This is a genomic window from Paucisalibacillus algeriensis (genome assembly GCF_000577245.1).
Taxonomy (GTDB): domain Bacteria; phylum Bacillota; class Bacilli; order Bacillales; family Amphibacillaceae; genus Ornithinibacillus.
Window position 1 is genome coordinate 1 of the sequence record NZ_CBYO010000020.1, and the last position, 57,671, is coordinate 57,671.

The following is a 57,671-nucleotide window of genomic DNA, read 5'->3' on the forward strand; positions in this document are numbered from 1 at the left end:
TTCCGTAATATATCCTTAGAAAGGAGGTGATCCAGCCGCACCTTCCGATACGGCTACCTTGTTACGACTTCACCCCAATCATTGATCCCACCTTAGGCGGCTGGCTCCAAAAGGTTACCTCACCGACTTCGGGTGTTACCAACTCTCGTGGTGTGACGGGCGGTGTGTACAAGGCCCGGGAACGTATTCACCGCGGCATGCTGATCCGCGATTACTAGCGATTCCGGCTTCATGCAGGCGAGTTGCAGCCTGCAATCCGAACTGAGAATGGTTTTATGGGATTTGCTTCACCTCGCGGCTTCGCTGCCCTTTGTACCATCCATTGTAGCACGTGTGTAGCCCAGGTCATAAGGGGCATGATGATTTGACGTCATCCCCACCTTCCTCCGGTTTGTCACCGGCAGTCACCTTAGAGTGCCCAACTAAATGCTGGCAACTAAGATCAAGGGTTGCGCTCGTTGCGGGACTTAACCCAACATCTCACGACACGAGCTGACGACAACCATGCACCACCTGTCACTCTGTCCCCGAAGGGAAAGCCCTATCTCTAGGGGTGTCAGAGGATGTCAAGACCTGGTAAGGTTCTTCGCGTTGCTTCGAATTAAACCACATGCTCCACCGCTTGTGCGGGCCCCCGTCAATTCTTTTGAGTTTCAGCCTTGCGGCCGTACTCCCCAGGCGGAGTGCTTAATGCGTTAACTTCAGCACTAAGGGGCGGAAACCCCCTAACACCTAGCACTCATCGTTTACGGCGTGGACTACCAGGGTATCTAATCCTGTTCGCTACCCACGCTTTCGCGCCTCAGCGTCAGTTACAGACCAGAGAGTCGCCTTCGCCACTGGTGTTCCTCCACATCTCTACGCATTTCACCGCTACACGTGGAATTCCACTCTCCTCTTCTGTACTCAAGTCCCCCAGTTTCCAATGACCCTCCACGGTTAAGCCGTGGGCTTTCACATCAGACTTAAAGGACCGCCTGCGCGCGCTTTACGCCCAATAATTCCGGACAACGCTTGCCACCTACGTATTACCGCGGCTGCTGGCACGTAGTTAGCCGTGGCTTTCTGGTTAGGTACCGTCAAGGTACAAGCAGTTACTCTTGTACTTGTTCTTCCCTAACAACAGAGCTTTACAATCCGAAGACCTTCATCGCTCACGCGGCGTTGCTCCGTCAGACTTTCGTCCATTGCGGAAGATTCCCTACTGCTGCCTCCCGTAGGAGTCTGGGCCGTGTCTCAGTCCCAGTGTGGCCGATCACCCTCTCAGGTCGGCTACGCATCGTGGCCTTGGTGAGCCGTTACCTCACCAACTAGCTAATGCGCCGCGGGCCCATCTATGAGTGACAGCTTACGCCGCCTTTCATTTTCTCACCATGTGATGAAAAGTATTATCCGGTATTAGCTCGCGTTTCCGCGAGTTATCCCAGTCTCATAGGCAGGTTGCCCACGTGTTACTCACCCGTCCGCCGCTAGATCCACTAACATCACCCCGAAGGGATCAGTTAGTTTCACTCGCTCGACTTGCATGTATTAGGCACGCCGCCAGCGTTCGTCCTGAGCCAAGATCAAACTCTCCAAAAAAGTTTGTTTATTATAATTGAACGAGTCAATTAAGTTCTTAGCTACTAAAAGCACGCTAGCTTTTAGAATTTCTTTTAAAATAGAAAAAACAGGGTTGTTTTTTCTTACATACTGGTTGTTTTGTTCAGTTTTCAAGGAGCAAAAATAAAATGTTGTTTTTTCGTCAACTCTTATATTATACTATTTTCAATTCTCGATGTCAATAGTTTTTTTATAAAAGTTTTTAAAACATTTAATCGCCTCTCAAATCAGCGACCTTATTAATATATCATGCTGGCATTTTATTGTCAACATCTTTTTTAACCGTTACTTTGTTCCTTATGAACAAGCAACGTTATATAATTTATCATGATTTTAACCATAAATCAAGCTTTTATTCAAGGAAATAAATGGAATTATATTTTTAATATACGAACCCCTGAAAAGAGGGTGAATGAGAAGTAATAATCGTTTCACATTACATCTATTTATATAAAACAATACCGTATGAAATCAAACCATTAGAGATTTCATACGGTATGTTCAATTTAATGAGATTTATTCCAAAGGACTTTTCTCATTAACTACTTTATCAATTATTTATTTCGCATTTGTGGGAATAGAAGTACATCACGAATCGATGGTGAGTTTGTTAATAACATAACTAATCTATCGATACCGATTCCTAATCCACCGGTTGGAGGCATTCCATATTCAAGAGCTTCTAGGAAATCTTCATCCATTAGATGTGCTTCATCATTTCCTTCATCTCTTTCTTTTACTTGGGCTTCAAATCGCTCACGTTGATCGATTGGATCATTAAGTTCACTAAAAGCATTTGCATGTTCTCTTGCTACAATAAATAATTCAAAGCGATCTGTGAAACGTTCATCTTCCGTATTTTTCTTCGCAAGTGGAGAGATTTCCACTGGATGCCCATATACAAAAGTTGGCTGAATTAGTTTTTCTTCTACTTTTTGTTCAAAGAATTCATTAACAATGTGACCAAATGTCATGTTGCTCTTTATTTCTACACCGTGTTCTTTTGCAAGTTCTCTAGCCGTTTCGTCACTCATGTGTTCCCAGAAATCTACACCAGTATATTCTTTTACAGCATCAACCATATGAAGTCTCTTCCATTTTGGTTTTAAATCAATTTCATATTCACCATAAGTAACCGTCGTTGTTCCAAGTACTTCCTCAGCAATATGGGCAACCATATTTTCTGTAAGCTCCATGATATCATGATAATCAGCATATGCTTCATAAAGCTCTATCATCGTAAACTCTGGATTATGTCTCGTAGACACCCCTTCATTACGGAATACTCTTCCAATTTCATATACTTTTTCAAGTCCACCAACAATTAAACGCTTTAGATGTAGTTCAATTGCGATTCGCATATATAAAGGAATATCCAACGCATTATGGTGAGTGATGAATGGTCTTGCTGAAGCACCACCAGGAATACTGTGCATCATTGGTGTTTCTACTTCAAGAAAACCTTGCCCATCAAGATAATTACGCATAGCACGGATGATTTTACTGCGGGTTACAAATGTTTCTCTGCTTTCCATGTTAGTAATTAGGTCAAGGTAACGTTGGCGATATCGTTGCTCTACATCTTTTAACCCGTGATATTTCTCAGGTAGTGGACGTAATGATTTAGTAAGTAATTGGAACTCTGTAGCTTTAACTGATAGTTCACCAACATTTGTTTTAAACATTACACCAGTTACTCCAACAATATCTCCAAGGTCGACCGTGTTGAAGACTTCATAAGCTTCTTCACCAATAGCATCCTTACGAACATATAATTGAATTTGACCACTTAAATCTTGAATATGTGCAAAACCAGCTTTACCTTTGCCACGCTTTGTCATCACTCTACCAGCAATAGTTACTTGATGTTCTGTTTCTTCTAATTCCTCTTTTGAATATTGTTCATATTGTTCATGAAGATTTTTTGCAAGACTCGTACGCTCAAACTTTCCCCCAAAAGGATCCACGCCATTCTCACGATATGTACCTAGTTTTTCTCGGCGAACACGCATATGTTCATTTAATTCTTCCGACATTCTTATCACTCCAATTTAGTATTAATTAGATATTATTAGTTCATTTTATCTATCATTATCTTTAGAAAAACTCGCATTCGCTTGTTCTCTAGCAAATGTGTTAGTTTTTGCATATGCTATATGGAAAGGTATCTATACTTTCCTATTTGCCAATATAACCTTCATTTTACACCTCAAAAGGCCCTATCATCAACTAATCATGTTTTTAAAAAAATCTGCTAGTAAGAACCAGCAGATTTTACATATAAACCTAGGAAGCTTGAATAACTGCCTCAGCTTCTCTTACAAACTCAGACAAGATGTTTACTAAGGCATCACGTGTTTCTGCACTATTAATAAGCTTTCTAGCTTTCCCATTTCCATTCAGCCCTTTTAAATACCAAGCTGCATGTTTACGCATTTCCATAATGGCTACTTTTTCACCTTTTAATTTAATTAAACGATCCATATGAAGTAGACATACATCAACTTTCTCTCTTGGTGAAGGATCATCCATTAGTACACCCGTTTCAAGGTACTTGGCTACTTGATAGATAATCCACGGATTTCCTAATGCCGCTCGACCAATCATGACCGCATCTACACCAGTTTCTTCTAACCGCTTCTTTGCAATTTCTGGACTATCGATATCACCATTACCGATTACCGGAATATTAACGGCTGATTTTACTTCCTTAATGATATCCCAGTTCGCATAACCTTCATACATTTGCTTCCTAGTACGACCATGTAGACCTATGGCGCTTCCGCCTGCCGCTTCAATTGCCTTTGCATTTTCCACAGCATAGATATGATCTTCATCCCAACCCGCGCGCATCTTTACAGTTACAGGTTTTTCTGTGTTCTCCACAACTGCTTTAACCATATGATAAATTTTATCTGGATCTAATAACCAACGAGAACCTGCATCGACCTTTGTAATCTTAGGCGCAGGGCATCCCATATTTATGTCAATAATGGAAGCATTTGTATTTTGATCCACGTATTGTGCCGCCTGAACAAGAGAATCTTTGTCACCACCGAAAATCTGTAAACTCATTGGCATTTCTTGTTCATCTATATATAACATTTCCAATGTCTTTTTATTTCGATTCAAGATTCCTTTATCACTTACCATTTCGGCAGTAATAAGTCCTGCACCAAATTCCTTTACCGTTAACCTGAATGCCCAGTTACTGACTCCAGCCATAGGCGCAAGCGTTACTCGGTTAGGAATGGTGATGTCCCCAATTTTCCACACTGTTACTCCTCCTCAAGTCTTAAAAAAACATTGTACATATCTTAGCCCCTAGATCATTCGTAACACGAACTTATCCTATACCTAGTATTTCTTTCTTATCTATGTTTAGCGTTTCCGCAATTTGATCGATTAATTCTTCCGATACCTGTTTAGTTCCACGTTCTACTGCCCCTAGCACATTTAACGAAACTCCAAGTTTATTCGCTAACTCCACTTGAGTATATCCTTTTAACTTACGAAATGCCCTTATTCTTCTTCCGATTCGGCCGTTTTCCATTTCGAAATATCCTTCTTGTCCTGTTCTGGAAGATCATTTAATAATTGATTTACCGTTTTACCTAATCCAGGTAGTAGCAATTCAGGGGCAAGTTCGTTTAGAGGAACTAACACAAACCCTCGCTGTCTCATTCTTGGATGAGGGATGGTTAATCGCTCCGTTTTTTTATTTTCTTCATTATAGACTAATATGTCAAGGTCAATTGTTCTAGGACCGAAACGAATAATCCGCTTTCTCCCCAACTCATTCTCTACTTCTTGGCATTTATCCAATAATTTTTCTGAAGGTAACCATGTACTTATTTCCAATACCATATTCAAAAAGTCGGCTTGGTCGGTGTAACCAACCGGAGGTGTCTGGTAAATGGAAGACTTCTGTATAATTTGGATGTCTTTAACCTTACTAAGTAATTGAATGGCTTGATCTAAATAGTCTTTTCTTGGTTCAATATTCGTTCCTAGTGCAATAAATGCTTTATTCATGTGCTTTCTCCCGATATATTTCTACTGCAACCGACTTATAGTGTCCAGGTATTGGTGGATCTGGCTTGATTACTTTTACCCTACATGCCTTTAATAGTTCAAAAGAAGCTAATAAATCAGAAGCAATCGTCTCCGTCACTGCCTCAATCAGATTTTTGGCATCCCCTTCTACTATTTTCTTTACATGTTGATATGCTTGGCTATAGTCAATTGAGTCGTGCATATTGTCGCTTAAACCTGCATTGGATGTATCTAAAAACAGCTCCAAATCAACATTAAATCGCTGACCTAGCTTATTTTCCTCCGGTAAAAGTCCGTGAAATCCATAAAATTGCATATTCGTAAGTATAATCTTATCCATTATTTATCCTCCACATGTAACATAGCGTCCATCATTCTTGCTAACTCCACATTAACTTTAACATTATGTACTCGCACCATATGTGCTCCCTTCATAATCCCTAAGCACGTTGTTGCCCCTGTTCCATTATCACGCTCAGCAGGTGGGACATCTAGGACGCTCCCTATAAATCGTTTCCTTGAAGTTGCAAGTAAGAATGGATAGCCCATATTGACTAGCTTTTCTAAATTATTCATGACAATAAGGTTATCATTAGCACTTTTAGCAAAACCAACTCCTGGGTCAAGAATAATGTTCTCTCTTGAAACACCAGCTTTAACCGCAATATTAATACTTTCTTCTAAATCCCGCTTCATATCCTCAATTATCGAGGTATAGTTTTCATCAGTACGATTGTGCATCAATATAATTGGCACATTGTACACTGCAGCAACTGAAGCAATTTCGGGCTCTTTTTTGGCTCCCCATACATCATTGATAATATCGGCCCCTGCAATTACTGCCTGTCTTGCTGTTTCTGCTTTATAGGTATCAATCGATATGGGTATAGAAATTGCCTCTCTTACAGCTTTAATTACCGGTACTACACGTGCAAGCTCTTCATCTACAGATATTGGATCATGATCAGGTCTTGTTGATTCTCCTCCTATATCAATAATATCTGCACCTTGTTTCTCCATTTTCATTGCTTGCTCAACAGCTCGTTCAATCGTTGTGTAATGACCACCATCTGAAAAGGAATCTGGCGTAACATTTAATATACCCATGATATGTGTTCTGGATGACAAATCATATGTCTTTGTTTTCGTTCTTAAAAACATAACCTTCTTAGTCCCTTCCAACTAAAATAATTAGTCTAATCGTACCATATATTAGAAAAACTCGCATTCGCTTGGAGCCTATATAAATTGGTAACTCTTCTTGCTACTTGGCACCTATTGTGACTATCCCTGAATTTCTTCTTAGTTAATATGTACTTTGCTTACATAAAAAAGGCTAGCATCGTTTTCAGATACTAGCCTTTTGATCGTAATCATTATTCTTCATCAAATTGATATAGCGGTGTTGAAAGATATCTTTCACCATTGTCAGGTAATACGGCAAGAACCTTTTTACCTTTCCCTAATTCTTTGGCCACCTTCTTCGCAGCAGCAACTGCAGCACCTGAAGAAATACCACCTAGGATACCATTCGTTTTTGCTACTTCACGAGAAGTCTCGAATGCCTCTTCGTTAGAAACTTGAACAACTTCATCATATGATTTTGTGTCAAGTACATCAGGAACAAATCCAGCACCAAGCCCTTGAATTTTATGAGGCCCAGGGTTTCCACCCGACAATACAGGTGAGTCTGTCGGTTCAACCGCATATATTTTAATATCTTTAAAGTTTTCTCTAAGTACCTTACCAGCACCAGTTACTGTTCCGCCAGTTCCAACGCCAGATACAAATGCATCTAGGCCATCTTCCATTTGTTTCACAATTTCATTACCAGTCGTACGTGCATGTACTTCTGGGTTTGCTTTATTCATAAATTGTTGTGGCATAAAGTAGCCCTTTTCTTCCACTAACTCTCCTGCCTTTTTAATGGCACCTTTCATACCATCTGCACCAGGTGTCAAAATTAATTCTGCACCATATGCACGTAAAATATTACGTCGCTCTTTACTCATTGTGTCAGGCATTACAATAACTGTTCTATACCCTTTGGCCGCAGCGACCATCGCTAAACCAATACCAGTATTCCCACTAGTTGGTTCGACAATTGTGCCACCTTTTTCTAGCTTACCTTCTTCTTCAGCCGCTTCAATCATTGCAAGTGCAATACGATCTTTAACGGAGCTACCTGGGTTAAAGTATTCTAATTTCACATATATATCTGCACTGTCTTCGTCTGCAATACCATTTAATTTAACAATTGGCGTTTCTCCGATTAAGCCGGTAATATTATCTGATACTCTCATGAAATTACCTCCTCATAATTCCTACTAAACTTATAGGATTTATATATAATGTACTCCCAAGTTCATTAAACTGTCAACAGAAATGCAAAAATTAGGCTACATTAAGCAAGATTAGTTTAAATGAGGTACTGGAAAGTCCTGTGCTCATAAAGATGGGAAATTTTCGATCTCTGACTTATGAAAAAAGCAATTTCGCTTATCCTTCTCACGAAAATGCTTTTTTACTTTTTATATATACTATTCCCCATAAAGCCAATTTATATCTAATTTCTCCCATAATGGCTCTGCAACTAATTTTTGATTGGAAGATTTTAACGCTAGTTCATTACGGATAAATGGTTTTAATTCCTCATAGTTAAACGTTATATCTGGTAAGCTTTTATGTAAGTAGAGAATTGCAATACCATTACTTGTCACAAAAGGCTCACTATAAGAATATTCTTCAAGCTCCGCCGCTATATCAAAATAATTGGAAGGTAAGAACTCCGTATTGACAGAATTAAATCCTAAGTAACCTCCACCTTCTCTTGTATCTTCATCAATAGAGTATTCCTTTGCTAATAACGAAAAAGATGCTCCATCTTCTAATTCTGCATATACCTTTTCCGCGGTATCCATAGTAGATACTAATATATGAGAGAACTGTAACGATTTATCAAACTGATATTGTTCATGATACTTTGTGTAATATGTTTGTACTTCCTGTTCTGAAATTTGATTACCTTCAGCAAGGAGTGCTTCAAGTTGATATCGGTATAAAATATCACTCCGCCAGCTTTCTTCTAATTTCTGTAAATCCTCTTTTGAGGTCAGGCCTTGCATTGTAGTTAAGAGAGCTATATCTCTTTCTATCACTTTATCACTAATTGTAATATTATGATCATCCGCCAACTTTTCCACAACTTGATGGTCGATTATATTCTTCAGTTCTTTTTTTCCATAATTGTCTTGAAGGGATTTCATCCAATCCCCATAAGAAACTTTTTCCCCGTCTATTGTGGCTACTGGTTTTTTCGTATCTATTTTTTCATCATCAACAACAGGAGTTTCTGTTTGATCATTTTTCCAAAATAGCATCGTTGCAACATTTGTAATCAGGAGTACAACAATGATGCTGAATAATAATTTTTTTGACATGATTTACTCCTTCCATTACCCGTATTAAGCTTTGATAAGTTCCTCAAGTTCTTCTTCTGTGAAATGATAGGTTTCATTACAGAAGTGACAAGTTGCCTCTGCTCCGTGATCTTCATCAATCATTTGTCTAATTTCATCATTACCTAATCCAACAATCGCATTTGCCAATCTTTCTTTTGAACATTTACATTTAAATTGTACAGGCATCTTTTCATGAATCTTCAATTCTTCCCCTTCAAATAAAAGTTCTAATATTTCTTCAGGGGTTTTGCCTTGCTGTATAAGCGACGAAATAGGTGGAAAAGAATTAATCCTTGCTTCTAGTTTATCCACTACCTCAACATCTGCTCCTGGCATTACTTGAACAACGAATCCGCCACTAGCCAAAATCGTATGGTCTGGATTAACTAATACACCCGCCCCAACCGCAGAAGGTACTTGCTCAGAGGTAGCAAAGTAGTATGTAAAATCTTCACTAATTTCCCCGGAAACAATTGGCACTTGTCCGGTAAAGAAGTCTCGCAATCCAAGGTCTTTGACAACACTAAGACTTCCAGTTGTACCAACTGCTCTTGCAACATCTAGTTTCCCTTTTTCATTTAAGTCAAAATCCACATGGGGGTGTGTTACATAGGATCTAACTTCACCTTTTGCGTTTGCATCAGCAACAATGACACCGATTGGTCCTCCACCTTCAACCTTAACCGTTATTGAGTCCTCCCCTTTTAACATGGCTCCGATCATGGCCGAAATTGTCATGGTACGCCCCATTGCAGCTGAGGCGGTAGCCCATGTATCTTGACGCCTCCTTGCTTCCTCCACCATATTTGTGGAGCGAATAGCATATGCACGAACCATTCCATTGAAAGTAGTAGCTTTAATTAAGTAATCTGACATAATGATGTCTCCTTCATAACTTTAATTATCGATTCATTTTGTATATTTCATATAATCCTTTTAGGGTTAGAAAAGGATCTACATGATCAATCGTATCGGTTGATTCCCCTATTAATTGAGCAAGTCCACCAGTAGCAATTACCTTGGCATCCTTACCGGCATCTTTCTTAATTCGATTAACAATCCCATCTACTTGACCAATATATCCATAAAAAACTCCAGATTTCATTGCTTCGACGGTTGATTTCCCAACCACACTCTCTGGAGCCTCGATTTCAATCTTAGGTAGTTTAGAAGCTCGTTGATACAAAGCTTCCATTGATATATTTATTCCTGGGGAGATGATACCGCCACAATATTCCTTTGATTCATTTATGTAACAGTAAGTTGTCGCTGTACCAAAGTCAATAATGATAAGTGGTGCTTTATGTTCCTTTAAAGCTCCGACAGCATTTACTATACGATCAGCACCAATCTCTTTTGGATTGGGATAACACATTTCTAAATTAGTTTTTACCGTGTCTTTTCCAACTATTATTGGGTCGATACCAAAATAAATTTTACACATTCTATCTAGCGAGAACATGATTGGAGGTACAACGGATGATATGACGACACCGGTAATATCTTGTAATTTAATGCCACTGAAGTCGAACAGGGATTTAATTAACATTCCAAATTCATCTTCTGTTTTATAGCGGTCCGTTTTGATTCTCCAGTGATATTTAAGTTCTTCCTCGACAAATACTCCCAGTACTGTGTTTGTATTTCCTACGTCTAGAACAAATAGCATGATGTAAGGTCCTTCCTACTTAATATGTTTTTACTTAAGGCTGTTTTCGAGATGTTGTTGCTATTACTTTTAGTATTGATAGGAATTGCACTGCACGGCTAATAATTTATAGTTGGGAGCATTATACCCGCTTCGGAAATACACTCCGCTTTCACTTCCAGTACAGGGGCGACATCTGTTCGAAAACACCTCACAGTGTCTACCTTGCCGCATGGCGGCTGGTGAGCCTCCTCAGAGCTAAAGCTCTTGCGGGGTCTCACCTATGCCTATCCTCCCGCAGGAGTCTCCGTGTATTTCCTACGCTCGTGACGATTGAGTCAAATGAAAGCAAGTAATTGCCAACACTATATTATAAGTTCTAACTTTAATAGAAAATCTAAACTAGCACAGGCAGAATACGGAGACTCCTGCGGGAATAGCACATGTCCGAAGACCCCGGAGCGTTATCCTAGCACTCAATTCATCAAGAAAGAGATATTAGTCTGTAGTTACCGCACAGTTTCTATCAATTATGTAGTATACAACAATCTTTAAGAAAACAAGCTTACTTAAAAAATCTAAATCATCATTACCTAGGTTGCCCAAGGCCTGATTAATCAACTCTAAAGATAAAATCAAAAAACAATTGAGTCTTTAATAATATACCAAAATCATTTTCGTAAGTGAAATTACAAATCTGAAAAGGAATAGAAAAGGCAGCCTTAACGCTAAGGCTGCCTTGGTTTATTATTGATTAATTGTTCTTCTCTTCTTGATCTTCTTCAATTTCTTTGTGAAGTTTATCATCGGCTTTCTCCTTGGCTTCGTCAAAAGAGTCCACAGATTCATCGTCCTTCTTAGAGGTAATATTTACTTTAACATCCTTATCCGCTTTTTCTTCCACGTAATCTTCTGGGTCAGGAAGAACACCATCTTCGAATAGAGACTTGATTTGTCTTGCATCTAATGTCTCAACATCTAGAAGAGTTTGTGCGATTAGTTCAAGTTTATCGCGATTCTCCGTAAGGATAGTTTTTGCACGATCATAACAGTGGTTAATAAAGTTTTGCATTTCTTGATCAATGTCATGAGCAATTGCATCACTATAATTCTGTTCGTTATTAATATCTCTTCCAAGGAAAACTTCTCCACCACCACTACTATATTGTAGAGGTCCAAGTTTATCACTCATACCATACTCGGTAATCATTTTACGTGCAATGCTAGTAGCACGTTGGAAATCATTCGATGCACCAGTGCTTACTTCACCAAAGACAATTTCTTCGGCTACACGGCCACCTAAAAGACCTGTGATTTTATCGAATAGCTCCGGCTTAGTCATGAAGTAACGGTCTTCTTTTGGAAGCATAACGGCATAACCACCAGCTTGCCCACGAGGAACAATCGTTACCTTATGAACGATATCAGCATCGTCGAGCACCATACCAATAATTGTATGTCCGCTTTCATGATATGCAACGATATTACGTTCTTTCTCGGATACAACTCTGTTCTTTTTAGCAGGACCAGCAATTACACGGTCAATTGCTTCATCCACATCTAACATGTCAACTTCCTTCTTATCTCGACGAGCCGCAACTAGTGCTGCTTCATTCAGAAGGTTTTCTAAGTCAGCTCCTGAAAAACCAGGTGTGCGCATAGCGATCGTTTTAAGATCAACAGAAGCATCTAAAGGTTTGTTTCTAGCATGAACTTTAAGGACTTCTTGACGACCTTTTACATCTGGACGGTCAACTGTTATTTGTCTGTCAAAGCGTCCTGGACGAAGAAGTGCTGGATCTAAAATATCTGGTCGGTTTGTTGCAGCGATAATAATGATACCTTCATTTGCTCCAAAACCATCCATTTCAACAAGTAACTGGTTTAATGTTTGCTCACGCTCGTCATGACCACCACCAAGACCCGCACCACGCTGACGACCTACTGCATCAATTTCATCGATAAATATAATACAAGGTGCATTTTTCTTAGCATTTTCGAATAAATCACGTACACGTGAAGCACCGACACCAACAAACATCTCTACAAAGTCAGAACCACTGATAGAGAAGAATGGAACACCCGCTTCACCTGCAACCGCACGTGCAAGTAGTGTTTTACCTGTTCCTGGAGGTCCAACTAGTAGTACCCCTTTTGGAATTCTTGCCCCAATTGCAGAGAATTTACGTGGGTCTTTCAGAAACTCAACTACTTCCACTAATTCCTGTTTCTCTTCATCTGCACCCGCTACATCCGTAAAGCGAACTTTTTTCTTTTCTTCGCTATACATTTTCGCCTTACTTTTACCAAAGTTCATAACACGGCCGCCGCCGCCACCTTGTGCTTGACTAAGTAAGAAGAAGAATAAAAGTCCAATGATTAAAAATGGAATCATCGTTGTTAGAAGCGTAACCCAAATACTTGGCTGATCCATTGGTTCCACTTTCATGAGACTTTGCTCACGTGCAATAGTCGTAATATCAGCGACAATTTCTTCATTATTAGGTACTTGTGCGACAAACTGTTTGTCATCACTTAGCTTACCTGTAATACGCATAATTCCATTAACAGGCTGCATCGTCATTTCTTTAACTTCACCTGTTTCAAGTGATTGCATAAACTTCTGAACATCTAGTTCTTCTGCTTGTTCATTCTGGCCACTTAATAAGCTAATCACAGCTATAATAACCAAAAATATGATTAAGTAAAAAAACGCACTACGAAATACTCGGTTCATTGCCTACCTCCTCCCAAACGGGAAAAACTATTAACAATAGTATCATATAAAATTTAAATTTTTCAACTAATTGCTCCCCACATTCGGAACAACAGCTAACGTGTCTTTTAATTATTCTTCTCCACCATAAATTTCTGGCTTTAGGACACCTATATATGGTAAGTTACGGTACTTTTCATCATAGTCTAGCCCATATCCTACAACAAATTCATCTGGCACTTCAAATCCTACTAAATCTGCCTTAATATCTGCTGTACGACCAGATGGCTTATCGAGCAACGTAACAATCTTTACAGATTTTGCTTGACGATATTTAAATAAATCAACTAAATATCGTAGTGTATTACCACTATCGATAATGTCTTCAATGATTAACAAATCACGACCCTCTACCTTCGTATTAAGGTCTTTTAATATCTTTACTTCCCCTGAAGATTTGGTGTTAGTACCACCGTAACTAGAAACATCCATAAAGTCCATTTCCAAGTGGGTGTGTACTTGTCTTAATACATCAGACATAAATGGCAATGCACCCTTTAAGACGCCGATAACTAACGGAAAGCGTCCTTCATATTCCTCTGTTAGTTTCGCCCCAATTTCTTTACACTTTGCTGCAATTTCTTCTTCTGTAACGAGTATCTTTTTTATTTCGTTATGCAAATAAAACCCTCCTACAAATTACCTTATTCATAATAAAGCTGTATATATGAGGAACTTTTTTGGTTTGGTATTGGATCTCTTTTTTTTAAACCAACAAGCCAAAGTATATCCCCATTATTATCCGTTACAATTGGCCAACTATTCCGATCTTGTATGGGTATTTTTGCATCGATAAAAATATCTTTCAACTTTTTACTTCCGTTTAACCCCTTCCAACTCATTCGATCGCCATCACGACGTGTTCGAATATGTAAAGGAAGCATAATATCACTTTGCAAACATATATATGTATTTTCATTTTGACTAGTGAATTCATGTTGATATCTAGCTATCAATTTGTTGCCATTTGGTAATAACACTTCACCGGGCACATTTAGGACCTCATGGAAATTAGGCAATTTTTTCTCTGCTTCTTGGAAATAAAAGATAAGTTTATTATATGCTTTTTCTACCTTTAAATGACGGGGAAAATCAATTTGTACATTACGTTTATCTTTGGCCAATAACGATAGTAATTGTTCCTCGTGGACATATGATAAATCCTTAGGCAAATCATTATGATATAGATATTTTAATATTAGATGATAGACACGCCTTTGTAAAGCAGATGCACGTGATACAAAGTCATCAATTTTAAACGTAGCTGTGATCGGATTTCCTTCTAATTGAACAACTTCCTTAAACATCTTTTTCGCTTCCAATTGTAGAAAATCCTCATCCGCTTCCAGTGATTCACTCAAATGTTGGATCGTTTTATGTAAGTTCCCGTTTTTACTTTTTAATAATGGCAGTACTTTTATTCGGTAAAAATTACGAGTATAATCAACACTTGCATTAGAAGGGTCAATTCTTGGGACAATACCATTAATCTGACAATAGTTTTCAAGCTCTTTTTTTGTCACACATAATAGTGGTCTAATAATAACCCCACCAGCAAATTCTCTTTTTACAGGCATACCTGAGAAGAATCTAGAATCCGCTGAACGAACCATCTTCATTAACATGGTTTCTGCTTGATCATCACCATGATGACCAAAGGCTAGATAATCTGCCTGTAAATGCTTCATTTGGTCAGCAAAAAAATCATACCTTAGCTTTCTCGCAGCAATTTGTGTTCCGATATGTTCATTCTTCTTATAGCCCATAACATCGACTGAGGTTCCAATAAATTCTATATCCCATTCTTGGCACATTTTTTCCACATATTCAAGGTCCTCTTTACTTTCCTCTCCTCTTAATTGATGATCGACAGAGAGCGCAATCAACCTTAAGTTCCATTCGACTTGAATGGACTTAAAAAAATGTAGGAGTGCCATTGAATCTGGACCACCAGATACTGCTACTAAGACAGTTGTATCCGGTAATAATAATTGATGCTTTTTGATAAAATCTGTCACAACATCCTTCACTAAACGTCCACCCTCTTAATTACTGCTTACCACTTCATTTTAACACAGAACCATTATGCTATTAAGGAATTAATAGTGAGGATAAATAGTACCCAAGTGCAATTAATAAGAAACCTATTGACTCCATTGCGAGTGGAGGATTGTCGTGTTTTCTTTTAGTGGGAGTTTGTGGTTTCCTCTGCAAATCATATATTACTGATGTTATTTCTTGCTTCATTTCATCACTTGTTTGATATTTCCCTGTTAACGCCTTTTTAAAACAATCTTCATACGGACGAAGTGCCTTTACATCATTAATCTTCTTAAATAGTGTTGTTTGTGGATTTGACCCTTTTGGAAAATGTTTAGGATAGAAAACACTCACGAATACCATTACTAACGCAAATAAGTCATAGCTCGGTTCAGCTTTTCTTGTGCCTAACCCCCAATACCCTCGGTCATAGAATTCTGTATACTCTTTTATCGCTCTACCTATCTGTGTCGTTCCTCCAACATCAATCCAGCGAAGTCGTGTAGGTGAGCCTGTTACGAGTAAATTATCAACCTTTAAGTCGCCGAATACCCATCCAGACTGATGCAAGCTGTCCAAATCCTCTAAAAGTTGCAGCATAAACACTCCAATCCATTCATTACCATTCTGTTTCATAAATTCTGGGAGTGCTCTTCCATGAATATACTCCATTACATAGAATGAGAATGTCTGTCCGAGGGGTGTCACCCAATCATCAACATCCAATAAAGAAGGTCCAAGACTCTTTCCTTGGACCTTCCCTAGTGATTTCAACACATTAACCTCCATCGTAATAGAAGTACTTATATCACTTATCTTTAATGCTGCTTTTCTACCATTTGCATCACATAGATAAACCGATCCTATTGCACCATTTCCTAACTTACGAATGATTACATAACGTTTTTGATGCCACTTTCCAGTTAGAGTCACCCCAGGTCTTAGAAAAGAATCATGCGTTTTCAATGTCTTGTTCATGATTATTTCTGAAGCTCCTTAGCAAGCTTTTTTTACCAAATTGATACATTGCCTCTCGAATAGCTGGACCTGTTGGAGTAATCCCTCCACTAGTAAGCTTTGGAAATACCGATGACATCGTATCAAGTCTTGGAGACCAGTCTAGTACTTTATCAATATCCTTACGTTTTCCTGGGAAATTATAAATAGCGAAACGGTTTCTCCCTACCCTGGAATTCAAACTAATAGACAAATCAATTAAAGCTTCCTTAACCGTTGGTAATTTATCATGCATACTTGCACTAGTATCAATTAGAACTAATACTTCTAGATCACTTGTCTCACCTAAGTCCTCGACCACTTCCATGATTTCCCCACGCTTTTCTGGATCTAAATCTTCCATTGTTTGTTCTTTGCCGAGAATTTGTTTTAGTTCCAAATTGACTAACCCCTGCAAGGTCTGGGTCATCCCTTGCTTCGTTACCATTTGTACAGTTTGGGATAATGCTTGCTTATAAACTAACTGACTTACACCACCACCAGATAGTGCAATTTCTTCGACTTCTTGTAAGCCTTCTGGTTCTTCTGTTTGGTCATCTTCTAAAATACCAATAACATTGACTGTAATTCCTTGTTGATGTGCCAAAGCTGCAGTTGCCGCTGGGTCCTCTCCTTTATTAGAACACCCATCCGTAATTAATAGAATTTGCTTTAAAGTCCCCTTCTTCAATACGAACACCTCCAGATTAATCATTACCATCATCGACAAAAATAATTGGAAATATACATAAAAGAAGGGGGCTATACATTATAGAATAAGGAATCTAGTTAAACAGTGGCTTTGGTTTGATAGATTGGGAAAGTTGCCCACTCTGGAATATTCTTTTTCACCTTAGCAACAAGCACCGTCATATCATCTTCTATTTCACCTGACCTTGTTCGAATTACTTCTTCCAATAATAAATCCGCTATTTCTTGTGGGTTGTCCGTTTCCATTTCTCGAATCTTTCGTTTTAACCAGATATCGGTATTTTCCACATGTTTTGGTCCATCAAAAATGCCATCACTCATCATAATTAAGAGATCCTCTGACTGTAATTGTTCATTAACAATATCCACTTCAAATTCACGAATAATTCCCATCGGCAAATTACTTGCTTCAATTTTTAACAATTGATCCCCACGCTTTACAAAACTAGGGGTTGAGCCTATTTTTAAAAATCTTACAAAGGCATTGTGTAAATTGATAACTGCTAAGTCAAGTGTCGCAAACATTTCATCGGTTGTTCGCAAAGCTAAAATAGAATTAATAGATTTTATAGCCACCTTTTCCGGTATACCGGTCTGTAAGATTTGTTGAAGTAACCTAAGTGTTTCCTTACTTTCTTCGTTAGCTCGTACTCCATTGCCCATCCCATCACTGATAGCCATTGCATATTTACCTTCACCAAGCTCAATCATCGTATAACTATCCCCAGACACTATGCCGCCACCCTTTGCGGCATTGGCAACACCAGTTTCAACAGTAAATTCCTTTGCTGATCCAAATGCCAGAAATGAATAACCATTTGGAAACGGCGATATCTCCTCTTGTTTAACAACAATGGTTTCATTTAATATATCGGATAGAACCGGTGCAATGAGCTTAGCACCTTCGCCATGGTAATCATAAAAAGATGCTGTCATTTCAATATCTACATTCCCCTTATCCAGTCGATAGACATCTAATTTTTCTAATTCGATTCCAATAGATTTTAAGGCATGGCTAATCTGTATCTCCTGGTTTTCATGCTGTTCTCTTTCTTTTAAAATTTCCTTAGCGAAGTCCTCCATTACATCGGAAACACCTTGTAATTGCTCCGCAACAAGTTTCTTACTTTCAAAAACTTGTCTTCTAAGTTTACGATTTGCTTCAAAATAAGATATTTCCTCATTCATCGTATCCATCACTTTACGAGATTTAATACAATGGTTCTCAAACTCCTTTACTAGCTTTCTACCTGGTTCATTCCCGATTTCTATATCTTTTTTCAGCTCCCCCATTAAGGCATAGGTTGTATCAAATTGTTGTTGCCAGCACCGTTCCTTCATAAAACAAGATTGGCATGTTTTTTCGGTCACATTACTTAAAAAGTAATCCGTTTCCCGCTGTGCTTCTTCTTCTTCCAAAGAGTAATTTTCTGCAGTACTAAAGCTTTTGGATAAAGCTTCAAAAACCTCGGAAAATTGTTCCACTCTTTTAGCCGTTACATTACGGATCTTTTGTAAATATTGTTGCTGTTCATTGGCATGTTCCTCTGTCCCTGGAATATATCGTGACAATTGCGTAAACCAACTGGCAGGCGTTATAAGGAATAGTAGAATTGCAATTGACGATTCTATTAAAGAAGGTATGAGTGAGTTGGAGTCTCCATAGATTCCTACTAAGAACGTTCCAACTAATAAACCAGCACCAACACCTATTTTTTTCCCTTCCTTTAGCAATCCTCCAAGTAAACCAGAAAAAGCAAGCAGACTCATTTGATAAAGATTTGCAACATTTGCTAATGATAATATTAATCCCACAACAACCCCAACAGTTGATCCGATTGATGCTCCACCAACAAAAGCGAATATTAATACAAAGTATCTAGATAACACTTGCTCCACCTGTGCCCCGTAAACTTCCCAGCCCACTGTTCCTGTGAGGATAGAGGCAATTAAAATGATCATGCAAACAATTTCTTCATTTTTTAATGTTGGGCGATATCTTTTTTGAGACAACAATGGGACACTCTGCATAAATATTAGTACAAGGACTGTACCAAGTATTCCTTCAACGAATATAAGCATCCATTCGTAGGATGTAAGTTGTCCATTGATAGAGTAAAGAAAAATCCTTGGTCCTACTGTTGCCAGAAACACAAAGATTGGAATCTTCGTTTGATGACCTTTTAGGTTCTTGAAAATGGCACTCATTATAATAAAGAAAAACATTGCAATCCCAACAAATAACCCATGTGACAATGAAATGGTAAACGCACCTGCCATCGTCGCAAGTAGTGTTTTAGCTGCTTTATCCTTATGCATAAACCATAATGTTGCCAAAAAGGCAACAGCAAATGGCGACACAACCGACAAGATAATAGCCCGTCCCAATAAAAATCCTACAAAAACATATAGCCATCCATGATCAAGTAAAATCCTTTTCCCCCCGGTATATATTCTCGTTCGAATGTTTTCAATAAATGTTCCTTCTACACCTATTGCTTTTGGCTGGGCTCCTTGAACTGACTCCATTCAACCACTCCTCTTTGACAGTTATTATTTATTACTCTTTGTATATTGGGTTCTAACGGACAGATTGCTGGCATATATTATTCTTATGGACAATACTCTTTCGTAACAGTAAACCACAAATAGTATTTATTTTTTGTCAAAACAAGAAGATAAAATCAATAAATCGTTCGACTGAAATCTAGTATGTGGTAGGAGTTTCTACATAATCTTTATTTATGTGTATTCTTTTTGTCAGAGAACGTCATGATGACGAAATGTAGAATTTTAAGATGGAGCAATTCTCGTATAAAATATGAATCATTTCAAAACAAAAAAGCTACCCACTGGGAGTAGCTATACAAATCTTTTTAAATATTGAATTGCTGCGGCGTGTAAACCTTCATGATATATCGTACGGGTTAACACTTGTTCAATGGTGTACATTCCCATTTCGGTAGGTTCAAACTCTTCTTCTATACGGTCTCCATATTCCTCTTTAATTTGCATGGGTTGATGTAGTAATAACTTCTTTAGTTCAGCGAAACTTGGTGTGTCTTCTGTGAAATTACTAGGGCTTGTTCCAAAACCAAACCAATTATTATATGTTTTTGTTTGTTCTGACTTTTCCTTTGTTATAGATTCTATCCAAAGCTTTTGATCGAGGTATATATGTCCCAGATTCCATCTAATATTATTATGGAACCCATCTGGTATGCTTTCTGCCTCCTCCTCTGAAATCCCTTTGACTAAGCCAAGGGTTTCTTCTCGATAGGCCTCTAGTTGGTTAAATAATATTTCATGACGTTTTTCCACTACTTCATCCTCCTTTTGTGATTATATTTATTTATTCAATCTTATCAGAAAATATCCTTTTCAATAAAAGATATTGACACAATTTGTTTCATATTGTATTATGATTTTTGTTGGCTAAAAGAAATAGCTACATTATAAATATGGCGGCGTAGCTCAGCTGGCGAGAGCGTACGGTTCATACCCGTGAGGTCGTGGGTTCGATCCCCTCCGCCGCTATCAGACAAAAAGCTTGTTATCTATTTTGGATAACAAGCTTTTTTTGTTTAATTTAGGCTGTTTTCTTAATTATTGTTATTATTTGCATAATTGATATAAACTGTGTGGTAACTCAATTACCCCCATAATTAACGAGTATACTGGTACGATACCGCTCCGGCAGAATACTCCGCTTTCCGCGGGCACGGCCTCAGCCTCCTCGAGGAAAGATCACCTCTGCGGGGTCTTCGGACACGTGCTATTCCCGCAGGAGTCTCCGTATTCTGCCTGCGCTAGTTTAGTTTTCTAATTATGTGTTGGATTTAAGTGCTACTATTCATATTCACTCTTATCTAGCGAAGGAAATACACGGAGACTCCTGCGGGAGGATAGGCTTCGGTGAGACCCCGCATTGCGTAAGCGCCAGGAGGCTCACCAGCCACCCGTGGAAAGCGGAGTGTATTTCCGTAGCGGGTATGATGCTCCCAACTATAAATTATTAGCCGCGCAGTGTCTATCAACCTTGGAAATTTTGGGAATAGGGATTTCTTCACTGTTACCACTTTGGGTTTTTGTGATAAATATTGAGGACTAAGAATAAAAAATAAAAAAAAACAGCTACTATTTATAAGTAGCTGTTTTGATTCATGCCGTATATTAAATAAACTAGAGCATTATCCGGTAGACAGCATCTACTATCCTCTTCTAGCACCTCGACCTCCACGTCTAGATTCTGTGTGCTTCTTCAAAGAGGCTAATCGATCTTCAGAATCCTTTAGAAAACGGTTCATTTTTGATTCAAATGTTTCCGTGCGTTCTCTTGGATTATGACGGACTGGCTTTTTTTCTTTTGCTTTTTTAATTGATAAACCAATTTTGCCATCCTTTTCGACATTAATTACTTTAACCTCAACTTGGTCACCTACTGATAGATGTTCATTAATGTCTTTAACGTAATTGTCGGCAACCTCACTAATATGAACAAGTCCTGTTGTGCCTTGGCCTAGCTCGACAAAAGCACCAAAATTGGTGATACCGGTTACCTTACCTTGCAGCTTGCTGCCTACTTCAATTGACATAAAAAAAATGCTCCTCCTTAATATTTTTGGAAAGTACCTTACTTATATATTATAGCTATTAACTCAAAAGTGTGTCAATATGACGTATCATCATCTGGCGTTTTAAAGATTAATTCGCCTTCTTTTGATAGGAAGTATTTAGTACGAGCAATATCTAGAATGTACTCTTTATCATTAAGTAATTCTATTTCCTCCTTGTATCTATCTTCCTCTTTCTTCAAATCAGCTAGTTCTTCCTTAAGAAGCTTATATTCTTCTGATTTATCTGAATGGACTGCCCGTTGTTGGAAGTGGTATACCGCCATGCCACCAACTGCAATAGCGACAACAATAGCAAATAGAACTAACCGACGGAAAAGTCGTTGCTTTTTCCGTTTTTGTCGTTCCATGTGAGCATCATATTGATCCATATAATTTGAGTTAAGTTTAGTAATTGTCTTCTTTTTTTGCATAGCGTCACCTCCTCTTAGATGAAATGAGCCTCCAATACTTTCTACATATATTCTGTATTTTACTATAAAATCCTGCTATTTTGTGTAAAAATAATTTGAATTTTTTTGGAAGTAAACGATATATCTGTTTAAAGAGCCATTTTATTGGTAGGTAAACACATTTCAAAACAAAACCCAAAACTAGCATAACCATATTAAAGAGGAAGATTACACATGCTATTAAAAGCTGTATTAAGTATCTTATCGGTGCAATAATGAAGTTCTTTACTAGATTATGAAGTATTTGATAGATTCTTGCGGCAATCATAATCATTCGTTCTAATAGCCGTTTATAAAGGTTTGCAGCCAATGCTTGGTAAGCTGCAAACCCTAATAAACAAGCTACAAATACGTAGAACCTAAGCTCACCTAAATTCACTTGGAATAATATAAAATATAATATGAATACTTGGGTGAGCCAAAAGCTGATTTCCATAAAATAGACTAAGAACACATTTCTTTTCCAGTGTCTTTGGAATCTGCGAAAAGTATCTAATGTAATGCCAAGGTAAAAGCCTCCAGCAATCATGGAAACCATGGTTAAGAACTGGATACTAAGTGTCATTTGAATAGCTTGCTAAAGAATCCTTTAGCTTTCTCCTGAGAATGTTCATCTACATAAGAAACTTCATACACCTTACCTTTAATGGCTACAACTCCTTCGCCTACATCTAAATTTTTCAGCTGAAGATTTTGCCCACGAATGATTAGGTAGCCCATTACTGTTTCTAACAGAAACTCCTCATTGTCAAAACTATCTACTTCTTTTACACCAGTAATTTCTAACAACCTACGATTATTTAGCTTTAACTGATGATCCTGTTGAGTCACTCTTGTACTATTTTCTTTCTCATAATAGTTCATATCCGCCTTCCTCCTTATCAGTAATACTTTATGAAAGGAGGGACAAGTATAGAACTATTCTCTATCGATTTTTTCTTCTTTAATAATTTTATATAACATGTCAGCTTCTTCTTTTCGAACCGTTTCTTTCAGTGTTGTAACCTCTACTGTTACAACCTTCTGGCCGAACCTTATTTGCATCGTATCCCCTACTGATACAGTTGAAGATGCCTTTGCTTGGGCCCCATTTATTGTAATTCGTCCTTGGTCAGCTACCTCTTTTGCTAGAGTCCGTCTTTTAATTAAACGAGAAACTTTTAAAAATTTATCTAAACGCATTGGTTTACTCTCTCCCCTTCGCTTGATCCCAATAATAATCCATTTCTTCTAGATTAGACTTCCTGATATCCTTTCCCTTTTCATGCAATTGCTCCTCTATATAAGAGAATCTCCGGAAGAACTTCTGGTTAGTTAGGCTTAGAGCATTCTCTGGATCTACATTATAATATCTTGTTAGGTTTACTAGTACAAATAATACATCACCAAATTCTTTTTCCACTTCATCTTCATTTCCCGATTCAATGGCTGCCTTAACTTCTATTATTTCTTCATCAAGCTTTTTCCAAATATCTGCAGCATGATCCCAATCAAACCCTACCTTTGCTGCTTTCTTTTGTAACTTATAGGCCTTCAAAAGAGATGGTAAACCTTTTGGTATCCCATCTAGGACTGATTTTCTATTCTCACCTTTTTCTTTACGCTTGAGTGCTTCCCAATTTGTCATCACATCATCAACGGATTGAACCGCCACATCAGAAAATACATGCGGATGCCTGAAAATCATCTTCTCTGTAATGGATTGGATAACATCGTCAATGGTAAAATAACCATCATCCTCACCGATTTGACTATGTAACATAATTTGCAGAAGTACATCGCCAAGTTCTTCAATTATACCGTTGTCATCTTGTTCATTTATCGCTTCAATTAATTCATAAATTTCCTCAATGGCAAATTCTCGTAATGACTCATGTGTTTGCTCTTTGTCCCAAGGGCAGCCATTTGGTCCTCTTAAAATCGCAATAACCTCTCTGAGTCGACCAAAGGTATGGTTTAGTAATAGTTTTGGTGCAGGTGGAATGTAAACACTTGTTAAGTTACTTACTTCCACCCGGTGGTCCAATTCTTCTAATGGCACAGTTATAATCTTCTCCTGATCACTTCCTGCAGCGTCAATAATGGTTACCTGATAATCTGCTGGTAAGTCCTCTAGTAATGCTAGTTTTACTTCTGATGCAATAAACCTGTCATATACTTGGCAAAAGACAATATGATGTTGGTAATCAAGTTGCCCCCTTGTAAAGCTTGTACCATCGACAAACTGAAATCCTTCAATAGGATCAATTTTCAAAGAGGTGAATAATGCATCTAAATAACTTTGACCTCCTACAATTTTCACTTCTACTTGATCTTGTTCTAGTAATAATTGAACAGTTCTCTCCGCAAGCATTGGATGACCTGGAACGGTATAACAAACATTGTTATTCTGTGCTTTTTCTAATAGAATCCTTACAATTTCTTGGTAAACCGATTCAAACTCCTTTTCCCGTTCATACAAATAATCAAACGAAGAAAAAGTTAAACCCTCTTCCCTTAATGATTGCATTACTGGATGATCTAATGTGCGAGTATACAGAACATGTTCCGTATTGGTTAGTTTTCGGTAAATACCTAGGGGTAATTGTTCTAAATCTCCTGCACCTAATCCCATTACTTCTATACGATGCTTCATTTTGTTGACCTCCTATTGCTTAAGAACCTTGATACAAAAGGTAAAAGACTCAATTCTTTATCCGAAAAAGCTTTAAAGCGTATTAATATTAATAAATATATCAATGCCCCAATAGTTGAGACAATAAGAATTAGAAACAATAATTCTACCCTAGAAAAAGTATCCGCCTGAACTACCTTATCCACGATTAATAAAAATGTTATCATTCCAATATTGGCAAATATAAATGCTTTCCAATTAATATATACAAGCTTTTTAATTTGCAAACCTATTTTTAATTTAAGTAAGGTGGCAATCGTTAAAAATAAAAGACTAACGATCGTTCCGATTGAACTACCAATTATACCAAGTTGCGGAACCAATACCCAATTTAACAGCCATTTAAGGGAAAAAGCTCCCAAAATGAAGAAAGCTGTCCACTTGATATGCCCTAATCCTTGTAAAATGGAACTAGATGTTATGACAAGAGAACTTAATAAAATGGCTGCCATTAATAACGTTAAAGCTTGATCACCTTGATTATCTTGATACAATAATCGATTTGCTTCCGGAAATAGTAATATTAAGCCCACCGTAGCACCCCAAGCTAAATAAAAACTTATCTTTAACGAACTAACAATGTGTTGTTGTTTCCTTTCTAAAGCGTCTCTTGCCATACTAGGTATTAGGGCAAGACCAAAGGATGATCCAAGAACGGCACCAATCTGAATAAGTGGTTGCCCCCTATCAAACACCCCTTTTGCTTCCATTGCCTCTTGATTCGATAAACCATAATCCACTAATCCAGGTACAATTGTAAACGCATCGGCAAACTGAATAATCAACAATAGCATATGATTCAGAGAAGCAATTAAGCCAAAAAGAAAAATTGTTTTTCCATAATATTTCCAAGGAACTGGGTGACTTGTAATGGTAGTTGGTTTATATTTCAAATAGAACATAGTCAGTATGAAAATTGCTGCGAAGACACCAATCATAGTGGCAATTCCAGCAAGAGTACCTATCTGATAAATGTCTATTCCATATTTTGCCACACAAACAGCCATCACAATAATTATAATGACTCGAAAAAATTGTTCACCTATTTGTGAATAGGCTGTTGGTTTCATTTCTCCTTTTCCTTGAAACACTCCTCGTAGTAAAGCGGAGAAAGGAATAACTAACAACAGTATACTTGCAAGTTTGTAGGCTGAATTTAACCTTTTATCTCCTACAAAAACTGCTATAGAATCAGCATTAACGAAAAGGAATAATGCTAATGTACCACAAATTCCAAATAGAATAGTTAATATTGGAACCATAAAGTACTTAACTGAGATATCCTTTCTCTCTGCTGCTAACTTGGAGATTGCTGTTGGAAAACCATACAGAGCTAGCACTAGTGCTATTCCAAGAATAGGGTACACTTGTTGATAAATATAGAAGCCAAGATCACCAGTAAGGTTTTGTAAAGGTATTCGGTAGCCAGCACTTAATACCTTACTAATTAAACCAGCTAATGTAAGAATTAAAGCTCCCTTAACAAATTTATTATGTTCCATATGTAACGTCCTCTTAGGGCTTTCCCACTGATTAAAATTCCACTCCATTATACCACAGTGAAGTATTGCTAGCCCCTTGGGTGTAGGACACTTCACAATCATAGTTCTTGCAACATTGATAGATGTAACCGCTAACTAGGTGGACTTGCTTTAAGTCGGAGGGCTCTTGACATCATTTTGTATTTGGATTGTGATTAAAATGATGTATGGGAATGCTTTATAAATCATTTTGCGCTGGGATTGTGATTGTGATTGAAATGATGTATGGGGGTGCCCTGACGTAGCCGTTCCTGATTAATCCTTTCTAGGCAGCTGATTTTATAGTTTCCTACACTATTAAAAAAGAGTAAAAATTAGTGTTTAACAACCAATTTTCACTCTTTATAAACCTCTATTCCATTTGTTTTGCTAAAAAGCTTGCCGCTGTCTCCAATGACTTTTGTTCCACTTCACTTAACTTGTCCCCATCTCTTGAATACATCACGATACAACCAATCGGGTCACCATTTGCAATGATCGTACTGATACAATACGAGTTTACTTTCTCTTCTTTTCCTGATAGCAGTTCTAAAGTACTACTTTCCGTTTCCAGTGTTTGCAATCTACCTTCTATTGCCTTTTCAATTTTAGAGCCAATGTTCTTATTTAAGTAATCTTTTTTGGATTCCCCAGCCACTGCGATAATTTCATCTCGGTCACAAATTAATACCGGATGATGAAGGGAATCGAACAGCGCTTGTGCGTACTCGGTCGCAAAGTTACCTAATTCATTGATAGGGGAGTATTTCTTTAGAATTACCTCACCCTCACGATCAATGAATATTTCAAGTGGATCTCCTTCACGGATTCGTAAAGTTCTTCTGATTTCTTTCGGTATGACTACTCTACCTAAATCATCAATCCGTCGTACAATTCCTGTTGCTTTCATACAAGTGAAGCCTCGCTTTCTTATGATGATTTTTGGTGCCAAAGATTCGAAGCTAAGCCTATTATGTCACGCTAATGGTGATAGAGTTTTGGTTAGGTGTTTTAGGAAACAGCCTACTCTTTAAGTACTTACACAACTTTTGGCGTTGCTTTATTTTTAATAAAACCGGAGTTGTGTTTTAGTAGTATAAATCATCTTGGAAGAACTATACATGAAATACCATTTTCTGTTCTTCATGGAAATTTTAAAAAACTTGTAAAATGATAATACGATGTTATAGCTAGCTTGTTATTGTAAACAATATCCGGCCTGTACCTGCATAATAAAAACGAACACATTCGCTAAAGGACGAGCAAATGAGAGTTTTCTAAAAGTGGGCTTATACCTAGCGATTAATTCTATCCATTTTTCCAATAAAATCTTTTATCGTATCATAACGGTTTATTTTCATATCCCTGGAAAAACGGTACATAACCTTTAGTTTATTTCCTTCTGTACCAAGCATAATCTCTCTTCCATACTCATTTGCTAATTCAAAGATCTTGCTACCATCAATTAACTGGCTCCTATCTTCTGATACAAGCATTTCAATTTTATAATTTTTTTCTATTATGGACTCAATTTTTTCCTTTTTAGCTAACCATCTTAGCTCAGAAACGATAAATAGATTTTCCACTTCAGTAGGAAAGTCTCCAAAACGGTCCAATAATTCGTCCTGTAAATCATGAATATCTTCTTTAGATGAAAAAGTTTGGAACTGTTTATACATGTCAATCTTCTGTTTTTCATCCTCAATATAAGAATCCGGTATATATGCGTCGATGGACAAGTTTAGTTCAGGATCAAATGGTTTAATATCCTCGATTTCCTTCCCAAGCTTTCGTGCTTCAATTGCCTCACTTAACATCTGGTTATACATATCAAATCCTACTGAATCGATGAAACCATGTTGTTGCGCACCAAGAAGATTACCAGCTCCTCGAATGGATAGGTCTCGCATCGCAATTTTAAAACCAGACCCTAATTCAGTGAATTCTTTAATAGCTTGTAGACGCTTTTCAGCAACTTCTGTTAAGACCTTATCTTTCTTATAGGTAAAGTACGCATAAGCAACTCGATTTGAACGCCCAACCCGACCTCTTAACTGATATAGCTGACTTAGTCCCATTCGGTCTGCATCATAGACGATTAAAGTATTAACATTCGGAATATCTACACCCGTTTCAATAATTGTCGTACTTACCAGAACATCAAATTCTCCTTCTAAGAAGCCAAACATGACATTCTCTAATTCGGATTCATTCATTTGTCCATGAGCAATTGCAACTCGTGCCTCTGGTACTAACATTCCAATATCGCGAGCCATCTTATCGATATTTTCTACTCGATTATATAAGAAAAATACTTGACCACCACGGGCCATTTCTCTTTCAATTGCTTCTCTAACCAATACAGGATTATATTCCATGACATACGTTTGAATAGGAAAGCGATTCTCTGGTGGTGTCTCAATTACAGACAAATCACGAACACCAAGCATAGACATATGTAAGGTTCTAGGAATAGGTGTTGCCGTTAGAGTTAGAACATCAATATTTGATTTCAATTGTTTAATTTTTTCTTTATGCTTTACTCCAAATCGCTGTTCTTCATCAACAATTAATAAACCTAAATCATGGTACTCTATATCCTTTGATAGGAGTCGATGGGTACCAATTACAATATCTACTAATCCTCTTTTTAGTCCATCAGTAGTTTCCTTTTGCTGTTTTGGTGTTCTAAATCTACTTAATAGGCCAATATTAATTGGATAATCTTGGAATCGCTCCCGGACTGTTTCATAATGCTGTTGGGCAAGAATGGTAGTTGGCACAAGAAATGCAACCTGTTTTCCATCCGCAACTGCTTTAAATGCAGCACGAATCGCCACCTCCGTTTTCCCATAACCAACGTCGCCACATAATAAACGGTCCATCGGTCTAATGCTTTCCATATCTTGCTTTATCTCTTCAATACAGCGTAACTGGTCATCTGTTTCTTGATATGGAAAAGAAGCATCAAACTCTCGCTGTAACTCCCCATCCGATGAATAAGCAAATCCCTTTTGCGCCTGTCTTTCTGCATAGAGTTTAATTAAATCATCTGCAATATCCTCAACAGAGCTTTGTACTTTGCGTTTTACTTTGGTCCAATCACTTCCACCTAATTTGTATAGCTTAGGTTCTTTGCCTTCTGAACCAACGTATTTTTTAACGAGATCAATTTGGTCGATTGGAACAAATAATTTATCATCACCAGAATATTTAATAAGCATATAATCTTTATGTTTGCCATTTACCTCTAGTGTTTCAATTCCTAAATAGCGCCCTATACCGTGATTAGTATGAACAACATAGTCACCGACTTTTAGTTCTTGATAATTTTGAATCCGTTCAGCATTGGAGATGTTCTGTTTCTTTCTTGGTCGTTTCGATTTTTTTTTGAACAACTCATTTTCCGTTATGATAACAAGCTTATGCATTGGTAACTCAATACCACTTGTCATATTAGCAACAACTATAGTTGGAATATCAACCGGTAGTTGTAAATGTTCTGTATGCCTTGCTTCAATATCATAATCAGCTAAAATAGAATGTACTTTTTCAGCCCTATTCATATTTGGTACAGCTATAACAACGGAAAAATCGCCCTTGGACCACCGCTTCAATTCATTTTTAAATAAATGCATTTGGCCATGAAACTCCTGCATAGCCCTTGACGAAAGGTTAACGATATTCTGTGGGTTTGTATTGGGAATATGGCGTAAAAATACGGACATATAAATTCGTGTTGCATTCATATTGCTAAAGACAGAATGCCAATCAAAGGAGAACCTACTACCAGCCACCATTTTACTTGCTTCTAAAAGGCTACTGTACCATTCTGCTTCTTCGTGATCCAAATTGGTAGCTGTTTCCTGTATTCTACTCATCTCATCAAGGATGATAAACCCATTTGTTGGTAAATAATCTAATAAACTAGCAGGTTTATCATAGAAAAACCCTATATATTTATGCATTTCCTTAAAGTGTTCTAAACCTTTTAATCGTTCAATATCTCCTTCAATAGCATCTACCAAGGCTTCTTTTGTTTCTTTTGTTTTTAATTTTTTTAATGTAGCAGAAAAAGCTTCCTCTAACCTATGTGCACCTGTAAGGATATCTTCATTCGTTAGGAGTAACTCTGTTGCAGGTCCAACCTCCACTGTTTGCAAGCGGTCTAGAGAACGTTGGGTATCGGCATCAAAATAGCGAATGGAATCTACCTCAACATCAAACATCTCAATTCTTATAGGATGTGGTTCCGTTATAGGGTAAATATCTATAATTCCTCCACGACGACTAAACTCCCCTGGTGTTGTGACCATGGAAGCATGTTCATACCCCATATCTATTAAGGAACTAAGATAGGAATCCATTTCTATTTCTTCGCCTTCCGAGAATGTTAGTTGATACTTACTCCAATAATGTATTGGGGGCAATATTCGTTTTAAGGCAGCTACTGGGGCAATTAAGATACCCGATTTCTGGCTTGACCATTTTGTTAGAGCATCTATCCGTTGACTCTTTAGTTCCGGGCTTGATATCGCAATATCGGAAGCTATTAACTCATTGACAGGATATAAATGCACACTTTCCTCGTCTAATAATACAGTTAAGTCATCATACAACTGCTGTGCTTGGACCAATTGGTATGTTACAAGAAGAATTGGGCGCGATGTCGCTGCTTCTAGCGCAGAAACTAGCATACTTCTTGCTGAACCGGATAATCCCGCTACTAATTGTTCTTTTAAGTTTCCTTCGATTCCACTAATAATAGACTGTACGTCTTTTTGTGATTCTAAATATTGATTAAAACCTTTCACATCTAAACCCCCATCATGACTTCCCCATATGCTAGATTTAGCTAATTTAATAGCCTTTTTATTAGCTCTGTGCCTTATTTCTGGCCGAGTCCCCGTTCCGAATATCATATAAAGTTCTACTTAATTTTATAAACACAGACTATAAATTATTTAAAATCTATTAAATAAAGCAGAAAAATGCCTTGGTTTGGGAACCAAAGCTTTGTATTTCTTATGTTTTATTGTATGAAATAATCTAATTCGTGGTATTCTGGATGTGTTCCAAGGGTTTCCTCACAGTTTTCGCAAATTGCTTGGATATGTACGTCTCCATTTGATTTATATTGGATCATTTCTTTTTTTTCCTTATCTGATAACTTATTCCAACCCAGTATGGTTGTATCTACAACTTTTTCATTAATCTCACCAATAACATGCCCACAGTGCCTACAATTATAGACAACAGACATAGGATAACCTCCTCGAATAAACATTAACTACTAGTTAATAGGTTTATCCGAAAACAATCATTTTATACAATTTATACGTAAACTCATTAGTTATGCATTAAATTCATTCATTACTTCTTCATACTGCTTTTCCATCCATCTTTCACAAGCATCTGCTGCCTTTTGAATACTTTCTCGTACCAATGGATGTTCTTCCTTTGGAAAGGGTCCTAGTACATAATCAACAACAGGTATTGGTGATGTTGGACGACCTACACCAAGACGTATACGTTTAAAATCTTTTGTTCCTAAGTGATCGATGATGGAGCGAATTCCATTATGGCCTCCATGTCCTCCTTTTTGTCGTAATCTTACCTTTCCAGTTGGTAGATCGAGATCGTCATAGATCACGATTACATCTTCTACATCAATATCATAATATTCCATTAGTGGCCTAAGGGATTCACCTGATAGATTCATGTAGGTTTGTGGTTCAAGGAGTAATACTTTCTCACCATTTATGATTGCTTGTGCATATTTCCCTTTGAATTTGTCCTTATTAAGGCTGAGGTTATGGCGTGATAATAATTCATCGATTACCATGAAACCGATGTTATGTCTTGTGGATTGATATTTTTTCCCCGGGTTTCCTAAACCAACGATACATTTCATTTTGTTTCTTCCTTTATTATTTAAAATTATAATTACGTACTAAATTTTATTAGATTTATCCTGTTAACCGCGTGCTTTTATATGGTATTTTCCTATAAAAAATAATGTCTCTAAAACAAATACAATAATCCCTCCAATATAAATAATTTATATGGAGGGGTTTTGTTTTTATGCTTATTGTATTGCTTGAATTTTAGTCTTCGTTTGCATCAGTTTGGGCTTCTCCAGTAAATTCTGGTTCTTGGCCTGTTTCTTGTTGGCCTTCCATATCAGCGTTGGTATTTGGTGCTAGAACACTTGCAACTACAGTTTCATCATCATCTACCACTTTGTAGGAAGTTGATTCTCCTATTTCTGCTACGGTAATAATGTCACCAATACTCTTGTTTGATATATCGACAGTAATCTCATTAGGAAAATTATTTGGTGTCGCTTTTACGGTAACTTCATATAGGGGTTGTTGAACAACACCATTTTCTGGTTCACCTTCTAAACGAACCGGTACTTGTGTTTCCATTTCTTGAGACATATTTACAATATAGAAATCAGCGTGTAAGACATTATCTTTAATATGATCTGATTGATAATCATGTAGCATTACATTAACAGCAGAATCGCCCTGAATTTGCAGAGATATTACTGCATTTCTTCCTTCGTCGCGAACTGTTTTAAGTAACTCCATACTATCGACAGAAATTGATTTAGACTCTTTTTCTTTTCCGTAAACTACTGCTGGAACTTGTCCATGTTCACGGAGTTTTTTTGTTGCCGATCTTGTATGATCCTCACGTTTCATTGCATTTAAGGTAACTGACATATTTATATCATCCTTTCCATTCAATAAAAAACTAGTATATCATCCAACATTTGTGACAACTTTCTCGTATATGAAATTTTAAATCTAAATCTTCTTTCATAATATAGTATGTTCCCTTAAAACATGTAGACTAAACATTAATCAAATAAAATACTAACGGATTGTTCTTCATGAACACGAATAATTGCCTCACCAATAAGTGGCGCTACAGATAATTGAGTTATTTTATCAATCATCTTATCTTCTTTTAGTGGAATAGAATTTGTGACAATTAGCTCTTTTATTTGTGAGTTTTCAATACGTTCAATTGCTGGACCTGATAATACAGGGTGTGTACAGCATGCATATACCTCTTTAGCACCATTTTCAATTAGTGCATTAGCAGCAAGTGTAATAGTACCTGCAGTATCAATAATATCATCGATTAAAATTGCTGTTTTACCTTCAATATTTCCGATAATATTCATTACCTCAGCAACGTTCGGGCGTGGTCTTCTTTTATCAATAATTCCAATTGGTGCTTTTAGACGATCTGCCATCTTTCTCGCTCTTGTTACGCCACCATGGTCTGGTGAAACAACGATTACATCATCGAAGTTCTTAGCTTCAAAGTAGTCTGATAGAAGCGGAACACCTTGGAGGTGATCAATCGGTCTATCAAAGAACCCTTGAATTTGTGGAGCATGTAAATCAAGTGTAATGACACGGTCTGCACCAGCTGTTTCAATTAAATCTGCCACAAGCCTGGATGTAATAGGTTCTCTTGCTCGGGCTTTACGGTCCTGTCTAGCATAACCATAATAAGGCATAACAACATTGATTGTTTTAGCAGATGCACGTTTTAATGCATCTAACATAATTAATAACTCCATTAAGTGTTGATTGACAGGTGAACTTGTTGATTGTACAACGTACACATCACAACCACGAACACTTTCCTCAATATTAATTTGAACTTCACCATCACTAAATGTTGTTACCATACACTTTCCTAGTGAAATTCCAATGTGGTTTGCAATTTCTTCTGCAAGCTTTCGATTCGAATTAAGCGAGAACACCTTCATGTTTGAATTTTGATATTGAGACATCAAGTAAACCCTCCGTTATTATTTATCTTCTAGTCTTTTCTTAAGACGAGATGCGTAGCCTTCTTTATTCGTTTGTCTTGCTCGAGCAACGGATAAAGAATCTTCTGGTACATTTTTCGTGATTGTCGAACCAGCAGCAACGTAGGATCCTTTTCCAATTGTCACTGGGGCAATCAAATTAGAATTACAACCAATAAATGAGTCATCCTCGATTGTAGTTAAATATTTATTTTTCCCATCATAGTTCACTGTTATTGTACCACAACCAATATTAACATTACTTCCTACTTTTGCGTCACCAATATAACTTAAATGGGAAACTTTACTTCCTTTTCCTAACTCTGCCTTCTTAATCTCAACGAAGTTACCAATCTTCGCTTCATCACCAATATTGGCATCTGGCCTGATATGCGCATAAGGACCTACATTTACACGCTCACCAATCCTACTATCAGTTGCTACACTTTGTTTAATAACAGTATGTGCACCTACTTCACAGTTTGATACTTCAGTATTGGGACCAATTATTGCATGTTCATGTATAATTGATTTTCCTGAGATGATTGTACCAGGGTAAATTACTACGTCTGATTCAATAACAACGTCTGAATGGATATACGTATTTTCAGGATCTATAATGGACACTCCATTGCGCATATGTTGCTCATTAATACGAAGCTTCATTGTTTTCTCTGCCTGCGCTAGAGCGACACGATCGTTTACGCCAAGTGTTTCATCAAAGTTAGACGATAAAAAGGCACTAACCTTTTCGGATTTATTCTTTAGTATTTCAATTACATCTGGTAAGTAATATTCACCTTGTGAATTATCATTTGAGACCTCTTTTAGTGCTTCAAATAACGCCTCATTATCAAAACAGTACGTACCGGTATTTATCTCATCTACCAATAACTCCTCATGTGTGGCATCCTTATGCTCAACAATCCGTTCTACTTCATTATGTGCATTACGAATAACCCTACCATATCCAAAGGGATTAGGAGCTTTTGCGGTTAGAATCGTAGCTTTCGAGCCCTCTTTTTCGTGGTGGTCAAATAGCTGTTGGAAGGTTTCTTTTGTAATTAATGGTGTATCACCACAAACAACTATTGTTGTACCTTTTTTATCTTTCATTAATTCTTCGGCTTGTATAACTGCGTGGCCTGTTCCTAGCTGTTCTTCTTGTAGAACAAACTTTGTATTATCTCCAAGATATTCTTTTACTTTGTCTGAACCAAATCCAACAACCGTAACAACTTCCTCAAGACCAACTGCACTTACTTGCTCAAGCACATGTTGAACCATCGGCTTACCTAAAACAGGATGGAGTACTTTATATAATTTAGATTTCATTCTAGTACCTTGCCCCGCCGCTAGTATAATAGCATATCTTTTCGTCATGAGGTACCCTCCAATATTTAAGATAGTACATTCTTTCCTATCTATTATCCATTTTGACTATATCCTAAAAAACAGCTGATTTCAACAATTTGGATAGTTACGGCGGAAGCGGCATGTTGCTAATCACTTGTTACCATTAGTGGATTTGATAGTGAGATAAGTGAGGTTTAAATATGGACACAAAAAAAGAAGGCTAATCTGTAGGAGATTAGACCTCTAGTTGTAAAGGGTTTCATTTTTTAGGATGCTCCAGCTTCCTCAAATTCAACTTCTTCACCTGCACGGCGATATTCTTCTAATACTGCATCCTGAATTTTAGAACGTGTATTAGAGTTTATCGGATGTGCAATATCTCTGAATTCACCATCAGGAGTTCGCTTAGATGGCATTGCCACAAATAATCCATTATTTCCATCGATAACGCGGATATCATGAACTACAAATTCCTGATCTAACGTAATAGAAGCGATAGCACGCATTCTACCTTCCGTGTTAACACGGCGCAATCTTACGTCAGTTACTTCCATGCTGATTCACCACCTTTGTACTTATGAGTTAATTAATAATTCTACAAATAAATTTAAATTCCTGCTTAAAATTGAAAAAAGTTTAATAATTTACACAAAAAGTAAAAAATAGATGTTTTTTACTAGTTTTTAGAATATTATATTAGATAAAAAAAGACCCTATTATTTAATAGGATCTAGCTTTAATTATATAAAGTTACCGCGTTGCACAGAGATAAAATTCTCTTTTATATCTACATCTGATATTTTTACTAGTGAAGTATAGTCGTCTACGATTCGTTCTTCTTCTTCATCATCCGCTTCAGCTAGTACTCCTATTGCTTTAACATTAGCATTAAATTCTTTTAAGAGACTAACCATGCCATTAATGGTACCGCCCGCTTTCATGAAGTCATCAATGATACATACATTAGATCCTTCTTCGAAACTACGTTTTGGGAGAACCATCGTTTGGATTTTCCTCGAAGATCCAGATACATAATTAATACTAACGGATGAACCTTCTGTAACTTTTGGATCTCGTCGAACAATAACAACTGGCACATTTAAGAAAGAAGCAACAGCATAAGCAAGTGGAATTCCTTTTGTAGCAACTGTCACCACAACATCAATTTCCAAATTGGAGAAATTGGAAGCAAATATTCTTCCAATTTCTCGAACTGTAGATGGTTCACCTAAAATATCGCTCATATAAAGATAACCGCCTGGTAGAATTCGATCTGGATCCTTTAACCGGTCACATAATTGATCGACAAATTCTATACCCTTCTCTCTCGATGATTCTGGAATATACATCACTCCACCAGCAGAACCAGCAATTCGCTTTAAGTAACCAATTCCTTCTTCTCGCAACAACTCATCAATGATATCTAAATCTTCACTAATAGAAGCTTTTGCAGCGTTGTATTTATCCGAAAAAGACGGTAAGTTTTTATGAATTCTAGGGTTTTCTAGAAAAAAGTTTGTTAATGCTACTAAACGCCCACTTCTTTTCATGCCTTCACCTCAAAAACCGAATTATTTTATATAAACATACCACCATTATATGTTTTTAGCAAGTTTATCCGATTAACCGTACTAAATAAACATCCGTACAGAAGCCTTTCATTCCATTGTAAATCCTTTGCGCCTTGCTTTCATGCTCTACAAGTCCGTAAACAGTAGGGCCACTCCCACTCATCAATACACCTGAAGCCCCAGCTTGTCTCATTTTTGCTTTAATTCGAATTATTTCTGGATGAAGCGAAGTTGTTATGGCCTCTAATGAATTACCTATATGATGACAAAGCTTTGTGAAGTTCTTTTCATGCAACGCTTGGATAACTCCTTCTGTATTAGGATGGTAAATTTCATCGATTTTCACACGTTGAAAGATAGTTTTGGTTGATACTCCAATATCTGGTTTTGCTAATACAACCCAAAAAGGAGGTGGGGAAGGTAGTTTTTCAACAATTTCACCGAAGCCTTTCGCAATTCCAGTTGACCCATACACACAAAAAGGAATGTCCGCCCCTAATGTGGATCCAAGTTTTGCGAGTTCATCAATAGGGATGTTCATATTCCACAATTGATTTAAGCCCCGTAGAACTGCAGCAGCATCTGTACTACCACCACCTAATCCAGCAGAAACTGGGATGACCTTTTCAATTTTAATATGAACGCCTTTTGTAATGTTATATTTCTGTTTAAAAGCTTTTGCAGCTTTATAGGCCAAATTCCGTTCATCATTTGGAACATATCTACTCCATAGTGAAACCTCGATACGATCCTCCACCAAAGTATTTAACTCAATTCGGTCTGCCAAATCAACTGTCGTCATAATCATTTCCACATCATGATAACCATCGTCGCGTTTTCCAAGAACGTCAAGAGACAGATTGATTTTAGCAGGTGCCTTTTCAAAATGAGTCATATCCGTCACCTACTTTTTTCATGTATGGAAATTGTAACATATATCATTTGATGGTGGAAGCGAGTCCTTGATAGTGGCGAAATTAATATAATATCGTGAGTATTTTAGGATTAAGGTAGTTTGGGGAATGTTTATGAGTTAGGAGGCTTATGCACTTTTTGTGAGTTTGTTGGATTTGAAATGATCATGAGGGGGGCTCATAACCTTTTTGGCAATGAATTAGCTTTAAAAGGTCTTAAAGGGTGCTCTCATAACCTTTTTGGCAATGATTTGGATTCGAAATGGTCTTGAGGACCACTCTCATAACCTTTTTAGCACTGATTTGACCTCGAAATGGTCTTGAGAACGCCTCTCACAACCTTTTTGCAATGAATTAGGTTCAAAATGGTCTTGAGGACCATCCTTGTAACCTTTTTAGCAATGAATTAGATTCAAAATAATCATGAGGAGAGCACACGCCCAAAAGAATAAAAAAGAGCAGACCTATTATGATCTGCTCTGCATGTTTTGCTCGGCTATTTCAATTGCACGTTTTACCATGTTCCCGGCATCCCTTGCCTTAATTCCGCCCCAGCCTTCTTTTTGCACCGTGTCGTAAAAGCCTAACTCTTTTGCAATTTCTTCTTTCAGTCGGTCAGACATTATCCCGCGTCTACCCATGAAAGAACAACCCCTTCCCTGTTATAACTTGTTACGACATTCCTAGTTTGTTCAAGCTTTGCGATTATAGCCAAGTTATATATAGGTAATTTAGGAAATCCTTTCTTAGAACTGGTATTGTTTTATTAAACTTTCCAATTTTAAGGCAAGTGTGATGTTACCATCAACCTTAAGTTTTCCTGTCATAAATGCTGTCATACTATTTAGATTCCCAGCTAAAAACTTTCTAAATACACCATTTTTCATTTTTAACGTACAATCCGGATTCCTGCTACCATCCTTCTTAATTGAAAAATTACCATCTTGAAATGTAAGTTGGTATGTTACGTTCTCATCCGTAATTTGTATTTCATAAGTACCCTTCATGTCTGAATACGGTTCTTGATTATTAGTCAATTTATTTTCTATTTCCTGCCAAACTTCTTTCATGGTTGTATTCTCCAATGCCCCCATTTTATTAATCCCCCCAGAGAATATTATTTAAATTATCAAATAATTATATTCGATAAAATGGTCTTTGCCAAGTTTTAGTTGGGGGCCAAACAATATTCATGTAGATAGAATAATTATTTACGATATATAAAAAAATAAGGATCAGTAATCCTTTAGGTTACTGATCCATTAGCGTTGCGCTCGCATGAAGGGTTTCATTGAAGTTTAATTCTACTGTTTCTGTTAGTACGTCTGCATAGCTGTATGAAACACGTTCGAAAGCATTTTCGTCTTGATCTAATTCAACAATAAATACAGAAGGATACGTTTCTGCTAGTACTCCCGTTCTTTCTATCGTCTTCCTTCTGCCGCCATTAGCTTTTAATGTCAATCGTTTTCCAATCTGACCTTCAAGACCTTGCTTGATTTCGGTTAATGTTTTAGCCAATACACTCCACCTCACTGTATTTATACTATAACATATGCTTGTATAAAAGTCAAAATAAAATCTTTTATTATAACAAGATATGTTTTTTCGTGTCAACAAGTAAATTTCATCTATTGGGTTTATTATTACAAAATATTGACAGATTATGTATCATTTTTTACAAATAGTTATTTATTTTAGTCTCTTATCTAGCTAAATCCAATAAGCATTTTAGAAAAATTGCATAACTGGAATAAAACCCGACTTACTTTTAGGAGTTAGCCGAGTTTTATTTTTACTGTTCTAGCGTTGATTCACTTGATTCTTGGTCACTATCTGTTAGATATGGTAATCCGGTACGAAGAAGCCCCCTTGTTTCTACTCCCCCCATACCTTTTTCTCCTGTCATCGTATTTCGTAGTGCATCCCACACATTTACCTTTTCCATAAATGGCGTATATGCTATTTTTGCGGCAATATATACAGGATCTAACGCATGAATGTTAATCCTTAATGGGGAGCTTGCAAAATTGGCTCCTGCACGTATTAGCGATTCAAAATGGGACTGACATGCTCCTGCAAAGATTACCAATTGATCAAGATTAGGAGTTACCTTTCTAGCCTCTCTAACAGTTTCTGCAAAATATTTTGAATGGCGATAGGCACGAATATCATCTTTTGCCCCTTTTGTTTTTGAAAAGGAATCATGTCCGGTAACGACGATAATATCTGGTTGAATTTTTTCAATTAAAGAACGAATATGAAAGGACATTTCTTTCTCATTTAGATGAACTCCATGAACTTGAATCCCCAGACGTTGATAAAGGGCGATACATTTTCTTAAGTACATCTGATCACCATCTAAGTGAAGTACTTTAGCTGGCAACTGAAAATAATCGGTATATTGGTAACCATCAGTTGATTGGTAATCTCGCTTTTCCTTCATTAGCTGATAATCTTGCCGAAATAAGCGATACGAAAATTCTTCCTGCTCTTGTCCTTTTTTCCTTCTCTTAACAAGGTCCCTTTCTTCAACCTTCACTAAGTCATCAAGAGGGGCATCTGCTTCCAATCGAATATCCTCACCATGCAGGATTGCCTTTTCCTGTTTCACCTCAGAAATTCGAAATAATAAATCATGATGATATGATTTCCTTGTCACTAATTCACCTTTAGTTCTACGCTCCATTTACACACCTCACAGCCTTCACTGAAGAAAAAGCATTCTCCTCTATAGACTATGAGCAAAGAGCCTTATACGTGCTTTATGTCCTAAATAAAAGGATGCCCGATTTGGACATCCCTTTTAATTCTGTAATTCATAAAATGCGTTAGCTAAAACACTAAACTCTTGCATATCTAATGATTCCCCACGTCTTGTTCCATCCATATCAATAGATTCTAATGTGTGATTAATCGTATCCTTATCCAATACCCCTTTAAAATGACTGGATAAATTATTTCGTAAGGTTTTCCTTCTTTGTGCAAAGCAAGCTTGAACAATGGTAAAAAAGTAATCTTCATCTTTTAAATGAACTGGTGCTTCACTTCGCAACACAAGTTTTAAAATAGATGAATCTACATTTGGTTGCGGCATAAATACTGTTTTTGGAACATTCATCACAACTTTTGCTTCTGTATAATATTGGATAGCTATCGTTAAGGAACCATAGCTTTTCGTATTTGGTTTGGCAGCCATACGATCTGCTACTTCTTTTTGAATCATGACGGTTATACTTTCAACTGGTAATCCCTCTCGTAATAATTTCATTAATATCGGAGTGGTTATATAGTAAGGGAGGTTTGCCACAATATGTATGGACTGATTTTCCTTAAAATTTTCATGGATAACCTGGTGTACATCTGCCTTCAAGATATCCTCATGCACAATTCGAATATTGTCATAATCCGATAATGTATCGTCTAAGATTGGTAGTAATCTTCCGTCGATTTCAAATGCGACAACCTTTTTGGAATGAATGGCAAGTTGTTCTGTCAAGGCTCCAATACCGGGTCCAATTTCAATTGTGCCTGCGTATTCATCAATTCCCGCATGACCAATAATATTTTTTAGTACATTCACATCTATTAAGAAATTTTGACCAAGACTTTTTTTGAAAGTAAAGCCATATTTTTTTAGAATCTCTTTTGTGCGTACAGGTGTAGCGATATATTTCTTATCCATGCATGTCCTCCTGCTCTATCTTTTGCATTGCCTCTTCAAATTGTGCCTTTGTTATTTGAAACATCGTTAAACGCTTTAGTAACTGCTTGCCATTAGTATGCCCGATTTGTAATAGCTCTCCAAGTTTTTCGCGTTTCCTACTAGCATTAGGGCCGCCAATTAACTGATAGTATATTAAATCTTCTTTTGTAATATCCGTTAGGTCTAACTCGGCTAATTCATATACATCCTTCAGAGCTTGTTGGATGGCTTCAACAGATGCATGTTCAATTCCAAGGCTTTTATTATTTGGATGCTTGGCACGTGCTTTATCTCTTGTTAAAAAGGCATGTTTACAGCCTGGTACTGCTTGGTCAATAATCTGCCTGATACGTTCACCTGGATAGTCAGGATCAGTAAATATGATAACGCCGCGTTTCTCTTTGGCATGTTTAATTTGTTGTAGTGTTTTTTGATTAATGGCTGATCCGTTAGTTTCAATTGTGTCTGCATCGACAGCTAATTTTATTTTAGTTGTATCGTCTTTACCTTCTACAACTATTACCTCTTTTATTTTCAATGGTTGTTCCTCGCTTTATGCAAAATAAAATATGCTCTTACCACTATACCATGGCAAGAGCATTGATTTCATTAGTCTAAAATTATTACTTTAACTTTTCTTACGCCCCATTTGTATGCATCGGACTTTGATGGTACATGGACGTCGATACGCATACCACTAATATTACCACCGGTATCTCCAGCAATTGCTTCTCCATACCCTTCCACCCAAACTTTTGTACCGAGTGGAATAACACTTGGATCTACAGCAATAACTTTCATATCCGGATTTGCTTTTAGGTTAATACCAGTAGCAGTATAACCAGAACACCCATCACAAGTTGCAGTAAATGCACTTGCAGTCATGGTATATTCTTTTCCATCACTAGCCGAAAGTGTAACTAAATTTTGAGGTTCCTTTGTTCCAATAGCTACAATTCGATTTTTACTTTCTTTTGTTACTTCTTCCGCTACTAATTCACGATTTACTTCTTCTCCGTTTTCATATGTAACTTCATATGTTTTTACAACGGAACCGTCTTCTCCTGCTGCAATTACTTGCTCTTTACCTTTAGCGAGAGAACTATCCTCACGTGTCTCTGTTTTAAAAGCAATGGAATCAGTAACTTCTTCTTTCTTCTTTTCAACTCGAACAATAGAGATAGTGGTATCCTTTGAGATAGCCTGATCTAGAGCTGGTTTTACATTATCAAGCTCTGAAAGCTGAATACCATTGGACTTTAATAATTCTTTAACAGAACCGCCAGTTGTCCATGCCTTCTTTTCCTTTCCACCATCTTGAATCACAACTTGATATGCTGTTGAGATAGAAAGGCTGATACCATTTGTAATTTCATCGCTTAATTGGAGAGAAAGGTCATCATGTTCAGAGACAGATAGATTTTGGTCCTTTAAGAAATCCGCTACTGTATCTTCAACTGTAAAATATTCTTTTTCTTTTCCATCGATGGTTACAATAACTTTATTTGCTTTTTTATATTCAATCTTCATTCCATCTGCAATCTCTGCATGTAATTCATGCGATAGTGCATCATGAACTCCAACTTTAATTCCTACTTCTTCTAGTAGTTCTTCAACTGTATCAGCATGTGTTCGGGTGGTTCTATCTTCTCCATTTTCAGCAAATACTACTTCTTTCTGTGTTGCATAAAATAGCATTACACTAGCAAATGTTAAAAGCACTACAATACCAATACATGAATTAACCAGCATCCGTTTCGAGGCCGGCAATAGCTTTGAAAGAATTCGCATGCATCTTGCCTCCTTATTCGAATTGATTATATAGACAGTATTATGAAATTGTAAATGTTTATAGGATTACGGTTATTTTACAATTTGATTACACAGGGGATAAAAGCATGTTTCATAAACATGACAGAATAGGGTTAAACTCTTGTTATCACTAGCTTTAAGGCAATAATAAAAGACTAGAAATTTTTCTAGTCTTTTTGGTCTAAAAAAGTGAACAAATTATGTTTCATTTAGTTAAATTTGACTATTTCATTGGTTAATCTGAAATAATGCACATGCATTTTCAGTTGTTTTTTGGCTCAATTCTTCAAAAGAAATCCCTCGTAATTCTGCTATTTTTTCTGCTACTAACTTTACATATGCAGGTTCATTACGTTTTCCTCTATTTGGATGTGGAGCTAAAAAAGGTGCATCCGTCTCAACAAGAAGTCGATTTAACGGGACTTCTACCGCTACTTCTTTAGGTAGAGGAGCATTTTTAAATGTTACAGGACCACCTAACGAAATATAAAAGTTCATATCCAGACAGGTTTGTACATATTTTACAGAGTCATTATAGCAATGCATAATTCCTCCTACTTCTTTAGCGTTTTCTTCCTGAAGAATCTCTATAATATCCTCTGTTGCTTCACGATTATGAATTATGATTGGCATTTTTACCTTTTTTGCTAATTGAATTTGCTTTCGGAAAACTTCCTTTTGGATATCTTTTGGTGATTTATCCCAATGATAATCGAGACCCATTTCGCCGATGGCAACAACCTTTGGATGGTTGGATAGCTCTTCAATCCATTCGAGATCTTTGTCTGTCATATCGATTGCATCAACTGGATGCCAGCCTACTGCTGCGTATATAGTTTCATATTGTTCCGCGATTTCAATTGCTAGTGGAATGGTTTCTCGGTCGAAGCCGACTACAACCATGTATTTTACCCCTGTTTCAAAAGCGCGCTTGATTACTTCGTCTCGATCTTGTTTGAATTGTTCTGCGTTCATGTGAACGTGTGTGTCGAATAACATGTAAATTTGTCCTTTCTATTAGAAAAGGTCAGGATTCTACATGTTTTGTAGTATGCTGACCTCATTCATGTTTAAGTTCTTTTATCAAACCCGCCTCCCGAATACACTCCGCTTTCCTGCGGGAGTCTTCGTGTATTCGGGACGCTCAGTGCAATAATTTTATTAACCTAACTTAGCTAACATAGTAAACAATAACAATTCTTATAAGACTCTATTTAACAATAGAACCGTTTGGTAGAGTTTGTTCTACTGTTGCTAGGGATAGGTTTCCTTCTGCATCTTCGCCGGATAGGATCATTCCTTCTGACATTTCTCCACGTAGTTTGACTGGTTTTAGGTTGGTTACGCAGATGACTTTTTTGCCTATCATTTCTTCTGGTGTATAGAATTTAGCTATTCCTGAGATAACTTGTCGTTTTTCGGTTCCTAAATCAAGTTGAAGTTTTAGTAATTTATCGGCTTTTTTCATCTTTTCCGCTTGGAGTACTTCTGCTACTCGCATGTCTAACTTCATGAAATCATCGTAGACAATTTCTGCTTTTCTGTCTGATTCTGGTTCTTCCTTTTCTTCAGGCTTAGGCCTTTGCATCATTGCTTTAATTGCTGCAACTTCTTCCTCTACATCTAGTCTAGGGAATATTGGAGCACCTTTTTCCACCTGTGTTCCGGCTTTAACCTGCCCTAACTCATAGATGCTCTCCCATTCTTTTAATGTTTCATCTTGAATACCTAATTGTTTGAAAATCTCAACTGGAGCTTTTGTTAAGAACGGTTGAAGCATGACAGCAACAACACGTAGAGAATCTGCTAGATGAGCCATAACATTACCAAGTCTTGCTTTATTTGCTTCATCCTTCGCTAGTACCCATGGCTCTGTTTCGTCAATATACTTATTGGTACGACTAATTAATTGCCAGATGGAGGATAAGGCAACAGAGAATTGCATATTTTCTAATGAATCTTCAACTTGCTTAACCGTTTCATTAATCGTTGCCTCTAATGACTCATCGACTTCTGTTTCTCCTAAACGGTATTCAGGAAGTTTTCCATCAAAGTACTTTTCAATCATTGCAACAGTACGGTTTAACAAGTTCCCTAAGTCATTCGCTAGGTCAAAGTTAGTTCGATCAACAAAGCCTTCTGGTGTAAAGACACCATCAGATCCAAATGGAACTTCACGTAATAAGTAATAGCGTAGAGCATCTAAACCGTAACGGTCAATTAAGCTTACTGGATCAACAACATTTCCTTTTGACTTAGACATTTTACCGTCCTTCATCAAAATCCAACCGTGAGCAAATACCTTTTTCGGTAGTGGCAAATCAAGCGCCATTAACATAATTGGCCAATAAATCGTATGGAAACGGACAATCTCCTTACTCATTAAATGGACATCAGCAGGCCAGTATTTCTTGAAGTTCTCATCATCTTCCGTACCATATCCTAGCGCTGTAATATAGTTACTTAGGGCATCAATCCATACATAGATAACATGTTTTGGATCACCTGGAACTTTAACGCCCCAGTCAAATGTCGTTCTGGAAACAGCTAAATCTTCGAGTCCCGGCTTAATGAAGTTATTTAGCATTTCATTTTTACGGCTTTCTGGTTGTATAAACTCTGGGTGTTCATCATAATATTGTACAAGGCGGTCCACATATTTACTCATCTTAAAGAAATATGATTCTTCTTTAACCATTTCAACCTTTCCACCACAGTCTGGACAATGACCATCAACTAACTGGCGCTCGGTAAAGAAGGATTCATCAGACGTACAGTACCAACCTTCATATTGATCTAAATAGATATCACCTTGTTTAACTAATTGGTCAAATATCTTAGCAACAATCTTTTTATGACGCTCCTCCGTTGTACGGATAAAATCATCATTGGTTATCTCCAGTTTTTTCCAAAGGTCCTGAATCCCACTAACAATCTCATCCACATATTCTTGCGGAGAAACTCCTTTTTCTTCTGCCTTACGTTGTATCTTTTGGCCATGTTCATCCGTACCAGTTAAGTATCGCACATCATAGCCACGCATCCGCTTATAACGGGAAATTGCATCCCCTGCTACTGTAGAATAAGCATGTCCAATATGTAATTTACCACTTGGGTAATAGATTGGAGTTGTTATGTAAAATGTCTTTTGTTCACTCATCAGAATGCCTCCTCGAATCCTTTTATGATTCTTCTATTGTATCGATTTTCACCGTAGATTTCCATTTTTTCTTATTAGCAATGTCTCTTCTATCTTGAATTATTAGCGATTAGCACTTATTTTAGACACCTTGCTGTTTGGATATATTTTACTTTTAATCACTATATTGGAATATATATTTAATTTTTAACAGTTTTTTGGTTTATTTTGGTTCAAAACTGGGTAGATGAAGAGAGAAATACTGCTAATTCATAAAATTTTCCTATTATTTATTGTATTTCATCAACAGAATTGACAGTAGGGGAAAGGTTTGCTAATATAGCAAAAGAAATATGTCGAAAAGTGACGAAAAATGAAATTTAGGAGGAGGGGAAACATATGAAATCTACTGGTATTGTAAGAAAGGTAGATGAATTGGGAAGGGTCGTTATTCCGATTGAGCTTCGTAGAACACTAGACATTAACATTAAGGACCCTTTAGAAATTTATGTAGATAATGATAAAGTCGTATTGAAAAAGTATCAGCCTAATATGGCTTGTCAGATTACTGGGGAGTCTTCTGACGAAAATATTTCATTGGCAAATGGGAAAATTGTTTTAAGTCCTGAGGGAGCGAAACAATTAATTAATGAAATCCAATCTCGTTTTAATTAAGTAGTATACCTGTGATGATACAGTTGTAATAAGCTGTTGGGAGCGATTCTGAAATGCCCCTAACCCTTAGTAGGAAACACAAATCAATTCTATATTACAAGAAATTTTTCCTATAAATCATTAGAAAAAGAAAACATTCGCTCATCATTTGCGAATGTTTTCTTTTTTCTATCTAGGTATGGTCATGTTTATACTTTTCTAAAAAGAGACATGTGTTTTTACTAATTTTTTTATTATTGTCATACTTACTCGCTCAGATCTTAACTGTTAATGAACAATCGCCTGATATTCCACATACGATATTAAAAAATGGAGTGGATTATTATGGTGAAATGGATTAACGTTTCTACATCACGACATCAATTAAAACTTTTCGATGGAAGTGAACTTATTAAGACTTACCCAATAGCAGTTGGAAAGATGGTAACACCGACACCTTTTGGCAGTTATAAGATCATCAATAAACAACCTAATCCTGGAGGGCCTTATGGAGCATTTTGGATGGGTTTATCAAAACCTCATTACGGTATTCATGGAACCAATGACCCCTCTTCAATAGGTAAGGATGTGTCTCTTGGATGTATTAGGATGTTTAACCATGATGTTCTGGATTTATCGTCTAGAGTTCCTATTGGTACGGATGTTGTTATTCGCAAATAACTGCTTAGTGAGATTATAGGTCCGTTAATGTGCAAGTTTTGTATGTTAATTATGTACGAAAGTTGATTTTAATTTACATTACTCAATATGGTAAGCTTGATATACTTCTCTTTTTGGAATGTCCCTGTCTTTCGCTACTTGTTTTATGGCATCCTTACTTGATAAACCTTTTTCATTGATGTAATGGTCAACATGTTTAGGAATTTCTAGATTACTCCACCAAATCTCCAATTCCTCTATCAACTCTACCGAATTACCTTCCACCACAATGCAAAATTCACCTCTCGGTTCATGTTGACTTACCCATTCGATTAATTCTCCTGTTGTACCACGAACATATTCTTCAAACCGCTTTGTTAATTCACGCGCAATGGCTATGTTTCTGTTCCCAAGTTGCTTTTGAATTGCTTTTAATGTGTCTTTTACCCGGTATGGTGACTCATAAAAAAGAAGTGTTGCTTTGTATCTTCCTAGTCTTTCTAGTTCTTCCTCTTTTTCCTTCTGCTTCCGTGGTAAAAAGCCGTAAAATAAAAACTCCTTATTTGGTAATCCCGACCCAACTAATGCACAAAGGGCGGCATTGGCACCAGGTAAAACAATGACGGAGAGATTCTTTTCTATTGCTGCTTTAACAATCTCGTAACCTGGGTCAGAAATAGCAGGCATGCCAGCATCACTTACTAAAGCAATAGATTCCCCATTTTGAAGTTTCTCGAGTAGTTGGTCTTCACGCCCAAGTTTATTATGTTCATGGTAACTAATAAGGGGTGTAGAGATTTCAAAGTGATTAAGTAGTTTTATGGTATTTCGGGTATCTTCTGCGGCTATAACCGATACAGACTTTAGAATAGAAAGTGCACGATATGTAATATCCTCTAAATTACCAATTGGTGTTGGAACAATATACAATGCACCTTCATCACGATTCTCAAAGCTCTTTTGAACTATCATATCTCATGACCTCTTTCAACTTATCTCTTATCAATTCAAACTTACCTTTACGAGATAATTGTTTAATCTCATATTCCCGCTTCATTGCTGCTTCCTTTGTCGGGAACTTTTCCACAAACATTACCTGAAAAGGTCCACGACCACGTGTATATTTCGCACCTTTTCCTGATTCATGCATTTTCAAACGATTTTCAAGGTCATTCGTATAACCTGTATATAATGAGCCATCGCTACATTTTAGAATATATACGGTATGTTCTTGATCAGTCATAAATAATCTCCTTTGCTTCATCTGTGTAGGTGCCATCCTCATTATAAATATATAACGGTGGCAAGATATGTAAATCCGCCTTTCCATCCCGAATTCCTTCTACTAACAACATATTTGCTTCTCTGCCCTTTTTCGGATAAACAAGACGTAAGCGCTTTGGTTCTAGTCTAAAGCTGCGAAATGTTGCTACTATATCAACTAGTCTTCCAGGACGGTGAACCATCGCCACTTTCCCACCAGGTTTAACATGTAATTTGCACGCTTTAACCGCATCCTCTAATGTACAGTAGACTTCATGTCTTGCAATGGTTAAAAATTCATTTTGATTATGTTCCGTACTTGAAGGTGTTTTAAAATATGGAGGATTACAAGTGACCACATCAAAGCTTGATTGACTTAACTCCCCTTTTAAATTCCGAATATCACCTTGTAGCATGTGAATTTGATCTGTTAAATGATTATGCTCCACACTACGTTTAGCCATATCAATAATACGTTCCTGTAGCTCTACGCCAACGATATTAGCACTCGTTTTCCTTGATAACAGAAGCGGAATAGCCCCATTACCACTACATAAATCTAAAATAGTACCTCTCTTAATCGGTATAGACGCAAAATTAGCTAATAATACTGCATCTAGAGAAAAAGAAAATGCAGTAGGACTTTGAATGATTTGCATACCTTCATCTGCAGTCAAGTAGTCAAGCCTCTCATCATCATATAATTGAACCATATGTATAATTCCTTTCTAGTATGTAAAATAATTATATCCTTTTCTATATTGGGTGCATCCTTCTCAGGTTTGGGTCGATGCTCCTCGAGCTCGGGGGGTGTCCTCGTCACATTCGGGTACATGATCCTCGACCTAGGCTGTATCCTTTTCACGTTCGGACATTTGCTCCAGACTCAAGGGCGCATCTTCATCGAGTTCGGGCATATGCTACACAATCTTAGGCACATCCCCACCACGTTTTAAGCCCATGCTTCGAGTTTGGTAATAGTTAAAAAGAAAAGCTGTCTGAACAAATCCAGACAGCTACATTATACGTTATTTAGTTTTGCTAAGAAAATCTAAACAAAACATACAATCTTCGTTTCTTCTTGGACTGCCAAATTCCAAATTACAAATATGGAATCCCTCTTCATACAATCTAGCTAGATTATCGTAGCCCTCACTTGGAATTTTCGTTATTTCGATGCTATCACCATTACTATCTTGATCGGTATCAAATCCGTCTAAACGATTTCTTAAATGATGGTTTTCCATTTCAAGGCGATGATTTTCTTCTAGCAAGTCACTTAGCCTTCCTTTTAAGTCACCAAGCTGTTCATATAATTCACCAATTTGTTTTTCCATATCTGATACTTGGTCAAATATTTTTCTCTTTTGCAATTTCGACTCACTCCATTATTCTTGGCGCTGAGCTGTCACAATTCCTTCTTCGATGAGTTCATCCAAGGTATATTCAATAACACGTTCTTTTTCTGGGACTTCAATTTGAATAACACGATCAAGAATATTAAGACCAACGACATGTCCTTCTCCATGAGGAGTTTTAACATGCTCTCCTAAATCTGGTAGTTCACGTTTTGCTTCTTCATATTCATCATTTTCATATTTTAAACAACACATTAATCTTCCACATAAACCGGATATTTTAGCCGGATTAAGTGATAAATTTTGATCCTTTGCCATTTTAATGGATACAGGCTCAAAGTCACCCAAAAATGTAGAACAACAAAGCATTCTGCCACAAGGTCCTATTCCACCTAGCATTTTTGCTTCGTCACGAACTCCAATTTGTCTTAGTTCAATTCGTGTTTTAAACATCGCAGCCAAATCTTTTACAAGTTCACGGAAATCCACACGACCATCTGCTGTAAAATAGAAGATAATTTTATTTCGGTCAAATGTATATTCCACATCCACTAGATTCATATCTAATTGATGTTCCTCAATCTTATCAGAGCATGCAACAAATGCCTTATCCGCATATTCCTTGTTTTCCATAACAGTTATTTTATCTTTATCAGATGCTGTTCGGATAACTTTTTTCAACGGAAGAACAACATCTTCTTCATCTACCTGCTTGTTGGCAATAACAACCTTACCAAATTCTATTCCTCGGACAGTTTCTACAATAACATAACTATCTAACTCTATATCTTGCCCAGCTGGATCAAAATAATATATCTTACCCGCTTTTTTAAAGCGAACACCAATTACCCCTATCATATTTCACCTCTCAATTTGAAGTGTAACCTGTTCCATCACAAGTGTCGGATGGACATTTTGCTTCAATTTTCTTTTTGCGTCTAGTAATCCATGTAAAATAGAAATCAGTTTTTCTTGTGAAAAATACATACTGAGACGCTCTAGTCGCTCATCTTGTTGAAAGAACACTAGTGATTCTTCATTACCAAGATGGGAATATAATATATCTTTAAAAGCTAAAAGCAATAAATCGATACCTTGTTCGATTTTGATTCTCTCTTTAAAATGTTGTAACCAATGATTATGTATAAATAAATATACATCATTTGAATTATCTGTAAATGTTTCTATTAATTGTACCACTAATTTTCTTGCTTCGGCAAACCACTCGTCTTGGCTCCATTCCATGGCTTCATCAAGATTATTAGTAAGTGCACTCATTAGTTTTGCACTTGCTTCATTTAATCCTGATTCTATTAACTTCTCCTGGAACCTACGGGCATTTAATGGCTGTAAATCGATATTCTGACATCGAGAACGGATGGTTGGTAAAATTGATTGGCTATTCTCGGTCAGCATAATAGCGGTAGTTTTTTGGCTTGGCTCCTCCAAAAACTTTAGAATCCGATTAGCCGCATTCGCCGTTAATGTTTCAGCGCCTTTTATCATATAAACTTTCTGATCTGATTCAAGACCAGAATAGGTAAATTCCTTTTGTAAATTTCTAATCTGTTCAATTTTAATAGATTGGCCATCCGGCTCAATCCAATGGACATCAGGGTGATTATGCGAATCAATTCGCTTACATGCATTGCAAGTCAAACATGGATTAACTCCATCCAGATTCTCACAAAACAAGACCTTAGCAATTAATACAGCAATTGCTTCCTTTCCGGTTCCACGTGCACCTTGAATTAAATAAGCATGTGAAATGCGGTCCTTCATAATACTATTGGTAATAATTTTACTAACCATTGGTTGTACTTCAGCTACTTCAGACCACGTTTTCATCCTAATCCCTACCTATTTTAGTGCTTGTCCATTTACGTATATAAATTAATCAATAGACCCTTGATCTCACCAATGAGTCCTAATAAGTCTACTGTCTTCTTTTCTTGACTCATAATTTCTTCTGTTAATTCCATAAGTTTTTCATCGATTTGCTTAACTAGTGTTAAGTTTCTACTACTACCGGTATAACTAAAACTAAGAGACTTTTGTAAGTCCATCCCGTTTGAAACAGCTTCTTCTAAAAACCGCTTAATTAGTCGTTTGAATTTCACTAAATCTTTGAATGACCTGTATCGTGCTAGACGATCTCCTTGAAAGGTAATATCTTGCATTAATCTCTGTAACTCTGCATGCTGCATTTTTTTGGTTTGGGACTGAACTAAATTACCGAATGTTGGATGATTGGATTCTCTAGTACGAATATTCTTTTGTGATGTATCCACCTGTTTTAACATTTCTTGACTGATTTTCACGAGCTCAGCCCCCTTTCCATGATGTCATTAAAATTGAAAAAATGATTCGATTGGTAGTACAAAAACAGTTGCTCCGCCTACCTCAACCTTCACAGGCCTTGGAATATAGGAATCTGCATTTCCACCCATAGGTGAGATTGGTGCTACCATTTGTTCACGCTGAGAGCAGTTTTCTTTAATGATTTGCAGTACTTCATCTACATACTCATCTTCACAACCAATGATTAATGTGGTATTTCCCTCTTTTAAAAATCCACCTGTTGTTGCAAGCTTTGTAGACTGATAGTTATTCTTTCCAAGTGCATCGGTTAATCGATTAGAGTCTTTATCCTGAATAACTGCCATGACTAGTTTCATACACTAACCCCCTTTACTCTATTGTATTTAGAAATTGGGTTATTAATGATAGGCTGTCTTCTTCCACTTTCTCAAATGTTTGATCTGCATTAATAACATGGATTCGTTCTGGAAAACGCTCGACTAGTAAGTGATATGCCTCATATACCTTTTCATGAAACTCAATATTTTCCAAATCCAGGCGATTTCGCTCACGATCCTTGTTTACAGCAATTCGCTCTAAACCTTTTCTAGGCTCAATGTCGAAAAACAACGTTAAATCTGGCATTGCATTATGGATTGCAAATTGATTTATACTAAATACTTCATCAATCCCTAAATCCCTTGCATACCCTTGATAGGCTAAACTACTATCAATAAAACGATCACATAATACAATTTTTCCCTGCTTTAATGCCGGTAAAACCTTTTCAACTAAATGTTGTCTTCTCGCTGCGGCATATAAAAGTGCTTCAGTTCTCCCATCCATTGCAGTATGTAATGGATTTAGGATGATATTGCGTATTTTCTCTGCTATATCAATGCCACCGGGTTCCCGTGTCATTACTACGTCATACCCAATATCACTTAATTTATTTACTAAAGAATGTAAGATAGAAGTTTTACCTGCTCCTTCCCCACCTTCAAACGTTATAAAATAACCACTCACTTAATCCTTCTCCTTTAATCAAAAACCTGGATGCCTTGTTCCATACCCTGGTGTTGAATTGTTGCTCCTTGCTTTATTAAATGCTGAATCAGCTTAATCTGTTCTTCTGTTACACGTTCCCCTTTTAATATAACAGGAACTCCTGGTGGGTAAGGGATAACCGCTTCTGCAGCAACATAGCCTATTGCTTCCTTAAGTTGCACCCTTTTTCTTGGGAGTTGGAACATTTCATGATAGCTCAGTGCCAATTCTGTCATAGGCTCTTTAAATAAGTTGCTTACCTCTATTGTAGCATGATTTGTAAGATATTTATATTCTTCGTTGAAGCTTTTCACGATATTTTCAATTCGCTTTGACTCCTGAAAAACTGTTAATCCATGAATGAATAAAACTTGCTTATCAGTTGCTAGTTCTGGATACACATGATGCATCTCAAAAAAATCCGCTAGTTCAAATCCGGATAACCCACTCTTTACCTGTATTGTTATTTTTAATGGATCATTGGTAGGGATGACCTGCCAATGTTGTCCCTGCTCAAGTACATTGCTTAATCTATTTGCGCTATCTAAGATTGCGTCTACATCTTCTTTGGAAAGTGTTGCTAAATAGGACCTTGCGATATCTAATGATGCCATTAATGGATAGGATGGGCTACTCGACTGGAGTATTTGTAAATAATGAGCAACGCTATCTTTAGAAATTATAGTTGAGTTCACATGTAAAAAGGATGCCATTGTCATCGCTGGAGCCATCTTATGTGCTGATTGCACAACAATATCAGCTCCTAATGTTAATGCAGACTTTGGAAATGGATCACCAATAGAAAAATGAACGCCATGTGCTTCATCCACTAACACGGGAATATTATATTGATGTGCTAAAGCAATTATCTTTTGAATATCATAGGTTTTTCCAAAATAATCCGGATAAGTTAATACTAATGCTTTTGCATCTGGATGACTTACAATTGCTTGTTCTACTGTTTGATAGTTTGGTGCCGTATAATGATGAACAGATTCATCAAACGCTGGACTAATAAAAATTGGCTTAGCGCCACTTAATTCCAACCCATTCATTATCGATTTATGACTATTTCGCTGAACTATAATGGTATCCCCAGGAGTACAAACCGATAAAATCATGGCTAAGTTTCCCGATGTACTACCACCAACCAAAAAAAACGTATGCTCTGCACCAAAAAAATCTGCAGCTAAATCCTGTGCTTCCATTATTGCCTCATGTGGTGCATGTAAATCATCCAAACTAGTTAATTCCGTTACATCAATAGGTAAGATAGATTCAAAATATGGTTTTGCTGCTTCTAAAAAGACAGCACCATTCTTATGTCCAGGAACATGAAATGAAATAGGATTTTCTTTAGTAAAATTGATAATCCGTTTTAATAACGGCATTTTATAGTGATCCATGATTAATTTCCTCTCCAAAGCTAATAAATAGGTTTGTTCTCTAAAAGATTGTATTTTCCTTTTAGTTTAATCTAACGGATAGTAGATGGGAACTGCGCGGTATCTAGTGTTATTAACACATGGTTAATGTTTATAGTGGAACTATACCGCTCCGGCAGAATACTCCGCTTTCCACGGGCCCGGCCTCAGCCTCCTCGAGGAAAGTTCGCCTCTGCGGGGTCTTCGGACACGTGCTATTTCCGTAGGAGTCTCAGTATTCTGCCTGCGCTAGTTTATGCTTTCTAAATTTAAGGTAGCAAATGATTTTTGTATTGGTTTTGAGTGCATTTAATTTATTTCACTCAACATTTCCGTAGCGGGTATGTTGCTCAGTCCAAAATGCTACCATGCAGTCTCCTTAAATAAAATAGCAACAATACGAAAACAGTCTAAAAGTATCATAACAACAAAAAAGGCCTTTGCAAAAAAATAATGCAAAGGCCATTACGATAAATCTATGAAAATAGAGTAGGTTGATTAATATTTTTTAATTTTTCTAGATAATAATTATATTTTTCCTCGCGAGGCTCTGTATGAATCATATTGTACTCGCATTCTGTGCAAATAAACATATTGTATAGATGAATTCCGCGGTGCTTTCTTTCCTCACAAATCCCACAACACTCTAATTCTACGATTCTTTCTTCCATTTTCCCCACCTCCGTTAAAACTAGTAATTAGTTTGTCCAACTTTAACGGAAGCTATACTTCAAATCTTTGAAAACTTTTAAGGAAGAATAATTAGATGAATAGCAGCAAGACTTGCGACGCCAAATAATCCTAAAAATCCAGATACAACAGCAGTAAAAATATTGATTGGAATATGCAAGCCAAATGATCCACCAATTACATTAAAAAAGAATAAAAACAAAATTCCAATTCCTAATTTCACCGTCCCATTCACGAGAAAACGCATTGGTTTAAATGAAGTTCCGACAATTAGTAATAAGACAATAACTGCCACCATGATAGAAATAATGACTGTAGGCTCCATCTGAAAATCAACTCCTTTTAACTTGTCCCTTATATATGTAAATATGACTTGGGGCGAGAAAAAAGAACTAAAAACAAAAACACCTACAAAAATAATGTAGGTGTTTCCGTCTTATTTACTATACCTAATTGCACTGATTTTACGGCGCCTTGCTTCCCTTAATAAAAATAAATACTTAGACTGAGCAATTTTCTCTGTGCTTTTCCCCTCGAATGTTGGCTCAATGGATTTTTCGACGATGGACCTAATCTGTTTCCACTCGTGTTCGATGGAGAAGATAGCATCAAGTAAAAGCTCATCAACCTCTCGCTTTTGCTTTCTTTTCTTTCTTCCCACTTTAGTCACCCGACTTTACAGTATGTGTTCAAAAAGGAGGATGAAAAGGACCGAGCAGTTCGAGGCGGCGTAGCTTTGAAGACCGGAACGTATGCAATAGATGCGTGAGGACCGGAAAAGCAAGCCAACGAAGAAATGCGAAGTGTCATTTTCACCGGACTTTTTGAAAATCCTCTACAGTTCTCTCCTACCCTCTAACGCTTTTGATAATGTAACCTCATCTGCATATTCTAAATCGCCACCAACTGGTAAACCATGTGCAATACGTGTTGTACGGATTCCAGAAGGCTTTACTAAACGCGAAATATACATCGCAGTTGCTTCTCCCTCAATATTAGGGTTTGTTGCTAGGATAATTTCATTCACTTCTTCGTCCTTTAAACGATTTAACAAATCTGGAACATTTATGTCCTCAGGACCAATTCCATCCATTGGTGAAATTGCACCGTGGAGTACATGGTATTTACCATGGAACTCCTTCATTTTCTCCATGGCAATAACATCTTTCGGATCTTGAACGACACAAATCACTGAATTGTCTCTTGTTGAATCAGAACAAATTGCACATGGATCCTGGTCTGTTATATGACCGCAAACAGAGCAATGTGTTAATTCACGTTTGGCATTGACCAGTGAATTAGCAAATTCAAGTACATCATCATCTTTCATATTTAACACAAAAAAAGCCAGACGAACAGCCGTCTTCGG

At 37.1% G+C, this 57,671-nt stretch carries 59 protein-coding genes, 1 tRNA gene and 1 rRNA gene (1 of these 61 running past the window's edge); 3 read left to right on the top strand and 58 right to left on the bottom strand.

Going from position 1 to position 57,671, the window contains the following annotated elements; all coding sequences use genetic code 11:
* Positions 1-19 precede the first annotated feature (19 nt).
* From TY11_RS14115 to TY11_RS14200, 18 genes are all read right to left on the bottom strand, one after another.
* Positions 20-1,581, bottom strand: a 16S ribosomal RNA gene (locus tag TY11_RS14115).
* A 575-nt stretch (positions 1,582-2,156) separates the two neighbouring features.
* Complete coding sequence (gene lysS / locus TY11_RS14120; RefSeq protein WP_042147424.1) at positions 2,157-3,638, bottom strand: lysine--tRNA ligase; 1,482 nt, start codon at positions 3,636-3,638, stop codon at positions 2,157-2,159.
* A gap of 250 nt (positions 3,639-3,888) precedes the next feature.
* Positions 3,889-4,878 carry a tRNA dihydrouridine synthase DusB gene (gene dusB / locus TY11_RS14125; RefSeq protein ID WP_042147427.1) on the bottom strand — a complete coding sequence of 330 codons (990 nt, stop codon included), beginning with the start codon at positions 4,876-4,878 and terminating at the stop codon, positions 3,889-3,891.
* 70 nt (positions 4,879-4,948) lie between these two features.
* Complete coding sequence (locus TY11_RS14130) at positions 4,949-5,155, bottom strand: helix-turn-helix domain-containing protein (protein WP_042147429.1); 207 nt, start codon at positions 5,153-5,155, stop codon at positions 4,949-4,951.
* Positions 5,125-5,637 (bottom strand): 2-amino-4-hydroxy-6-hydroxymethyldihydropteridine diphosphokinase, encoded by a 513-nt coding sequence (folK, locus tag TY11_RS14135; RefSeq protein ID WP_042147432.1) that lies wholly within the window; start codon positions 5,635-5,637, stop codon positions 5,125-5,127. The genes TY11_RS14130 and folK overlap by 31 nt, the downstream gene beginning before the upstream one ends.
* Positions 5,630-5,998, bottom strand: coding sequence for a dihydroneopterin aldolase (gene folB / locus TY11_RS14140; protein WP_042147435.1), 369 nt, complete (start codon positions 5,996-5,998; stop codon positions 5,630-5,632). Before folB ends, folK begins: the two co-directional genes overlap by 8 nt.
* Positions 5,998-6,819 carry a dihydropteroate synthase gene (gene folP, locus TY11_RS14145; RefSeq protein ID WP_042147438.1) on the bottom strand — a complete coding sequence of 274 codons (822 nt, stop codon included), beginning with the start codon at positions 6,817-6,819 and terminating at the stop codon, positions 5,998-6,000. The genes folB and folP overlap by 1 nt, the downstream gene beginning before the upstream one ends.
* A 215-nt stretch (positions 6,820-7,034) precedes the next feature.
* Positions 7,035-7,961 (bottom strand): cysteine synthase A, encoded by a 927-nt coding sequence (gene cysK / locus TY11_RS14150; protein ID WP_042147441.1) that lies wholly within the window; start codon positions 7,959-7,961, stop codon positions 7,035-7,037.
* Positions 7,962-8,198: 237 nt separating this feature from the next.
* Positions 8,199-9,098 carry a peptidylprolyl isomerase gene (locus tag TY11_RS14155; RefSeq protein WP_042147444.1) on the bottom strand — a complete coding sequence of 300 codons (900 nt, stop codon included), beginning with the start codon at positions 9,096-9,098 and terminating at the stop codon, positions 8,199-8,201.
* A gap of 24 nt (positions 9,099-9,122) precedes the next feature.
* Positions 9,123-9,995, bottom strand: coding sequence for an Hsp33 family molecular chaperone HslO (hslO, locus tag TY11_RS14160; protein WP_042147447.1), 873 nt, complete (start codon positions 9,993-9,995; stop codon positions 9,123-9,125).
* A gap of 25 nt (positions 9,996-10,020) precedes the next feature.
* Complete coding sequence (locus TY11_RS14165) at positions 10,021-10,788, bottom strand: type III pantothenate kinase (protein WP_042147450.1); 768 nt, start codon at positions 10,786-10,788, stop codon at positions 10,021-10,023.
* A gap of 733 nt (positions 10,789-11,521) precedes the next feature.
* Complete coding sequence (gene ftsH, locus TY11_RS14170; protein WP_042147453.1) at positions 11,522-13,504, bottom strand: ATP-dependent zinc metalloprotease FtsH; 1,983 nt, start codon at positions 13,502-13,504, stop codon at positions 11,522-11,524.
* A 111-nt stretch (positions 13,505-13,615) separates the two neighbouring features.
* Positions 13,616-14,164, bottom strand: coding sequence for a hypoxanthine phosphoribosyltransferase (hpt, locus tag TY11_RS14175; protein WP_042147456.1), 549 nt, complete (start codon positions 14,162-14,164; stop codon positions 13,616-13,618).
* Positions 14,165-14,187: 23 nt separating this feature from the next.
* A complete protein-coding gene (gene tilS, locus TY11_RS14180) occupies positions 14,188-15,573 on the bottom strand; it encodes a tRNA lysidine(34) synthetase TilS (protein WP_042147458.1) in 1,386 nt (461 codons plus the stop codon).
* Between the two features lie 61 nt (positions 15,574-15,634).
* Complete coding sequence (gene prkT, locus TY11_RS14185; RefSeq protein ID WP_042147461.1) at positions 15,635-16,561, bottom strand: serine/threonine protein kinase PrkT; 927 nt, start codon at positions 16,559-16,561, stop codon at positions 15,635-15,637.
* A complete protein-coding gene (locus TY11_RS14190) occupies positions 16,536-17,270 on the bottom strand; it encodes a vWA domain-containing protein (protein ID WP_042147465.1) in 735 nt (244 codons plus the stop codon). Before TY11_RS14190 ends, prkT begins: the two co-directional genes overlap by 26 nt.
* A 98-nt stretch (positions 17,271-17,368) precedes the next feature.
* Positions 17,369-19,819 carry a stage II sporulation protein E gene (spoIIE, locus tag TY11_RS14195; protein ID WP_042147468.1) on the bottom strand — a complete coding sequence of 817 codons (2,451 nt, stop codon included), beginning with the start codon at positions 19,817-19,819 and terminating at the stop codon, positions 17,369-17,371.
* A 333-nt stretch (positions 19,820-20,152) separates the two neighbouring features.
* Positions 20,153-20,611, bottom strand: coding sequence for a DinB family protein (locus TY11_RS14200; RefSeq protein ID WP_042147471.1), 459 nt, complete (start codon positions 20,609-20,611; stop codon positions 20,153-20,155).
* 142 nt (positions 20,612-20,753) lie between these two features.
* On the opposite strand from TY11_RS14200, the gene TY11_RS14205 reads away from it, so the two are divergent.
* A tRNA-Met gene (locus TY11_RS14205) sits at positions 20,754-20,827 on the top strand.
* 674 nt (positions 20,828-21,501) lie between these two features.
* Here TY11_RS14205 and TY11_RS14210 read toward each other — a convergent pair.
* The 26 genes from TY11_RS14210 to metG form a co-directional block, all read right to left on the bottom strand.
* Entirely contained in the window at positions 21,502-21,885 is a 384-nt protein-coding gene (locus TY11_RS14210) for a S1 domain-containing RNA-binding protein (protein ID WP_042147474.1), read from the bottom strand.
* Positions 21,886-21,959: 74 nt separating this feature from the next.
* Positions 21,960-22,337, bottom strand: a complete 378-nt coding sequence (locus tag TY11_RS14215; protein ID WP_042147477.1) for an FtsB family cell division protein — start codon at positions 22,335-22,337, stop codon at positions 21,960-21,962.
* Positions 22,338-22,341: 4 nt separating this feature from the next.
* On the bottom strand, positions 22,342-22,941 hold the full coding sequence (yabQ, locus tag TY11_RS14220; RefSeq protein WP_042147481.1) for a spore cortex biosynthesis protein YabQ: 600 nt from the start codon (positions 22,939-22,941) through the stop codon (positions 22,342-22,344).
* A complete protein-coding gene (gene yabP / locus TY11_RS14225) occupies positions 22,938-23,240 on the bottom strand; it encodes a sporulation protein YabP (RefSeq protein WP_042147483.1) in 303 nt (100 codons plus the stop codon). The genes yabQ and yabP overlap by 4 nt, the downstream gene beginning before the upstream one ends.
* Before the next feature lie 54 nt (positions 23,241-23,294).
* A complete protein-coding gene (locus TY11_RS14230; protein WP_042147486.1) occupies positions 23,295-23,558 on the bottom strand; it encodes an RNA-binding S4 domain-containing protein in 264 nt (87 codons plus the stop codon).
* 4 nt (positions 23,559-23,562) lie between these two features.
* Positions 23,563-25,011, bottom strand: a complete 1,449-nt coding sequence (gene yabN / locus TY11_RS14235) for a bifunctional methyltransferase/pyrophosphohydrolase YabN (RefSeq protein ID WP_042147489.1) — start codon at positions 25,009-25,011, stop codon at positions 23,563-23,565.
* Entirely contained in the window at positions 25,008-26,552 is a 1,545-nt protein-coding gene (locus tag TY11_RS14240) for a putative polysaccharide biosynthesis protein (RefSeq protein ID WP_042147492.1), read from the bottom strand. The genes yabN and TY11_RS14240 overlap by 4 nt, the downstream gene beginning before the upstream one ends.
* A gap of 391 nt (positions 26,553-26,943) precedes the next feature.
* On the bottom strand, positions 26,944-27,480 hold the full coding sequence (gene spoVT / locus TY11_RS14245) for a stage V sporulation protein T (RefSeq protein WP_042147494.1): 537 nt from the start codon (positions 27,478-27,480) through the stop codon (positions 26,944-26,946).
* Between the two features lie 385 nt (positions 27,481-27,865).
* Positions 27,866-31,384 carry a transcription-repair coupling factor gene (gene mfd / locus TY11_RS14250; protein WP_042147496.1) on the bottom strand — a complete coding sequence of 1,173 codons (3,519 nt, stop codon included), beginning with the start codon at positions 31,382-31,384 and terminating at the stop codon, positions 27,866-27,868.
* 218 nt (positions 31,385-31,602) lie between these two features.
* Entirely contained in the window at positions 31,603-31,833 is a 231-nt protein-coding gene (gene fin / locus TY11_RS14255) for an anti-sigma-F factor Fin (RefSeq protein ID WP_042147499.1), read from the bottom strand.
* Positions 31,834-31,923: 90 nt separating this feature from the next.
* Positions 31,924-32,484: an aminoacyl-tRNA hydrolase gene (pth, locus tag TY11_RS14260; RefSeq protein ID WP_042147502.1), complete on the bottom strand. Its 561-nt coding sequence runs from the start codon at positions 32,482-32,484 to the stop codon at positions 31,924-31,926.
* Between the two features lie 193 nt (positions 32,485-32,677).
* Positions 32,678-33,301: a 50S ribosomal protein L25/general stress protein Ctc gene (locus TY11_RS14265; protein WP_042147505.1), complete on the bottom strand. Its 624-nt coding sequence runs from the start codon at positions 33,299-33,301 to the stop codon at positions 32,678-32,680.
* A gap of 137 nt (positions 33,302-33,438) precedes the next feature.
* Positions 33,439-34,392 (bottom strand): ribose-phosphate diphosphokinase, encoded by a 954-nt coding sequence (locus TY11_RS14270; protein ID WP_042147507.1) that lies wholly within the window; start codon positions 34,390-34,392, stop codon positions 33,439-33,441.
* A 15-nt stretch (positions 34,393-34,407) separates the two neighbouring features.
* On the bottom strand, positions 34,408-35,790 hold the full coding sequence (glmU, locus tag TY11_RS14275; RefSeq protein WP_042147509.1) for a bifunctional UDP-N-acetylglucosamine diphosphorylase/glucosamine-1-phosphate N-acetyltransferase GlmU: 1,383 nt from the start codon (positions 35,788-35,790) through the stop codon (positions 34,408-34,410).
* A 239-nt stretch (positions 35,791-36,029) separates the two neighbouring features.
* Positions 36,030-36,317, bottom strand: coding sequence for a septation regulator SpoVG (gene spoVG, locus TY11_RS14280; RefSeq protein ID WP_042147512.1), 288 nt, complete (start codon positions 36,315-36,317; stop codon positions 36,030-36,032).
* A gap of 186 nt (positions 36,318-36,503) precedes the next feature.
* Complete coding sequence (purR, locus tag TY11_RS14285) at positions 36,504-37,313, bottom strand: pur operon repressor (RefSeq protein ID WP_042147515.1); 810 nt, start codon at positions 37,311-37,313, stop codon at positions 36,504-36,506.
* Positions 37,314-37,377: 64 nt separating this feature from the next.
* Complete coding sequence (ispE, locus tag TY11_RS14290) at positions 37,378-38,229, bottom strand: 4-(cytidine 5'-diphospho)-2-C-methyl-D-erythritol kinase (RefSeq protein WP_042147518.1); 852 nt, start codon at positions 38,227-38,229, stop codon at positions 37,378-37,380.
* Between the two features lie 486 nt (positions 38,230-38,715).
* Positions 38,716-38,889: a small, acid-soluble spore protein, alpha/beta type gene (locus tag TY11_RS14295; protein ID WP_042147521.1), complete on the bottom strand. Its 174-nt coding sequence runs from the start codon at positions 38,887-38,889 to the stop codon at positions 38,716-38,718.
* 105 nt (positions 38,890-38,994) lie between these two features.
* Positions 38,995-39,342: an SCP2 sterol-binding domain-containing protein gene (locus TY11_RS14300; RefSeq protein ID WP_042147522.1), complete on the bottom strand. Its 348-nt coding sequence runs from the start codon at positions 39,340-39,342 to the stop codon at positions 38,995-38,997.
* Positions 39,343-39,499: 157 nt separating this feature from the next.
* Positions 39,500-39,769: a biofilm formation stimulator Veg gene (gene veg / locus TY11_RS14305; protein WP_042147525.1), complete on the bottom strand. Its 270-nt coding sequence runs from the start codon at positions 39,767-39,769 to the stop codon at positions 39,500-39,502.
* A gap of 274 nt (positions 39,770-40,043) precedes the next feature.
* The gene (yabG, locus tag TY11_RS14310) at positions 40,044-40,937 is read right to left on the bottom strand and encodes a sporulation peptidase YabG (protein WP_042147528.1); all 894 of its coding nucleotides are present in this window, start codon (positions 40,935-40,937) and stop codon (positions 40,044-40,046) included.
* A gap of 117 nt (positions 40,938-41,054) precedes the next feature.
* On the bottom strand, positions 41,055-41,933 hold the full coding sequence (rsmA, locus tag TY11_RS14315) for a 16S rRNA (adenine(1518)-N(6)/adenine(1519)-N(6))-dimethyltransferase RsmA (protein WP_042147531.1): 879 nt from the start codon (positions 41,931-41,933) through the stop codon (positions 41,055-41,057).
* The gene (gene rnmV / locus TY11_RS14320; RefSeq protein ID WP_042147534.1) at positions 41,926-42,492 is read right to left on the bottom strand and encodes a ribonuclease M5; all 567 of its coding nucleotides are present in this window, start codon (positions 42,490-42,492) and stop codon (positions 41,926-41,928) included. The genes rsmA and rnmV overlap by 8 nt, the downstream gene beginning before the upstream one ends.
* A gap of 71 nt (positions 42,493-42,563) precedes the next feature.
* A complete protein-coding gene (locus tag TY11_RS14325) occupies positions 42,564-43,745 on the bottom strand; it encodes a G5 and 3D domain-containing protein (RefSeq protein WP_042147537.1) in 1,182 nt (393 codons plus the stop codon).
* Between the two features lie 249 nt (positions 43,746-43,994).
* A complete protein-coding gene (locus tag TY11_RS14330; protein WP_042147541.1) occupies positions 43,995-44,765 on the bottom strand; it encodes a TatD family hydrolase in 771 nt (256 codons plus the stop codon).
* Between the two features lie 211 nt (positions 44,766-44,976).
* Complete coding sequence (gene metG, locus TY11_RS14335) at positions 44,977-46,926, bottom strand: methionine--tRNA ligase (RefSeq protein WP_042147544.1); 1,950 nt, start codon at positions 46,924-46,926, stop codon at positions 44,977-44,979.
* Positions 46,927-47,304: 378 nt separating this feature from the next.
* Between metG and abrB the strand changes: the two genes are divergently transcribed.
* Positions 47,305-47,580 carry a transition state genes transcriptional regulator AbrB gene (gene abrB, locus TY11_RS14340; RefSeq protein ID WP_042147547.1) on the top strand — a complete coding sequence of 92 codons (276 nt, stop codon included), beginning with the start codon at positions 47,305-47,307 and terminating at the stop codon, positions 47,578-47,580.
* Positions 47,581-47,904: 324 nt separating this feature from the next.
* A complete protein-coding gene (locus tag TY11_RS14345) occupies positions 47,905-48,240 on the top strand; it encodes a L,D-transpeptidase (RefSeq protein ID WP_042147552.1) in 336 nt (111 codons plus the stop codon).
* A 78-nt stretch (positions 48,241-48,318) separates the two neighbouring features.
* On the opposite strand, the gene rsmI is transcribed toward TY11_RS14345, so the two are convergent.
* From rsmI to recR, 14 genes are all read right to left on the bottom strand, one after another.
* Positions 48,319-49,191: a 16S rRNA (cytidine(1402)-2'-O)-methyltransferase gene (gene rsmI, locus TY11_RS14350; RefSeq protein WP_042147555.1), complete on the bottom strand. Its 873-nt coding sequence runs from the start codon at positions 49,189-49,191 to the stop codon at positions 48,319-48,321.
* Positions 49,169-49,462, bottom strand: coding sequence for a GIY-YIG nuclease family protein (locus TY11_RS14355; RefSeq protein WP_042147558.1), 294 nt, complete (start codon positions 49,460-49,462; stop codon positions 49,169-49,171). Before TY11_RS14355 ends, rsmI begins: the two co-directional genes overlap by 23 nt.
* Positions 49,455-50,195 carry a tRNA1(Val) (adenine(37)-N6)-methyltransferase gene (locus TY11_RS14360; RefSeq protein WP_042147561.1) on the bottom strand — a complete coding sequence of 247 codons (741 nt, stop codon included), beginning with the start codon at positions 50,193-50,195 and terminating at the stop codon, positions 49,455-49,457. Before TY11_RS14360 ends, TY11_RS14355 begins: the two co-directional genes overlap by 8 nt.
* A 315-nt stretch (positions 50,196-50,510) precedes the next feature.
* On the bottom strand, positions 50,511-50,855 hold the full coding sequence (gene yabA / locus TY11_RS14365) for a DNA replication initiation control protein YabA (protein ID WP_081755930.1): 345 nt from the start codon (positions 50,853-50,855) through the stop codon (positions 50,511-50,513).
* 15 nt (positions 50,856-50,870) lie between these two features.
* Positions 50,871-51,698, bottom strand: coding sequence for a PSP1 domain-containing protein (locus TY11_RS14370; protein ID WP_042147565.1), 828 nt, complete (start codon positions 51,696-51,698; stop codon positions 50,871-50,873).
* 3 nt (positions 51,699-51,701) lie between these two features.
* Complete coding sequence (holB, locus tag TY11_RS14375; protein ID WP_042147568.1) at positions 51,702-52,688, bottom strand: DNA polymerase III subunit delta'; 987 nt, start codon at positions 52,686-52,688, stop codon at positions 51,702-51,704.
* Between the two features lie 32 nt (positions 52,689-52,720).
* Positions 52,721-53,161 carry a YaaR family protein gene (locus TY11_RS14380; RefSeq protein ID WP_042147570.1) on the bottom strand — a complete coding sequence of 147 codons (441 nt, stop codon included), beginning with the start codon at positions 53,159-53,161 and terminating at the stop codon, positions 52,721-52,723.
* A 27-nt stretch (positions 53,162-53,188) separates the two neighbouring features.
* Positions 53,189-53,518 (bottom strand): cyclic di-AMP receptor DarA, encoded by a 330-nt coding sequence (gene darA / locus TY11_RS14385; protein ID WP_042147573.1) that lies wholly within the window; start codon positions 53,516-53,518, stop codon positions 53,189-53,191.
* A gap of 13 nt (positions 53,519-53,531) precedes the next feature.
* The gene (gene tmk / locus TY11_RS14390) at positions 53,532-54,167 is read right to left on the bottom strand and encodes a dTMP kinase (RefSeq protein WP_042147576.1); all 636 of its coding nucleotides are present in this window, start codon (positions 54,165-54,167) and stop codon (positions 53,532-53,534) included.
* A 14-nt stretch (positions 54,168-54,181) separates the two neighbouring features.
* The gene (locus TY11_RS14395) at positions 54,182-55,594 is read right to left on the bottom strand and encodes an aminotransferase class I/II-fold pyridoxal phosphate-dependent enzyme (RefSeq protein ID WP_042147578.1); all 1,413 of its coding nucleotides are present in this window, start codon (positions 55,592-55,594) and stop codon (positions 54,182-54,184) included.
* Between the two features lie 494 nt (positions 55,595-56,088).
* Entirely contained in the window at positions 56,089-56,283 is a 195-nt protein-coding gene (locus TY11_RS14400) for a sigma factor G inhibitor Gin (protein WP_042147581.1), read from the bottom strand.
* Positions 56,284-56,360: 77 nt separating this feature from the next.
* Positions 56,361-56,627: a pro-sigmaK processing inhibitor BofA family protein gene (locus TY11_RS14405; RefSeq protein ID WP_042147583.1), complete on the bottom strand. Its 267-nt coding sequence runs from the start codon at positions 56,625-56,627 to the stop codon at positions 56,361-56,363.
* Between the two features lie 111 nt (positions 56,628-56,738).
* Entirely contained in the window at positions 56,739-56,963 is a 225-nt protein-coding gene (locus TY11_RS14410; RefSeq protein WP_042147586.1) for a YaaL family protein, read from the bottom strand.
* 174 nt (positions 56,964-57,137) lie between these two features.
* Positions 57,138-57,671, bottom strand: partial view of a recombination mediator RecR gene (gene recR, locus TY11_RS14415; RefSeq protein ID WP_042147588.1) — the 3' portion only. It continues 63 nt past the right edge of the window; only the last 534 of its 597 coding nucleotides appear in the window; the start codon falls outside the window, past its right edge; the stop codon is at positions 57,138-57,140.

Coding starts and splice junctions, on each gene's coding strand:
- lysS (WP_042147424.1), bottom strand. CDS start 3,638: ATGTCGGAAGAATTAAATGAACATATGCGTGTTCGCCGAGAAAAACTA.
- TY11_RS14130 (WP_042147429.1), bottom strand. CDS start 5,155: ATGGAAAACGGCCGAATCGGAAGAAGAATAAGGGCATTTCGTAAGTTA.
- folK (WP_042147432.1), bottom strand. CDS start 5,637: ATGAATAAAGCATTTATTGCACTAGGAACGAATATTGAACCAAGAAAA.
- folB (WP_042147435.1), bottom strand. CDS start 5,998: ATGGATAAGATTATACTTACGAATATGCAATTTTATGGATTTCACGGA.
- folP (WP_042147438.1), bottom strand. CDS start 6,819: ATGTTTTTAAGAACGAAAACAAAGACATATGATTTGTCATCCAGAACA.
- cysK (WP_042147441.1), bottom strand. CDS start 7,961: ATGAGAGTATCAGATAATATTACCGGCTTAATCGGAGAAACGCCAATT.
- TY11_RS14155 (WP_042147444.1), bottom strand. CDS start 9,098: ATGTCAAAAAAATTATTATTCAGCATCATTGTTGTACTCCTGATTACA.
- hslO (WP_042147447.1), bottom strand. CDS start 9,995: ATGTCAGATTACTTAATTAAAGCTACTACTTTCAATGGAATGGTTCGT.
- TY11_RS14165 (WP_042147450.1), bottom strand. CDS start 10,788: ATGCTATTTGTTCTAGACGTAGGAAATACAAACACAGTACTGGGAGTA.
- ftsH (WP_042147453.1), bottom strand. CDS start 13,504: ATGAACCGAGTATTTCGTAGTGCGTTTTTTTACTTAATCATATTTTTG.
- prkT (WP_042147461.1), bottom strand. CDS start 16,561: ATGAACAAGACATTGAAAACGCATGATTCTTTTCTAAGACCTGGGGTG.
- spoIIE (WP_042147468.1), bottom strand. CDS start 19,819: ATGGAGTCAGTTCAAGGAGCCCAGCCAAAAGCAATAGGTGTAGAAGGA.
- TY11_RS14210 (WP_042147474.1), bottom strand. CDS start 21,885: ATGTCAATTGAAGTAGGCAGCAAGCTGCAAGGTAAGGTAACCGGTATC.
- TY11_RS14215 (WP_042147477.1), bottom strand. CDS start 22,337: ATGCAAAAAAAGAAGACAATTACTAAACTTAACTCAAATTATATGGAT.
- yabQ (WP_042147481.1), bottom strand. CDS start 22,941: ATGACACTTAGTATCCAGTTCTTAACCATGGTTTCCATGATTGCTGGA.
- yabP (WP_042147483.1), bottom strand. CDS start 23,240: ATGAACTATTATGAGAAAGAAAATAGTACAAGAGTGACTCAACAGGAT.
- TY11_RS14230 (WP_042147486.1), bottom strand. CDS start 23,558: ATGCGTTTAGATAAATTTTTAAAAGTTTCTCGTTTAATTAAAAGACGG.
- yabN (WP_042147489.1), bottom strand. CDS start 25,011: ATGAAGCATCGTATAGAAGTAATGGGATTAGGTGCAGGAGATTTAGAA.
- TY11_RS14240 (WP_042147492.1), bottom strand. CDS start 26,552: ATGGAACATAATAAATTTGTTAAGGGAGCTTTAATTCTTACATTAGCT.
- spoVT (WP_042147494.1), bottom strand. CDS start 27,480: ATGAAAGCAACAGGAATTGTACGACGGATTGATGATTTAGGTAGAGTA.
- fin (WP_042147499.1), bottom strand. CDS start 31,833: ATGTCTGTTGTCTATAATTGTAGGCACTGTGGGCATGTTATTGGTGAG.
- pth (WP_042147502.1), bottom strand. CDS start 32,484: ATGAAATGTATCGTTGGTTTAGGAAACCCGGGGAAAAAATATCAATCC.
- TY11_RS14265 (WP_042147505.1), bottom strand. CDS start 33,301: ATGTCAGTTACCTTAAATGCAATGAAACGTGAGGATCATACAAGATCG.
- glmU (WP_042147509.1), bottom strand. CDS start 35,790: ATGACGAAAAGATATGCTATTATACTAGCGGCGGGGCAAGGTACTAGA.
- spoVG (WP_042147512.1), bottom strand. CDS start 36,317: ATGGAAGTAACTGACGTAAGATTGCGCCGTGTTAACACGGAAGGTAGA.
- purR (WP_042147515.1), bottom strand. CDS start 37,313: ATGAAAAGAAGTGGGCGTTTAGTAGCATTAACAAACTTTTTTCTAGAA.
- ispE (WP_042147518.1), bottom strand. CDS start 38,229: ATGACTCATTTTGAAAAGGCACCTGCTAAAATCAATCTGTCTCTTGAC.
- TY11_RS14295 (WP_042147521.1), bottom strand. CDS start 38,889: ATGGGTAGACGCGGGATAATGTCTGACCGACTGAAAGAAGAAATTGCA.
- TY11_RS14300 (WP_042147522.1), bottom strand. CDS start 39,342: ATGGGGGCATTGGAGAATACAACCATGAAAGAAGTTTGGCAGGAAATA.
- yabG (WP_042147528.1), bottom strand. CDS start 40,937: ATGGAGCGTAGAACTAAAGGTGAATTAGTGACAAGGAAATCATATCAT.
- rsmA (WP_042147531.1), bottom strand. CDS start 41,933: ATGGATAAGAAATATATCGCTACACCTGTACGCACAAAAGAGATTCTA.
- TY11_RS14325 (WP_042147537.1), bottom strand. CDS start 43,745: ATGCGAATTCTTTCAAAGCTATTGCCGGCCTCGAAACGGATGCTGGTT.
- TY11_RS14330 (WP_042147541.1), bottom strand. CDS start 44,765: ATGTTATTCGACACACACGTTCACATGAACGCAGAACAATTCAAACAA.
- metG (WP_042147544.1), bottom strand. CDS start 46,926: ATGAGTGAACAAAAGACATTTTACATAACAACTCCAATCTATTACCCA.
- abrB (WP_042147547.1), top strand. CDS start 47,305: ATGAAATCTACTGGTATTGTAAGAAAGGTAGATGAATTGGGAAGGGTC.
- TY11_RS14345 (WP_042147552.1), top strand. CDS start 47,905: ATGGTGAAATGGATTAACGTTTCTACATCACGACATCAATTAAAACTT.
- rsmI (WP_042147555.1), bottom strand. CDS start 49,191: ATGATAGTTCAAAAGAGCTTTGAGAATCGTGATGAAGGTGCATTGTAT.
- TY11_RS14355 (WP_042147558.1), bottom strand. CDS start 49,462: ATGACTGATCAAGAACATACCGTATATATTCTAAAATGTAGCGATGGC.
- TY11_RS14360 (WP_042147561.1), bottom strand. CDS start 50,195: ATGGTTCAATTATATGATGATGAGAGGCTTGACTACTTGACTGCAGAT.
- TY11_RS14370 (WP_042147565.1), bottom strand. CDS start 51,698: ATGATAGGGGTAATTGGTGTTCGCTTTAAAAAAGCGGGTAAGATATAT.
- holB (WP_042147568.1), bottom strand. CDS start 52,688: ATGAAAACGTGGTCTGAAGTAGCTGAAGTACAACCAATGGTTAGTAAA.
- darA (WP_042147573.1), bottom strand. CDS start 53,518: ATGAAACTAGTCATGGCAGTTATTCAGGATAAAGACTCTAATCGATTA.
- TY11_RS14395 (WP_042147578.1), bottom strand. CDS start 55,594: ATGGATCACTATAAAATGCCGTTATTAAAACGGATTATCAATTTTACT.
- TY11_RS14400 (WP_042147581.1), bottom strand. CDS start 56,283: ATGGAAGAAAGAATCGTAGAATTAGAGTGTTGTGGGATTTGTGAGGAA.
- TY11_RS14405 (WP_042147583.1), bottom strand. CDS start 56,627: ATGGAGCCTACAGTCATTATTTCTATCATGGTGGCAGTTATTGTCTTA.